At 24.9% G+C, this 57,671-nt stretch carries 61 protein-coding genes (2 of these 61 only partly in view); 40 read left to right on the forward strand and 21 right to left on the reverse strand.

Translation table 4 applies throughout. The features are described from left to right. The 6 genes from parC to rpmG form a co-directional block, all read left to right on the forward strand. On the forward strand, window positions 1–834 hold the end of the coding sequence (gene parC / locus ACOBME_RS10895) for a DNA topoisomerase IV subunit A (protein WP_419335268.1). It extends 2,004 nt beyond the left edge of the window; only the last 834 of its 2,838 coding nucleotides appear in the window; its start codon lies off the left edge, out of view; its stop codon occupies window positions 832–834. Window positions 835–839: 5 nt separating this feature from the next. Next, window positions 840–1,427 (forward strand): hypothetical protein, encoded by a 588-nt coding sequence (locus tag ACOBME_RS10900; protein ID WP_338966450.1) that lies wholly within the window; start codon window positions 840–842, stop codon window positions 1,425–1,427. A gap of 90 nt (window positions 1,428–1,517) precedes the next feature. Further along, the gene (locus ACOBME_RS10905; RefSeq protein WP_338963247.1) at window positions 1,518–2,480 is read left to right on the forward strand and encodes an IS1/IS1595 family N-terminal zinc-binding domain-containing protein; all 963 of its coding nucleotides are present in this window, start codon (window positions 1,518–1,520) and stop codon (window positions 2,478–2,480) included. 176 nt (window positions 2,481–2,656) lie between these two features. Next, window positions 2,657–3,457: an ATP-binding cassette domain-containing protein gene (locus ACOBME_RS10910; RefSeq protein ID WP_419335270.1), complete on the forward strand. Its 801-nt coding sequence runs from the start codon at window positions 2,657–2,659 to the stop codon at window positions 3,455–3,457. Beyond that, window positions 3,405–4,184, forward strand: coding sequence for a hypothetical protein (locus ACOBME_RS10915; RefSeq protein ID WP_419335272.1), 780 nt, complete (start codon window positions 3,405–3,407; stop codon window positions 4,182–4,184). Before ACOBME_RS10910 ends, ACOBME_RS10915 begins: the two co-directional genes overlap by 53 nt. A 115-nt stretch (window positions 4,185–4,299) precedes the next feature. After that, window positions 4,300–4,449 carry a 50S ribosomal protein L33 gene (gene rpmG / locus ACOBME_RS10920; RefSeq protein WP_040093693.1) on the forward strand — a complete coding sequence of 50 codons (150 nt, stop codon included), beginning with the start codon at window positions 4,300–4,302 and terminating at the stop codon, window positions 4,447–4,449. A 413-nt stretch (window positions 4,450–4,862) separates the two neighbouring features. Here the strand turns inward: rpmG and ACOBME_RS10925 are convergent, their stop codons facing one another. The 5 genes from ACOBME_RS10925 to ACOBME_RS10945 form a co-directional block, all read right to left on the reverse strand. Then, window positions 4,863–5,351, reverse strand: coding sequence for a UPF0236 family transposase-like protein (locus ACOBME_RS10925; RefSeq protein ID WP_419335274.1), 489 nt, complete (start codon window positions 5,349–5,351; stop codon window positions 4,863–4,865). A gap of 283 nt (window positions 5,352–5,634) precedes the next feature. Next, on the reverse strand, window positions 5,635–5,886 hold the full coding sequence (locus tag ACOBME_RS10930) for a hypothetical protein (RefSeq protein WP_419335276.1): 252 nt from the start codon (window positions 5,884–5,886) through the stop codon (window positions 5,635–5,637). Next, window positions 5,886–6,035 carry a hypothetical protein gene (locus ACOBME_RS10935; protein WP_004027793.1) on the reverse strand — a complete coding sequence of 50 codons (150 nt, stop codon included), beginning with the start codon at window positions 6,033–6,035 and terminating at the stop codon, window positions 5,886–5,888. The genes ACOBME_RS10930 and ACOBME_RS10935 overlap by 1 nt, the downstream gene beginning before the upstream one ends. Before the next feature lie 177 nt (window positions 6,036–6,212). Continuing rightward, window positions 6,213–7,004: a hypothetical protein gene (locus tag ACOBME_RS10940; protein ID WP_338966461.1), complete on the reverse strand. Its 792-nt coding sequence runs from the start codon at window positions 7,002–7,004 to the stop codon at window positions 6,213–6,215. Next, complete coding sequence (locus ACOBME_RS10945) at window positions 6,893–7,369, reverse strand: hypothetical protein (protein WP_419335278.1); 477 nt, start codon at window positions 7,367–7,369, stop codon at window positions 6,893–6,895. Before ACOBME_RS10945 ends, ACOBME_RS10940 begins: the two co-directional genes overlap by 112 nt. Window positions 7,370–8,275: 906 nt before the next feature. Between ACOBME_RS10945 and ACOBME_RS10950 the strand changes: the two genes are divergently transcribed. From ACOBME_RS10950 to ACOBME_RS10995, 10 genes are all read left to right on the forward strand, one after another. Next, the gene (locus ACOBME_RS10950) at window positions 8,276–8,560 is read left to right on the forward strand and encodes a hypothetical protein (RefSeq protein ID WP_040092454.1); all 285 of its coding nucleotides are present in this window, start codon (window positions 8,276–8,278) and stop codon (window positions 8,558–8,560) included. Next, window positions 8,515–9,006 carry a hypothetical protein gene (locus ACOBME_RS10955; RefSeq protein WP_338966353.1) on the forward strand — a complete coding sequence of 164 codons (492 nt, stop codon included), beginning with the start codon at window positions 8,515–8,517 and terminating at the stop codon, window positions 9,004–9,006. Before ACOBME_RS10950 ends, ACOBME_RS10955 begins: the two co-directional genes overlap by 46 nt. Further along, window positions 8,987–9,385 (forward strand): hypothetical protein, encoded by a 399-nt coding sequence (locus ACOBME_RS10960; protein WP_338966354.1) that lies wholly within the window; start codon window positions 8,987–8,989, stop codon window positions 9,383–9,385. Before ACOBME_RS10955 ends, ACOBME_RS10960 begins: the two co-directional genes overlap by 20 nt. 12 nt (window positions 9,386–9,397) lie before the next feature. Beyond that, window positions 9,398–9,856: a hypothetical protein gene (locus ACOBME_RS10965; protein WP_338966357.1), complete on the forward strand. Its 459-nt coding sequence runs from the start codon at window positions 9,398–9,400 to the stop codon at window positions 9,854–9,856. Window positions 9,857–9,873: 17 nt separating this feature from the next. Then, a complete protein-coding gene (locus tag ACOBME_RS10970; protein WP_338966359.1) occupies window positions 9,874–11,100 on the forward strand; it encodes a hypothetical protein in 1,227 nt (408 codons plus the stop codon). 36 nt (window positions 11,101–11,136) lie between these two features. Then, window positions 11,137–12,732 (forward strand): hypothetical protein, encoded by a 1,596-nt coding sequence (locus tag ACOBME_RS10975; RefSeq protein WP_419335280.1) that lies wholly within the window; start codon window positions 11,137–11,139, stop codon window positions 12,730–12,732. A 12-nt stretch (window positions 12,733–12,744) separates the two neighbouring features. Further along, window positions 12,745–13,926, forward strand: coding sequence for a hypothetical protein (locus ACOBME_RS10980; RefSeq protein WP_419334467.1), 1,182 nt, complete (start codon window positions 12,745–12,747; stop codon window positions 13,924–13,926). Between the two features lie 123 nt (window positions 13,927–14,049). After that, a complete protein-coding gene (locus ACOBME_RS10985) occupies window positions 14,050–14,328 on the forward strand; it encodes a hypothetical protein (RefSeq protein ID WP_338966369.1) in 279 nt (92 codons plus the stop codon). Between the two features lie 13 nt (window positions 14,329–14,341). After that, a complete protein-coding gene (locus tag ACOBME_RS10990; protein WP_338966371.1) occupies window positions 14,342–15,598 on the forward strand; it encodes a hypothetical protein in 1,257 nt (418 codons plus the stop codon). Then, window positions 15,598–18,021 carry a hypothetical protein gene (locus ACOBME_RS10995; RefSeq protein WP_419335282.1) on the forward strand — a complete coding sequence of 808 codons (2,424 nt, stop codon included), beginning with the start codon at window positions 15,598–15,600 and terminating at the stop codon, window positions 18,019–18,021. Before ACOBME_RS10990 ends, ACOBME_RS10995 begins: the two co-directional genes overlap by 1 nt. A 32-nt stretch (window positions 18,022–18,053) precedes the next feature. On the opposite strand, the gene ACOBME_RS11000 is transcribed toward ACOBME_RS10995, so the two are convergent. Further along, window positions 18,054–18,542 (reverse strand): lipoprotein, encoded by a 489-nt coding sequence (locus ACOBME_RS11000; protein ID WP_419335284.1) that lies wholly within the window; start codon window positions 18,540–18,542, stop codon window positions 18,054–18,056. 342 nt (window positions 18,543–18,884) lie between these two features. Between ACOBME_RS11000 and ACOBME_RS11005 the strand changes: the two genes are divergently transcribed. Then, on the forward strand, window positions 18,885–19,211 hold the full coding sequence (locus ACOBME_RS11005) for a S1 RNA-binding domain-containing protein (protein ID WP_419335286.1): 327 nt from the start codon (window positions 18,885–18,887) through the stop codon (window positions 19,209–19,211). A gap of 39 nt (window positions 19,212–19,250) precedes the next feature. Here ACOBME_RS11005 and ACOBME_RS11010 read toward each other — a convergent pair whose 3' ends face one another. Beyond that, window positions 19,251–20,987 carry a hypothetical protein gene (locus tag ACOBME_RS11010; protein ID WP_419335288.1) on the reverse strand — a complete coding sequence of 579 codons (1,737 nt, stop codon included), beginning with the start codon at window positions 20,985–20,987 and terminating at the stop codon, window positions 19,251–19,253. A gap of 102 nt (window positions 20,988–21,089) precedes the next feature. Between ACOBME_RS11010 and ACOBME_RS11015 the strand changes: the two genes are divergently transcribed. Further along, on the forward strand, window positions 21,090–22,406 hold the full coding sequence (locus ACOBME_RS11015; protein WP_338966382.1) for an Mbov_0401 family ICE element transposase-like protein: 1,317 nt from the start codon (window positions 21,090–21,092) through the stop codon (window positions 22,404–22,406). A gap of 188 nt (window positions 22,407–22,594) precedes the next feature. On the opposite strand, the gene ACOBME_RS11020 is transcribed toward ACOBME_RS11015, so the two are convergent. From ACOBME_RS11020 to ACOBME_RS11040, 5 genes are read right to left on the reverse strand one after another with little or no spacing between them, the layout of a single operon-like run. Further along, complete coding sequence (locus ACOBME_RS11020; RefSeq protein ID WP_419335289.1) at window positions 22,595–23,005, reverse strand: hypothetical protein; 411 nt, start codon at window positions 23,003–23,005, stop codon at window positions 22,595–22,597. 3 nt (window positions 23,006–23,008) lie between these two features. Then, window positions 23,009–24,400: a hypothetical protein gene (locus tag ACOBME_RS11025; RefSeq protein WP_419335291.1), complete on the reverse strand. Its 1,392-nt coding sequence runs from the start codon at window positions 24,398–24,400 to the stop codon at window positions 23,009–23,011. Then, the gene (locus tag ACOBME_RS11030; RefSeq protein ID WP_419335293.1) at window positions 24,393–24,671 is read right to left on the reverse strand and encodes a hypothetical protein; all 279 of its coding nucleotides are present in this window, start codon (window positions 24,669–24,671) and stop codon (window positions 24,393–24,395) included. Before ACOBME_RS11030 ends, ACOBME_RS11025 begins: the two co-directional genes overlap by 8 nt. A 41-nt stretch (window positions 24,672–24,712) precedes the next feature. Beyond that, window positions 24,713–26,131, reverse strand: a complete 1,419-nt coding sequence (locus tag ACOBME_RS11035; protein ID WP_419335295.1) for a PBSX family phage terminase large subunit — start codon at window positions 26,129–26,131, stop codon at window positions 24,713–24,715. Continuing rightward, a complete protein-coding gene (locus ACOBME_RS11040; protein WP_338966469.1) occupies window positions 26,124–26,522 on the reverse strand; it encodes a hypothetical protein in 399 nt (132 codons plus the stop codon). Before ACOBME_RS11040 ends, ACOBME_RS11035 begins: the two co-directional genes overlap by 8 nt. 272 nt (window positions 26,523–26,794) lie before the next feature. Here ACOBME_RS11040 and ACOBME_RS11045 point away from each other — a divergent pair, with 272 nt between their 5' ends. From ACOBME_RS11045 to ACOBME_RS11070, 6 genes are all read left to right on the forward strand, one after another. Continuing rightward, window positions 26,795–27,757 carry an IS1/IS1595 family N-terminal zinc-binding domain-containing protein gene (locus ACOBME_RS11045; RefSeq protein ID WP_338963247.1) on the forward strand — a complete coding sequence of 321 codons (963 nt, stop codon included), beginning with the start codon at window positions 26,795–26,797 and terminating at the stop codon, window positions 27,755–27,757. Between the two features lie 160 nt (window positions 27,758–27,917). After that, complete coding sequence (locus tag ACOBME_RS11050; RefSeq protein ID WP_419335297.1) at window positions 27,918–28,919, forward strand: Mbov_0401 family ICE element transposase-like protein; 1,002 nt, start codon at window positions 27,918–27,920, stop codon at window positions 28,917–28,919. A gap of 268 nt (window positions 28,920–29,187) precedes the next feature. After that, on the forward strand, window positions 29,188–30,150 hold the full coding sequence (locus ACOBME_RS11055) for an IS1/IS1595 family N-terminal zinc-binding domain-containing protein (RefSeq protein WP_338963247.1): 963 nt from the start codon (window positions 29,188–29,190) through the stop codon (window positions 30,148–30,150). A 174-nt stretch (window positions 30,151–30,324) separates the two neighbouring features. Beyond that, window positions 30,325–33,135, forward strand: coding sequence for a cation-translocating P-type ATPase (locus ACOBME_RS11060; RefSeq protein WP_419335299.1), 2,811 nt, complete (start codon window positions 30,325–30,327; stop codon window positions 33,133–33,135). Between the two features lie 83 nt (window positions 33,136–33,218). Continuing rightward, window positions 33,219–34,181 (forward strand): IS1/IS1595 family N-terminal zinc-binding domain-containing protein, encoded by a 963-nt coding sequence (locus tag ACOBME_RS11065; RefSeq protein WP_338963247.1) that lies wholly within the window; start codon window positions 33,219–33,221, stop codon window positions 34,179–34,181. Between the two features lie 173 nt (window positions 34,182–34,354). Then, window positions 34,355–34,504 carry a hypothetical protein gene (locus ACOBME_RS11070; RefSeq protein ID WP_338966478.1) on the forward strand — a complete coding sequence of 50 codons (150 nt, stop codon included), beginning with the start codon at window positions 34,355–34,357 and terminating at the stop codon, window positions 34,502–34,504. A gap of 164 nt (window positions 34,505–34,668) precedes the next feature. On the opposite strand, the gene ACOBME_RS11075 is transcribed toward ACOBME_RS11070, so the two are convergent. Beyond that, entirely contained in the window at window positions 34,669–35,913 is a 1,245-nt protein-coding gene (locus ACOBME_RS11075) for an Mbov_0401 family ICE element transposase-like protein (protein WP_419335393.1), read from the reverse strand. 761 nt (window positions 35,914–36,674) lie between these two features. On the opposite strand from ACOBME_RS11075, the gene ACOBME_RS11080 reads away from it, so the two are divergent. Genes ACOBME_RS11080 through ACOBME_RS11125 form a run of 10 tightly spaced genes read left to right on the forward strand, consistent with a single transcriptional unit; the run spans window position 36,675 to window position 46,265 of the window. Then, complete coding sequence (locus ACOBME_RS11080) at window positions 36,675–36,959, forward strand: hypothetical protein (RefSeq protein WP_338966229.1); 285 nt, start codon at window positions 36,675–36,677, stop codon at window positions 36,957–36,959. Beyond that, window positions 36,914–37,405 (forward strand): hypothetical protein, encoded by a 492-nt coding sequence (locus tag ACOBME_RS11085; RefSeq protein WP_338966231.1) that lies wholly within the window; start codon window positions 36,914–36,916, stop codon window positions 37,403–37,405. The genes ACOBME_RS11080 and ACOBME_RS11085 overlap by 46 nt, the downstream gene beginning before the upstream one ends. Further along, window positions 37,386–37,784 (forward strand): hypothetical protein, encoded by a 399-nt coding sequence (locus tag ACOBME_RS11090; RefSeq protein WP_338966232.1) that lies wholly within the window; start codon window positions 37,386–37,388, stop codon window positions 37,782–37,784. The genes ACOBME_RS11085 and ACOBME_RS11090 overlap by 20 nt, the downstream gene beginning before the upstream one ends. Before the next feature lie 9 nt (window positions 37,785–37,793). Continuing rightward, entirely contained in the window at window positions 37,794–38,252 is a 459-nt protein-coding gene (locus ACOBME_RS11095) for a hypothetical protein (RefSeq protein WP_338966233.1), read from the forward strand. A gap of 17 nt (window positions 38,253–38,269) precedes the next feature. Continuing rightward, window positions 38,270–39,496, forward strand: a complete 1,227-nt coding sequence (locus ACOBME_RS11100; RefSeq protein WP_338966235.1) for a hypothetical protein — start codon at window positions 38,270–38,272, stop codon at window positions 39,494–39,496. Window positions 39,497–39,530: 34 nt separating this feature from the next. After that, window positions 39,531–41,126: a hypothetical protein gene (locus ACOBME_RS11105; protein WP_419335218.1), complete on the forward strand. Its 1,596-nt coding sequence runs from the start codon at window positions 39,531–39,533 to the stop codon at window positions 41,124–41,126. Window positions 41,127–41,138: 12 nt separating this feature from the next. Next, a complete protein-coding gene (locus tag ACOBME_RS11110; RefSeq protein WP_419335302.1) occupies window positions 41,139–42,293 on the forward strand; it encodes a hypothetical protein in 1,155 nt (384 codons plus the stop codon). Between the two features lie 15 nt (window positions 42,294–42,308). Next, window positions 42,309–42,578, forward strand: coding sequence for a hypothetical protein (locus ACOBME_RS11115; protein WP_338966242.1), 270 nt, complete (start codon window positions 42,309–42,311; stop codon window positions 42,576–42,578). Between the two features lie 13 nt (window positions 42,579–42,591). Further along, window positions 42,592–43,845, forward strand: a complete 1,254-nt coding sequence (locus ACOBME_RS11120; protein ID WP_338966244.1) for a hypothetical protein — start codon at window positions 42,592–42,594, stop codon at window positions 43,843–43,845. Next, window positions 43,845–46,265: a hypothetical protein gene (locus ACOBME_RS11125; protein ID WP_419335303.1), complete on the forward strand. Its 2,421-nt coding sequence runs from the start codon at window positions 43,845–43,847 to the stop codon at window positions 46,263–46,265. Before ACOBME_RS11120 ends, ACOBME_RS11125 begins: the two co-directional genes overlap by 1 nt. Before the next feature lie 14 nt (window positions 46,266–46,279). Here the strand turns inward: ACOBME_RS11125 and ACOBME_RS11130 are convergent, their stop codons facing one another. Together ACOBME_RS11130 and ACOBME_RS11135 are read right to left on the reverse strand one after the other, a co-directional pair. Further along, window positions 46,280–46,762 (reverse strand): lipoprotein, encoded by a 483-nt coding sequence (locus ACOBME_RS11130; protein ID WP_419335224.1) that lies wholly within the window; start codon window positions 46,760–46,762, stop codon window positions 46,280–46,282. Between the two features lie 440 nt (window positions 46,763–47,202). Continuing rightward, window positions 47,203–48,186 carry an IS30 family transposase gene (locus ACOBME_RS11135; protein WP_338963245.1) on the reverse strand — a complete coding sequence of 328 codons (984 nt, stop codon included), beginning with the start codon at window positions 48,184–48,186 and terminating at the stop codon, window positions 47,203–47,205. A gap of 332 nt (window positions 48,187–48,518) precedes the next feature. Between ACOBME_RS11135 and ACOBME_RS11140 the strand changes: the two genes are divergently transcribed. Genes ACOBME_RS11140 through ACOBME_RS11155 form a run of 4 tightly spaced genes read left to right on the forward strand, consistent with a single transcriptional unit; the run spans window position 48,519 to window position 51,207 of the window. Next, complete coding sequence (locus ACOBME_RS11140) at window positions 48,519–48,917, forward strand: hypothetical protein (RefSeq protein ID WP_338965659.1); 399 nt, start codon at window positions 48,519–48,521, stop codon at window positions 48,915–48,917. After that, window positions 48,910–50,370: a PBSX family phage terminase large subunit gene (locus tag ACOBME_RS11145; protein ID WP_419334034.1), complete on the forward strand. Its 1,461-nt coding sequence runs from the start codon at window positions 48,910–48,912 to the stop codon at window positions 50,368–50,370. The genes ACOBME_RS11140 and ACOBME_RS11145 overlap by 8 nt, the downstream gene beginning before the upstream one ends. Beyond that, window positions 50,370–50,648 (forward strand): hypothetical protein, encoded by a 279-nt coding sequence (locus ACOBME_RS11150; protein WP_338963373.1) that lies wholly within the window; start codon window positions 50,370–50,372, stop codon window positions 50,646–50,648. Before ACOBME_RS11145 ends, ACOBME_RS11150 begins: the two co-directional genes overlap by 1 nt. After that, window positions 50,641–51,207 carry a hypothetical protein gene (locus ACOBME_RS11155; protein ID WP_419333868.1) on the forward strand — a complete coding sequence of 189 codons (567 nt, stop codon included), beginning with the start codon at window positions 50,641–50,643 and terminating at the stop codon, window positions 51,205–51,207. Before ACOBME_RS11150 ends, ACOBME_RS11155 begins: the two co-directional genes overlap by 8 nt. On the opposite strand, the gene ACOBME_RS11160 is transcribed toward ACOBME_RS11155, so the two are convergent. Genes ACOBME_RS11160 through ACOBME_RS11180 form a run of 5 tightly spaced genes read right to left on the reverse strand, consistent with a single transcriptional unit; the run spans window position 51,167 to window position 55,463 of the window. Continuing rightward, a complete protein-coding gene (locus tag ACOBME_RS11160; protein WP_419333867.1) occupies window positions 51,167–51,487 on the reverse strand; it encodes a hypothetical protein in 321 nt (106 codons plus the stop codon). The two genes, ACOBME_RS11155 and ACOBME_RS11160, sit on opposite strands and share 41 nt — an antisense overlap. A gap of 16 nt (window positions 51,488–51,503) precedes the next feature. Further along, on the reverse strand, window positions 51,504–52,685 hold the full coding sequence (locus tag ACOBME_RS11165; protein WP_338963396.1) for a hypothetical protein: 1,182 nt from the start codon (window positions 52,683–52,685) through the stop codon (window positions 51,504–51,506). Continuing rightward, the gene (locus tag ACOBME_RS11170) at window positions 52,675–53,613 is read right to left on the reverse strand and encodes a hypothetical protein (RefSeq protein ID WP_419333846.1); all 939 of its coding nucleotides are present in this window, start codon (window positions 53,611–53,613) and stop codon (window positions 52,675–52,677) included. The genes ACOBME_RS11165 and ACOBME_RS11170 overlap by 11 nt, the downstream gene beginning before the upstream one ends. Before the next feature lie 6 nt (window positions 53,614–53,619). Next, window positions 53,620–54,984, reverse strand: a complete 1,365-nt coding sequence (locus ACOBME_RS11175) for a hypothetical protein (RefSeq protein ID WP_419333864.1) — start codon at window positions 54,982–54,984, stop codon at window positions 53,620–53,622. A gap of 17 nt (window positions 54,985–55,001) precedes the next feature. Next, window positions 55,002–55,463 (reverse strand): hypothetical protein, encoded by a 462-nt coding sequence (locus ACOBME_RS11180; protein ID WP_419333862.1) that lies wholly within the window; start codon window positions 55,461–55,463, stop codon window positions 55,002–55,004. A gap of 311 nt (window positions 55,464–55,774) precedes the next feature. Here ACOBME_RS11180 and ACOBME_RS11185 point away from each other — a divergent pair, with 311 nt between their 5' ends. After that, window positions 55,775–56,485: a hypothetical protein gene (locus ACOBME_RS11185; protein WP_419333861.1), complete on the forward strand. Its 711-nt coding sequence runs from the start codon at window positions 55,775–55,777 to the stop codon at window positions 56,483–56,485. A gap of 16 nt (window positions 56,486–56,501) precedes the next feature. After that, window positions 56,502–57,020, forward strand: a complete 519-nt coding sequence (locus tag ACOBME_RS11190) for a lipoprotein (protein ID WP_419333859.1) — start codon at window positions 56,502–56,504, stop codon at window positions 57,018–57,020. Window positions 57,021–57,054: 34 nt separating this feature from the next. On the opposite strand, the gene ACOBME_RS11195 is transcribed toward ACOBME_RS11190, so the two are convergent. Then, window positions 57,055–57,671 carry the final stretch of a hypothetical protein gene (locus ACOBME_RS11195; RefSeq protein ID WP_419333857.1) on the reverse strand. It continues 2,605 nt past the right edge of the window, so only the last 617 of its 3,222 coding nucleotides appear in the window; its start codon lies off the right edge, out of view — the gene reads right to left on this strand; it ends in the stop codon at window positions 57,055–57,057.

Here is a 57,671-nt window from a genome sequence, read left to right on the forward strand (position 1 = left end):
AAAGAAATTCCAGCGTTAGGATTACGAACAGCCGGGGTTAAGTCAATTAATTTACGAGATGATACTGTTGTTGGTGCTGGATATTGTAAAGAAGATACACTTGTTTTTATTACAAATCTTAATGCTGGAAAGAAAATTACAATAAAAGAACTACCATCATCAACACGACCAGTTAAAGGAACAAGAATGTTTAAAGTTAATAAAAAAGTAACTGAAGTAGTAAAATGAATTTTTCTGGCAAAACAGCATGATACCTTACACATGTTAAATCAGCAAGATGAAATTATGTTGTTTAATACTGATAAATTAAATGTTCATAAATTAGAACGTTCAACAGATCCATTAGGTGTTGAAAACATTGTTGATATTCTGATTCCACAATATTATAATTTAAAAATAATTCATTCGAGAAAAATGGTTGAACATCATAGCGAAAAACCAGCAAAAAGCCATCTTTTTCATCATGACCAGAAAAAACAACATCATAATGTTAAACCAGTAGATGATATAACTAAAACAGTTAATTCTACGGTTAATAAGTCAGCTCCGGACCAAAAAAGTAAAGAAAAAACAAATTCTCTAAATGATAGTAATAACGATGATGAAACTGACCCCGTTGTTAAAGCAAACCTAGTTTTAGAACCTATAGAACCTATCATTGAACCAAAAGAAGTAGGATCAGCACCAATTGAACTTGTTGAAACCAAGGTAGATTTAATAACAAATGAGATCCAAAAACAGCAAGAAAAACCAAGTGCTGAATTAAAAATAACCGAACCAATTCAAAAACATATTACAACACAAAAAGCAAAAAAGAAAAAACGAAAAAAGTAAAACAAATGCCAGAAGCACCATTAGAAAGCGTTAAGAAAACAACACCAATTATTGTTGAAGAACCATTATCATCTTTTTCTTTAAAAACTTTTGGCAAGGTTAAAACAACAGTTGATATCTTACTTGAGAAAAAAGAGTTAGCAAAAGTGCAAAGGGCATTAAAAGAACAAGCAGAAAACAATCACCCAGTAGAAAACAAGCCAGTGCAAAATGTAACACAAAAAGCGAAACCAAATCTTGGTAAAGTAGTTACAACTGTTGAGACTTTAATTAAAGATAAAAAAATTAAGACATCGGAAAATAAAAACTTCAATAAATTATCACCAACCCCAGCAGAGGAAGAACCACAAAAAAAAGAAGACCCGCGCTTAGCATGATTAAAAGCAATTGAAAAAGCACCACCAGGAACAATCATTGTTGGGTTGAAAGATGTGAAAACGAAGAATCAACAGCAAACAATGCAAAAAGCTGATTTTACAAAACCAAAAAAGAAACGAATTGATAAAAATAAATTTAAAAAAGATTTAGAAATTGAAGAAACAAAAGAATTAAAAATAACAATGTATGATCTTCTTGATAAAGATAAAAAATAATAAAAATCAGCTTTAATTTTGTCGAAAACTCTTGATATTTATAAAATATACCTAAAATTAGGTATATTTTTAATATATAGAGGTAAATAAATGATGAAAAAAATAATTACAGAATTAATAAATAGCTTAACAGATGATCAATTTTTAGAATTTTATGAAAAAATAAAACAACAAGCAGACTTAATTAAAAAACAAAAACGTTTAAATGAAATTGATCAAAAATTTAGAGATAAAGGCATTATATGTCCTAATTGCAAATCTTTTCATTGTGTTAAAAATGGTCATAATTCCGAAGGAAAACAAAAATATTTATGTAAAAAATGTCGTGCTAGTTTTGATGCATTTCGTCATCATTTTACTTATTGAAGTCATTTAAATTATGAACAGTGAAATTTATTAATTCAAATTTCATTGTTAGGACAATCTAGTAAAATAATTTCTCGTTTTATTAAAACAACCCCAAAAACCGCTTGATATAATCGACAAAAATTAATGCAATCAAAACAATTAGAAAATACACAGTTAAAATTTAAAAAATTAAATGGTCAAATCCAAATGGATGAAACATTTATTAAAGAAATTCATAAAGGCAATTTTAAAGATAAATTTGATAAACGAAAAACTCATCTCGATCCATTTTCAACTGATACCAAATGCTGTATTCAAATGGCAGTTGATAGCAATAATAATATTTTTGTTCAATCCACCAATACCAAAAGATTACAAAAACAATGGATTATTGAAAATATGAATAAGCAACTAATTAAAGAAAAATCAATAATTATTTCTGATATGCAACCACTATATTTATTAGTAGCAAAACAAACAAATTCTACTCTATATTCCACCAAAACTAGTACAAACCCTGATACTAGTTATCAAAAGTTAAATAAGATTAGTAAATTACAATCCAGTCTTAAAGAAGCCTTAATTCATTATCATGGTTTGGGTTTCACTAATATTCAAAATTATTTAAAGCTCTGAAAATGAAAATACCAACACAAAGGTTTAACACCAAACCAACAATCAACGGTATTATATTTTAACGTTTAAAAAATTTAAAGCAAAATCATAATCTTACACAAAATTAGTTTTCAAATTGTCATATTGATGATTTTTTTTATTTCATCAAGAGTTTTCGACAAAATTAAAGAAAATCAGTTAAAATTTGACTGATTTTTATTATATAATTTTAATAATCTAATAAATAGAAATGGGAGCGATTAGAAATGACTAATTTAACAGAAGACTTTTTAGTTAAAGGCGTTAATATTAATAAATTTTATCGCAAACAACATGTTTTAAAAAATGTTAATTTAACGGTTAAAAAAGGCGATCGAATTGGAATTGTTGGTCCAAATGGAACAGGGAAAACAACTTTATGTGAGATTCTCGCCCAACTTCGTCGTGTTTCTGATGGAACTAGTGAAAAGAAATTTGGGGTTCGGATTGGGATGCAATTACAAGAATCAAAATATCCGAAAGGAGTTACTGGTTATGACATTCTAAACTTATATTTAAAAGCTTATAACTTACTTATTTCACCAAACGAAATTTATCAATTGCTATTAGATTTACAAATAGAAAAAATAATGAATAAAGACATCAGCAAATTATCAGGAGGACAACAACAAAAAATTAATATTTTATTAGCCTTAATTGTTGACCCTGATTTAATTATTCTTGATGAATTAGCAACGGGATTAGATTTAGAAATTAAAGATAAAATATATGAAATATTAAGCACCTTCTTAGCAAATAAGGATAAGGCATTATTATTAATTTCACATAATATGGAAGAAATTGAAAAATTTTGTGACACTTTAATTTTTATGGTTCATGGTGAAATTACAAAAATATCAAAAGTTCATGATGTTATTAGTGAATATGGTAGCGTTGAAAAATGTGTCAAAAATCAGTTTAAAGAATATCAAATTGATGTTTATAACCAATATTATAGAACAGGAGCAATGGAAAATGACAAATGAGCAAAAAACTGAGCAAAATACATCGATAAAAACAAAAAATAATTGCTTAGTTAGTGAAAAAATTAATTTATTTGCACTATATAGTTTTTTTCTAAATTATTTACGTCGTCAAAAATTAGTCTTAGCTTTTGCGGTTGTTATTATTCCAATTGGAATTTTGTGTCAAGCGATTTTTGCTAATCGCCGTGGTCCGGAAGTAATGGCCTTATCAATCGGGATTACGTTTATTGCAACTGGTGCTAGTGTTGCAATGTATATGATGATGGGATTTTTAATTGATTTAAAAATGTCTGTTGTTTATAAACGAATTGGATTATTAGGAATTAAACCCTTTGGGTTTATTGTCATTGTTTATGCCTATTGTTTTACTTTGGTATTAATTGCTGATTTATTAGTGTTAATCGCTAGTTTTATTATTACTGCTGCGTTAAAAATTGATTTTGGAACGGTTTATAATTTTGTTGTTTTCATCTTTTTCTTTATTTCAATTTTTATTACTGCTTTAGCAATTAGTTTAATGATGATTGCTGTTATTTTAATAAATTCACGAACTGTCCAATCATTAGTAACAGGAATCTTTAGTATTTTATTTGTTGGGGGCGCATTTATTATCGCTGCTTTTATTCCAGCTTTATTTGGTGGTGATTATAAATACGCCTTATTGTCTTTTACGGGCTTAAGTATTAGTTTAGGGATTATTCTGGGTTCAATTATTTTAACGGGGCTTTTAACATGGTTAATTATGCGGATTTTCCGGTGAGATAATTAAAATATTGCGAAAAAGAAGGTAAAATTAATTGGCAAAAGGAGATTATTTTGCTATGATATACTTGTTGCAAAATTTAGCAAATAATTATGTTTGAACAGAAAAGAGGAATAAATAAATGCGTGAAGGAATAATTTTGCGTTGTGATCAATGTAAAGAAGAAAACTATATTGCAAAACGTGATAAAAAGAAACAACAAGAAAAGTTAGAAGTAAAAAAATATTGTTCAAAATGTAACCAACATACTTTACATAAAGAAAAAAAATAGTTCCTAAGCAGGAACTATTTTTTTATGATTTAGTTATTAAGCAATTTTGTGTTATGATTATTAAGAACAAAATCTGATAAACAAAAATAATCAATAAGGAGTAAACAATAATGATTCGACGTGCAACAATCTTAGATCAAAACCAAATTGAAGAATTACGCCAAAAAGCATTGAGTAAAGTTAGCATTTAAGATTATAGTTTGTTACAACAAAGAGCAATTTTTTATGACGTTTAGTATTATTTTCTCGGGGAGTGTTACAAATAAACGGGTATTATTTAATTTATTTAAAAACAAGAAACTTTTTTCTTTTATAAAAAAATAATAACACAAAAAAAATAAAAATACAAATAATAATTTCATATTTTTACACACTAAAAAATATTTTAAAAACTAAGATTATATTATTTTAAATTAACTAAAATTAAATTTCATAATTTTTAAATCTAAAATTTTTTTAAATGTTGAAAACGAAAATGTTTTATTCCCATATCCTAAACAAGATTTTACAACTCTTGAAACATCGCTTTCAGCAGATACGCCAATATTTCACTCTTTATTTTGATTTAAAATACCATTTTTTAAATTAATAAAATACCTTAATTTAATTCTTTCATTCTGTAATGATTTTAAAAAAGTTATAAATTCGTCGTATTTTCCTTGTAAAAATAACTCTTTTGCGTGTAAATAATTTTTAAAGGATTCTTTACTACGATTACCACAATATATATTATTCTTTAATTCTCTTATTGCATGAAATCTATCAAATATAAACATACCATATAAAATTTTAGCAGTTTTTTTAATTCATTTAGCACTATCTCCACCAATAATTAATTTAATATTTTCATGCTCTTGTTGATAACATATTTCATCATTGCCAACATCTATATTTTTTTCCATAATTATTGTCTCCTTACTGTAAAAAACACTGTTATAAAAAATGTAAATTAATATTGTTAATAAACATTGGTAATAACAATGTTATACATAATGCTAATATATTGTTTATTTAATGTTTAATAAACAATGTTATTAACAATGTTAAATATATAAAATAATAAAAATTGACACACTGAAAAATACTATTTAATTTTTAATAATAGTTATTAAAATATAAAATTAATAAATCAAATAACAAAGCTAGTGTGCCATAGCTAAGATATATGATCAGTAATAATAAATATTAAAATACTTTAACCATAACACGGAAAAAGTTTAAAATCTTAATGATAACAAAAATACCAAATGGAATTAAAATAATTCACGCATCACCTAAAAAGGTCATTAATTGTGGTAATACAGCATAAATTGCTTCTTTAACTTTCATAATTGCTTGCCCTAAACCACTTCAAATAGAACCCATTCCATCTGAAATAGTAGGTTTATCACCAACTGCTAAAAAATTAATTGCTGTTGTTAAATACATACCTAACATTATTTTTTATCCTCCTTATTTTCAATTTCTTTTTTATCTTTTTTCTTTCCTCGAATTTGGCGAATTTTTTGATAAATTGATAAACCAATTCACGCAAAAATACCTAATATAATAACAACACTAAAAATTGTCGTTAATCAAACTGGCATAACTTATTCCTCCTAAAAATCTAATTTTCGCGGCACGCTTCGCGTGTTCGCTACGCTCAAAATAAACTATATTGAATAAATTACCGCTAATAAATTACGCGGATAATTTATTCATCTTCTTTTTCATTATTAATTACAATATTATTTACCGTATTAATAACATTATCTTTTCCATACTTAGTTACTAAGGACCGTAAAATAAAATAATGTTTTCTTTCCATTAAAAAATCAAATCCTTTCTGAGTTGATTTGTTGCACTTCACTTACACGATGCCATGGTTGAACTGTATTGGCACCTCATATATATTTCATATAAGGTTTGTAATTATATGGTATTGGTGGTAATACATATTGTGGGTAATTAAATGTTGGTATTTCATAATCATGGGGTAGTAAGAAACTAGTTTTATAATTAGTTGTCATATCGCGTAAATAATTATTTAGTGTATTTTTTGTTTTACCTCTGAAACTTCATACTGATAATCTTAAATAATCTTCTTCATTATTTGTATATGGATTATCAGCATAAAATATAATTTCAAAATTACCTTTATATAATGCTTGGATTGAAAACATATCAATAATATAACTACAATTTGTACCGTCAGGTGTTTGTAAAAATTCGCAATCATTATCTTTTTCACTATCAATAACTGGTGTTTGTGCATCTACTGCTCTTACTAATTCATTAATTAAATATATACGATTAGTTTTAGGATTTAATTGTTTTAAATTATAAGTTGAATAAGTTATTTGTTCATTTGGTTTACCATCTTTTTCTAAAACATTACCTTGTATTTTATCAGTTAATAAAGTAGTAAAACCTAAACTAGTAGCATTTGCTCCAAAGATAGCACCTACTTTATCATTTCCTTGTTCTCTAAATATTTCAAATGGTAAATAACCTTTACCTTTTGATTTTTCAGACCAAAATGCATCATTATAGAAACTATAAATATTAGCACTCATAAAGCCCCATTAAGTCATTGAAAATTAGGTCAAGTTTTTTCATCTTGGTTAATTACTCATCCTCAGGGAATACCAAATGAAATAAAGTTTAAGAACTTACCAACTACACCTGGTATCGTAAAAGGGTTAAAAACTAATTTTTGCGTATATTTTAAAGGTAATACTGTAATTTGGCGATTAATAAAATTATTCATATTTAAAATATCTCAAACATTACAAACACCCATTTTATTATATTCAATTTGAACTTGTCCGACAGTATTACCAAATTCATCTTTTCTTCTAAAATATGATGATGCTTGGGTACTAATAATATTATTAAAATCTTCATTATTTACTTTTACTTTATCAGGTTGAGTAATCATTCAATTTTTAGACCAATAAAATTTAGAGTTATTATGGTAGTCGGAAAAAAACTTAGGTTTTATAAAAAATATAAATAAAGTAATTAAATACAAATTAAATTAATCGCTTATTAGAGCGATTTTTTTATTTGCATTATTCATCAGATAGTATCTTTAAAATTAAAAATTAACCTATTTTGCCCTACAAACTAGTTAATTTTTATAATTTCCTTTCTGTGATTTATTATATTTTTTCGGTTTAACAACTAATAATATCATTTTTAATAAAGGTACTACCTGATGAATAATGCAATACTAAAACTTAATATTTTGATGCTTAAAGATGGATAACTCATCTATGGCACGAAGCCTTAAAGAAAGTGTGAAAGCGATTGGATTTACTCTCCTATTTATTTCTTTAATTCTCGGCAAGATTAATCCCTTGCGAAATGTCAGAGCACGTGTTTTTTGGCTTGTTTTCATAAAAAGAGTGTTGTTAAACCTAAAAAAACAATATCGGACACTAAAAAAACAAGAGGGTTGGAACTCCAAAAGGTTATTTTCTTTATATAAAGTTGTCTAGGGATGGATGAAGCGTAATTAATAACTGGGTAAACTGTTTTTTGTTTATTTCCGTATGGGGGTAAACTCTATCAAAATATCCTATCCGCCCCCGCTCACCTTCAAAGTGAAGCGGGCGGCGAAGTAATTAAATACTAAAATAAATTATTTACTAAATATCAAAATATTAACCAATAAAGGAATATTATGTTTTTTTACAGAAAGGAAAATATTTTATGAAAAAATGAAATAAAAAAATTAAAAATAAATTACAAGAATTAATGATACGAGCTTATCCAGTAACGGTAAATGATATTAATGATGAAATTTGAGCAACAAATAAAAAGAATTAAGGAATATAGATAAATGACAGAATATAAAAGTTTGTATATTAATAAAACTTGAAATGAAATAACAACATCTTTTGAATGAGCTAATTGTCAGCCTGTTAATTGTCGTATTTCACATCATAAAAATCATTATGATTTGCAATGTTTAGAATGAGCCAAAATGTACTTAAATTTATTTAAAGACAAGTGAGATGTTATTGCTTCTTATATGCAATATTATAAAATTAACGATATTTTAGATTTAGCATCAGATGGATGAAAAATATTACAAATTGACAAAAAAATAAAACAAATAAATTAAAATATATTATTGTAATTGACCCTGCTGGAATTGGACAAACTGGTATTATTATTTATAATGTTTTGCAAAAGAAAATAATTAATAATATTACTTTTAATTCCAAAAATGAAGAAGAAGCAATAAGTAATATATATTTAATATTAAATGAATTTAAAAATAAAATTTGTTCTTATTTAAATAAAGTTATTGTAATAATTGAAGATTATCAACTTCATAAAGGTTTAAAAATAAAAAACCCATTATCTACTCCTAAATTTATTGGTGGTTTAAAAGTTTTATGCAAATATCTATTTAATTTAAAATATATTTTACAATCACCAGTCATTAAGAAAAATTATATTTATAAAGGAAATATTAAAATGTCAGAGCACGAACACGATGCTTGAAAACATTTACAGTATTTTTTAGCAAAAGGAGTTGATAAAAATGGCACAATCAAAAAGTAATTTACCTAAAAAATCAGTAACTAATAAACCTAAAATAAAAAATAAAAAAATTAATAAGTTAGAATTAACTGTTAGATTACATGAAAATCCGATTAAAACTAAAATTAAGGCACTGGTTGCTGGGGGTGTTGAAGTTGATGCTTGTTCGGCTAAATGTCAATGAGACGGATTAAATTATTCAACATTATCAATATATAACCCATCTATTTTAACTGAGTTTTTAAAATTAAAAAAAGATGATGAGATAAAAATTAAAGGCTCAGTATTTAATCAGTTAAATATAAAAACTAAACGCTATTTTTTATCTTTTAGAGTAGATAGTTTTGAAATTATACAAAAAGCGATTAGAAAAAGAACAAATACAAATATTAAAAAATAGGAGGAAAAATCAATGGCATTAAAAAATGTAAAATATGTTCTTATTGATGAAAATAATGAACCTATTAAAAGCGAAGATGGTAGTTTAGATATTAAAACTGCTGAAATTATTTTAGAAAATACTGCTGAAGTTGAAGAATTTAATGCAAGTAATTTAGAAAATAATAATCAGCAAATCAACGAACTACAAACAAAAAATACTGAATTAACTTCACAAATTGAACAACAAACAATTCAATTAAAACAAATTGAAGTAATTGACTTTATTAATTCTTTAACTGATAATGAAGAATTTAAAAATGTTTTATTAAAGTCTTATGATATTACTGATGATATTGAAATCATTAAAACACAATTGCAGAGTGTTTATGATGAATTAATTAAGGTACAAACAGTTAATACTGGTGGCGTACCAAAAGTAGAAAACAAAGAAAACAATATTTTAGATACAGACAATGTATTTAATAAATAGAAAGAAGGAAGTAAATTATGGCACAAAACCCACAAAGAATTTTCGGAGATATTGCTAATCAAGCAACAAAACGAGACCGAGAAACATTTGAACAATGATATTTACAAACTTATCAACAAAAATTTAGTTGAGAAGCTTTATTTGCATGAAAAGAAGTAAATAAGTTTGGTTTAACATATAAAAGAAAGAAAAATATTAAATACAATGAAGGTCTAGGAAACGAAGGACAAGTATTTAATACTGATGATAACCTACTAAAATATTCAACAGTGGAATTTGAAGATGGAACTGTTGAATTAGATACAATTTTAACTTTTGCTCGTAAATTAGACCCCGTAGAAAGTGATTTTAATCCTAATCTTTGGGCTGCTGATATTGAGCAAGCAATGGATACTGAGGTTGCTTATAAACGCAATAAAATTTTAGAAATTATTAATAAAGGAACAGTTACAACTATTCAAGGACAAAAAGCAGATGATACAAATGCTTTACAAATCCACGATGAAATTATGGATAAAATATATGAAAACGGCTTTACCCCATCAGAAACAGTTGTATTAGGTTCGGCTGATTTTATTCGTGGAATTCGTAATAAATTACAGTTACAACTTGGAGCAAACGACCAAATAAATAGCGTAATTGAAACGAGTGGAGCAATGAAAACTGTTGAAGGAACAACATACTATATGGTTCCTAAAAAATTACCAATTATTAATAAAGATGGTTCTGAAGGAACAATTACTCTATTACCAGATGGTGTTAATGCAATTGCTTTTAAATTTAGCAAAAAATATGACCCGCTTATTTTACGCAAAAAAGATCATACTCCGTTAAGAGTTGGTGCTGCTGCGTTAGGTACTGGAATGGGTAATACTTTGATTATGGAAAGAGTTTTATATTTAGGTGGAGCAGTAGTTGAACCCAAAGGAATTATTAAACATATTGTTACAAAAATTGATATTAGTAAAATTAATAAATTAGATAAACCAACTATTCATGTTACAGATCCAACACAAGCAACACCAGAACAGTTAAAACCACAATTTAAAGCTGTTGTTTTAAAAGCAGTTAAAGCCGTAAATAGTTCTTTAACTGAAAGTGATTTTGATTACTTTATTGAAAGTAAAGGTGAAGATTGACCAATTAATATTACAAATGAAAAAACTGTTGAAGTTCAAATTGAAGGTAAAAACAACGCTACTGGTCAAACAAATCCGATTGATGTTAAAATTAAAAATTCTTAATAGTACTAAAAAATAGTACTTTTTCGTTTGATAGATATGCCAATTGGAACATCTAAAACAGCCCTTATTTATGCTGTTAAAAAAAATCCAACTAGATTGTCAATCCAACAACAAGAAAAAAGTTTTGGTTTACAGTTATTAGAATTTTTAGGAATTCAAGTTTTAGCCCTTGGTTTATCAGTTTTAACTGGTGGTGTAGCATCTACTGTTGGTCTTGGTGCGGGATTATCTAATTTTGCCGCAGCATTTATTTCGTTTGGAGTAGAAACAGCAACCGATTTTGCTGTAAATCAAATATACGATAAATTAACATCAGAAGTGACAGTAAAAAGTACTGCCTTAAATTTATTACCAGCAATTGGTGGAATTGGTAAATTAACGCGTGCTGCTCGCACAACTAGAATTTTAAAATTAGCAAAAGAAACTAAACTACTTGAAAAATTAGGTGTAATAACTGCTAATAATTTAGAAGATGTTGTAAAACAAGTTACGGGTAAAAAGGTTTTATCTGATAAATTAATATTTGATTTTACAAAGCAGGCTAATAATGAAACTTTATTATATACAATTGGAAAATTAGCCCGAAATGATTTTTATAAAGGTTTTAAAGTTTCTAATTTAGAAACAATTAATAATTTATTAAAAATTGAGAAAAATATTCAAAAAATAAGTCCTAAATTAGTTCAAAAAATACCACGCGTAAATGAAAAAAATGCTAATAAATGATTGTCTGAATATGGATTAAATATTGATAAAATAAGCAAAATTAATACTAATGATTGATATAACATTATGACTAATCTTCATAAAAAAGGTGTTGGTAAAAACCTACTATTAAATGCTAATTTAATGCGGGGTAGTAAAATATATAATAATAAATTATTAAATCTTTTACATCAAACACCAATTAAATTAAATAAATTATTAAATCATTTAAACCCAAATTTTTATATTCAAAAAGTAACTAAAAAATTATTAGCCCCAATTGAAAAACAAATAATTACTATTAAACAAAAAGTAATTAGTAAAATTACTGATAAAACTAAAAAAATATTATCTAAATTTGAAACTAAGGTTATTAAAAAAGGCCAATTATTACCTTTTGCTTATGGTTCTGATGTTTTTTTAGCAGTAAAAATTGTTCCTTTATCAGTTGCAGGTGAAGTTGCTTTAACAATATATTATAAAAATCCTAAATATGCCCCTATTGTCGTTATGACAACTTTAATCAAAGCAGAACAGTTTGTTTTGGCTCCTGAACCCTTTAAATTCTATATGAACAGTGAGTGGTTTATTGGTTGAGGATTTAAAAAAACAAGTTTGTTTAATTTAGTTTCTTTTGCCCCACTTGCTTATCAGCAAGTAGTAAAAGATAGTTTTAAAATATATTGGACAATTGCTAAGATATTAAAAATGAAAGAACAATTTAAAAATAACTTTAATAAAGATAAATTGTTAAATACGCTAGAAGATAGTGTGGTTACTAGTTTATTGGGTAAAGGATTAGCATTTCAAACATACAAACAACTCAGAACAAAACAAGATTTAAACAAAACAATTAAAACAAAAACATTACTAAATAGTAAAAAATTTATATTAAAGAAAATATATTCTAAAAAAAGTAAATGATAAGGAGATGATTAAATGTTAAATGAATTATGACCAAATGTTACTTTGGAAAATTATAATAATTTTATTCCAATGACAGGTAAAATTACACAAGTTCCAGTTCGTTATAATAAGTTCTTTAAAGGTGATTTAGAATTATGATTTAAAACATTTGCTTTAAGAGCCCAAAATATGATTAATTCCTATTTGAATTATCCATTTTCAAAATTAAAGTTTGAAACATTTAAAGACCCATTATTAAAGAAAATTTGTATTAATATGGTGTTTATTACTATTGAGCATTGAATATTTAACCGTATTCCAATTGAGTTTTTTACTTCGGCAAATATGAGTGTTGGTGATATTAATTATTCATCTCAAAATGACCCAATGGCAACATGACAAGGTTTATTACCTAGTTATGCAAAATCACTGGCTAATTTAACAACTTTAAAGAAAATGTTTCGTACTTTTCAAGAAGAAGGTATTGATTTAACTATGATAGATTTAGAAGCATATTATACTCAGTTAGAAGTTGATGCATTATTAGAAAAAGAAAAAACTAAGATTGATAATAAAAGTATTATTAAAAATAACAAAAATGAAATAGGTGTTCCATTTGATAATAAAAGTATTATTAAAAATAGTGATGGTGAAATTGCGGTTTCAGATTTAAAACAAAATAAAATTACTTTAATGCCAAATGCTAGTAAGCGTAATAATGCTGATTTTAATGCTGAAACTGGTGAATTAAGAATATGAGACCCAATCTTCCAAAATAATGACCAAGTTGCAGATTTTAGTGTTATTAAAACAAACAAAACGCCTGGACTAGAAGCAACAGATGACACATTACCAACTACTAAATATATTAATGAACATTATGCTTTAAAAGAAAGTATCGAGCAGTGAAAAGAAGTTGGAGAAAGAGTAAATGAAAAAGTAATTAAATATAAATTTATTTTAGGGAAAAAATATAAAGTTCATTTTATTTGAGAACGACCAACTGCAGATTTTGTTATAACAACTTGTTTTGAATGTAAAGATAATCATGGTGGTTTGCAAACTATTTCAACTAGTTTAGCATTGGGAAAGAATGGAGCAACAAGAATTGGTTTTTTAAGTGCAGATAATTCTCTTAATAATCATAAAGTAGTAATTTCAATGACAGGTGATGAATATTCGCCAACAATTCTAAAATTAGAAGAGTTACAATAAATTAACGAGGATAATTATGGTTAATAAAAATATTATAATTAAAAATAATAATGAATTAATTACAAATGAATGCTAATTTATTAAAAGAAAAAAATAATTTAGAAAGAAAGTGGAGTGTTATAAATGAATTTAAAAGAGTATAAATCAGAAATTTTATTATTAATTCGCAAAATATTTATTTGAGGATTAGGAGCAATTTTAATAATAAGTGCAATTGTGTTATTTTTTTGCAAAGCATTTAAAGTAATTGAAATTTCATGACCAGAATATTTTTATATTGGCTTATCATTACTTATTAGTGGTGTTTTGGTCTATTTAATTGATAAAATTTTTGAATTTTTTAAAAAAGATAAAAAACAAGATAGCATTGAAGATGTTATTAAAAAAGATGAAACAAAATAAAGAGGTGTTATAAATGGGATTGTTACCTGCCAAAAAGAAATTAAAAAAGAGTTATGATATTGATAGTTATTATCTTAATTTAGCATCAACTATTACTAATCGTAAAAATGTTACTGTTCAAAAACATAATGAGATTTTAGAAAAAAGAATTTGTGAAGATAATGCTAATTTTTTAAATCCACGAGATTTAGAAATTAGCATTTATAATCCACTTATTAATAAACAAATAAACTCTCAATTAATTAATAACTTTTTAAAAATGCAAGACTTTACTAATAAGAATTGATATAACGAATATAAAATTAATAAGAATGGTAAAGGTGCATACTTTATTTTTGCTAATAATTCAAAACTTAATTTTATTACTATTGATTTTTACAATGACCAGTATGATGAATTGGGTAATTTAGTATCTTGTACTTTTGATTATGATCCTTATATTAAAAATGACCAGAGTGTTTTTATTACTGAAAAATTAGAAATTGATTATGTAACTAAACAAGTAAAAGTTATTAGAAAGTTAAAAACACAATTATACAGTACTATTACCGACTTATATATTGATGATACTAAATGAAATAACTATACAACATTACAAAGAGAAGAAATATTACCACTTAATTTTATTCCAATTGAAATTATTCCTAATAATCCTAATTTTGAACCTTCTGCTCGTTATGGTAAGCAATTTGCTAGTATTTTAGATATTATTGCTGAAAAGATAATGTTAGACCCATTATTAAATAGTGGTAAATTTACCATTAATACTAATGGGGTTACTGGTGTGGTTGACCAAGAAATTAGTAAAATGTTAGCTTCATTTATTGAAAATGACTTGTTATTAGTTGAAGGTGACCCTGATAGTAATTTTCAACCAGTAGACTATATCGCTGGTAATTTTAAAGGTGAGCAATTAACCAAAATATATGATTGATTATTAACTAATTATTATAAAATAAATCGCCATCATATTCCCGCTATTGCTAAGGGAGCACAACAAACACAAGCTGAAGTTGCTGGTGTAAATATTCAAACAAACGCATCATACGAACAAATGATATATATTAGAGAAATTAAATTAACTGAATTCATTATTAAGTTAATTAAATATGATAACGCCATCTTAAACAGTAGAACATTTAATATTAAAAATATTGATGAGTTAATTATTGATGTTCATTTACCAGTAAATGCTACTTTAAATAGACAACTAAAAAATAACGAAACTATTATCAATATGCCTAATGAAGAAGAAGGAGAACAAGAATAATGTTAAAACCATCTGAAAAAATGTTAGCACAATTAGCGCAAAATGATGAACCAATTGATTATTCAATTGATAGTATTCCGTTAGATTTTGCTAATCAATCACAATATAGCGACCCCGACTTAGAACAATTATTTACAGAAGACCGTGCCAGAACCTTATATATTTATAAAATTAATAATCTTGTTAAGACAAAAGAAAAACCTACCTTAAATTATTCTCAAAATAGCGTTAAAATAGGTTTTATTGATAAAGACGAATATATAAAAATTACTGGTTATGAAATTAGCGACTTTAATTTTAAATTACAAATTCAACAAAATACAACAATTCAAGACAACAGTACAAGTTATATAATGATTGATGAAAAAGATATTTTAATTAATGATATGGCAAAACAAGATAAAGAATTTTTAGAAACATTAGACTTAAAAATAGTATCTATTAATGAACCAATTAGTGAAGACAATAAAAATGAATGTTATATCATTGAAGAATATAAATGCCCTTATTCACCAAATGGTGTTGATATTATTAAATCTACGCATTTAGTTAAAATAACTGACTTTAAATGAAAAAATCAAAATAGCATTCATTTAGTATTACAAAAATCATTACCCGAAGATACAGTATTTACTGGTATTGAGATTAAATACCCTAAATCAATGTTATTTGGTAATATTAAATGTTGAGGAAATGTTAATGGTGTTTATTCTTATCCATCATCAAATATTGAAAACGCTATTTTAGTGCCTTTGTTATCAATGCCAATTGAAACAAATCCTAATTTAAGAGTATTTCAATATTGATTTACCGAAAGTTTTTTACCGTGAAATATTGCAAAAAACTATATTCAAGGTAAAAATATTTTAGATTTAGTAAATAAGAGTGGTTTAGAAAAAGTTTTATTAAATTTTTTAACATATCGTTATAATTATGATCGAAAATTTCAAGGGGCAAAATACGATGAAAAAGGGAACCCTACTAATAAAGCGGCTGAATTACGCCAAAAATTTGAAGGACAAAAACCCGAAGAGGTAATTGATGGTTTATTTGAAAACTGAAAGTTAGATAATCCCATATCTATTAATAAAAATATTGTCAAAATATTTAAACAAATTATCTATATGTTATCAAATTATACATACAGTAAGTATGCAATTAATAAAGGTTATAATGACGATGTTAAGTTATTTTCACCTTATTATTTTGAATTAATTTCCAATCCACGAGAGGAAGAGGTTGGATATTGAGTTTTTAAATTTGACGATTTCAAAGTTGAATTAAATTCATCTTATTTTAATTTTAGTGACGGCAGCCCTATTCCACCAATCCCAGTAAATTATTGAAAAGAAGTTGATGCAGATGATAAACCATTTAATGAAGCAGATAATAGATGATATTTTATAATTTGAAAAGCTGATAAATGAATTGCTACAAAATATAAAAATAATAGATATGAACCAAGTGTGGGGTGAATTATTGAAGATTTACACGGTGGTAAATATAGACTTATGATGCGGCCTAATGTTACTTTTGGAGCTTTTAGTGATGGAAGATGAAGACAGTGAGATAGAGATGATGGTTCATATTTTAAAGCAGTTTATCGTTGAAATGATAATAGTGAACCCAACAAACCTTTTATATCGCCTCAAACCGGAGAAATTACTGATTGAAATTTAAAACAACAAAGCAAAGTTAATAACAACAAAGATAATGAAATTAAAGTAAATGTTAAAAACAAAGATATTTCAGAAAACCCCATTTATCAATTAGAAGCAAATTATTTTAATTGATTATCAATAACAAATGAATTAGAAACAAACAATATTCCTTCTCTTGTTCCCGCAGAAATTAAATTATCAGATGGAGAATATGGTAAATATTTAACTAATTTAATTGTTTCTAATGACAAAATACAAGACTATTTAAGTTATTTTTCTCAATGATATAGATTACTTTATTCTAAGGCGGTTTGAATGAGTATAATTAAAAATTTAGTTGTAGATAATATTAAAATAATTTTTGATAAAAAACTATTTAATTTAAATCAAATTGAAATATCGGGTATATGAAGTTATGGAAATTATGATATTACAATTTTTATTGAAAAACAAAATGAAAAAATTATTGCAGGAAAAGATATAAATTTAGAATTAATTAAAAATTGTCCTATCGGAACCAAAGTTAGCGGAAAAGATAGAAATACATATCTTCAGTTAATAAAAGAAGATGTTTGATATCTTTGAAAAAATGGCGTTGAAGATGAAAAGTCATATTCAAATAAAGCGGTTGTTAATTTTTTAAAACAATCAAATAGTATAATATTTTCTTATCCACCTATAAAAGAACAAATCAATATTAATAATTTACAATTATTTAATAAAAATAATGAAAAATTATCATTAATTACATTAGAAATATAAAAGAGTCATTTTAATAAATGACTCTTTTATTACTAATTAACTTTTATATTACCATCACTATCAACAATTAAATCAGGTTCTGGTGTAGTTAAATTTCAACGATAAACTGCTTTAAAATATGAACCATCATCTCTATCTCACTGTCTTCATCTTCCATCACTAAAAGCTCCAAAAGTAACATTAGGCCGCATCATAAGTCTATATTTACCACCGTGTAAATCTTCAATAATTCACCCCACACTTGGTTCATATCTATTATTTTTATATTTTGTAGCAATTCATTTATCAGCTTTTCAAATTATAAAATATCATCTATTATCTGCTTCATTAAATGGTTTATCTTGTGGCACTATTCATTCTAAATTATCTCTAATATTTTGGTCTTTTGTATCTATTTTATGTTTTTCTTTTTCTTTTTTTAATTCATCTTCGGTGTATTGTGTTTTATTACAAGCAACTAAACTTGTTGTACTTATTCCAATTAAAGTTATTGTTCCCAAAAGACTTAATATTTTTTTCATTATTATAACTTCCTTTCACTAAATCTTTTTACAACCACAATTATATATAAGGTCAATCTGGGCTCGCGGTGATTTTCATAATTTTATGAAAAATTACTTAAAGTTTAAAAAAACTTTTGCCGCGCTTTTCAAAATACTTGGGAAAAATTCTAAGCGTTAAGCGAAGAATTTTATAAAGGTTCCCAAATTTGTTTGAAAGAATCTCAAAACTTTTTTTAACTTATAAATTATTTTATCACAAAAATTTAAGAAAATCAACCGCTCGCCCAATTCCTGCAAATGATTTTTATAGTCTTAATGATATAATTAAAGCATTTAAAGAAAGGAAGTATATTTAATTTTATGTATAAAAAAGGAAATAAAGTTAATGTTAAAATAACAAACATTACACCTTATGGTGCTTTTTGTAGAGCAGAAAAGGCTGATGGTTTAATTCATATTAGTGAAATTTCAGATTACTTTGTTAGAGATATTAGAGATTTTTTTGATGTTGGTGATGAAATTGAGGTTGAGGTACTTGATTTTAATAGAGTTAGAAAACATCTTAAATTAAGTTATAAAAATTGTCATCCTGAACTATTGAAAAATGATGATGGTAATAAAATACAAGAAAAATCACCTAATTTAGAAAAATCATTAAATACTAATTATTTAATAAATAAAAAGTAAATAAAATTTATAAATTTTAGAAGGTTTTTAAAACCTTTTTTATATTCCCATTTTAAAACGATATGGATAAGAACCATAAAACAAAGCATCATATGGGTCATGGTACATTTTACTATCGGGTGTGTTTGTTTTGGTATCACTAAATCTTAGTTCACTAATGCACTTATCTAAAAATGGGAAGTTATCTAATATGCCATATATTTTACCTTGAACAAACATTTTTCTTATTCAGGTTACGCGATTGATTATACCTGCTTCTTTATTAAGAGATGTCTGATGTTTTTTGGCTTTAAACATCTTAATTTTATAGCCTAAATAAGGGTAAATATCTTCTTGTAATTTTTGCATAAAGTCGTGTGCATTAATATCATAATGAAATGTAGCATATTCAAAACCATCAAATTTATCAAATGTATTAATTATTCATTGCCCGTAATGTTCAACTATTTCATTTAAATTCATTGCGTTTTTTGGTGTAACAACATTTTCTTCAATTAAATATTTATCATATTCATTATTTTCATTAATTTTATAACCACTAAATAAAAACACCGTGTGGTCTTCGCTACCATTAGCATAATCAACACCAATTGAATAACTATCAAATTGATACTGTTTTGTATTGGAATTATAAAAATCTTGTAAATTATACTCTTTAATATATTTACGATAATTTCGTAAAACATAAATACTTGGGTCATTATCGTTATATTCAAAACCGTAGTATTCAAGTTCAAATAAATCAGGTCGTTCTTCTTTGTTTGTTAAAACAAGTTTTTTGGTAATATCAGGTATTTTATTTCAAACAGCCCCCATTGTTAATCGTAAATTAAAAATACCCAAACCATTAAATGCTTGTTTGTTTTCTAAATATACTTGATTGTGTTCTTTTAAAATATTTTTAATTCTTTCATTTAAGGGTAAATATGGGGTTACAAATTTTTCATAAAATACATGGTATTTATCAAAAGGATTAAAAGTAAATTCATTAGAATATGTTTTATGAAAATATGTTGTTACTGTTATGTATTGTTTTGCTATGTTGTCTCATTCTTGAAATATCCAAGATAATTCTTTTACTGGAATAGGATTATCTAAATTATATTGTTCATTATCATTTTCATCCGTGTATTTTTCATAAGATACTTTTAAACTTTTTGAACGAAACATTGAAACTCTTAAATTATTATATCTTTTATCTAGTTCTTTATCAGTTAAAATTTCTTTTTCTTCGGCATGTATCATTTCATCTGTTCACGCCGATATAATACCACTACCTTTACCAACTTTACCCATAATTTTATTACCATTAGCATAGCCAGCAAAAGCAATACGAACACCACTAGGAAAAACAATCTCACCACCTTCTTTAACATTTTTAGGTCAAACAATGCCATTTTCATTGTCAGGTCCTATATCAATCCCATATTTATCGTATAGATAATTACAAACATTAATTGTATCGCCGAAAGTAGTATCTTCGTGGGTGTTGGAATATCTTCGTAAAATATTAGATGAAGCATCGGCAAAATTACAAGCAAAAAATAATTTTTCGGCTAAATGATTTCATGTTTTATTAGTACCACGCCCCGCTGAAACAAACTTAAAAAAAGTTGGCGAAGTAAAATATCGGGCATAACTATCACCAACAAAATCTTTAAATACTTCTCAATCAAAACCAAAATTATAGTCACTAAAATTTAAATCATACTTTTTATTTAAATGTTCATAACTAGTAATTCGTTTTTTGTTATTAATTTTTGTAAAATCTTGCATTTTCAATTAGCCTCCTTTTTTGATAAGATTATATGAAGTATTAAGTATCAATTAAGTATCATAATTTAAAATATTTTTTTAATTCAGAAAGGAAATTATAAAATGGAATTAAAACAAAATTTATTAGGAAATTATAAGGAAAATAAAATAATAGAAACAAACAATGAGGTTAAAAATTTATTTATTAATAGAGATAATGAGATATTTAAATTATATCAACAAGAACAAATATTACAAGGATATAAGGTGATATCAAAATTGCCAAAAACAATTAAAACAGAATATGGAGATTTTCCTATTAAAAGAAGATTATATGTTAAATATGATGAAGAAAAAAAAGAAAATATAAATCGTTATCCTTTAGATGAAGAATTAGGCTTAAAAAAATATGAAAGAATCGAAATAAATTTAAAAGATAAATATATGTCTTTTATGGGCGATGGAAAAAGATATAAAGATATTTTGCATACAACAGAGAATGTAAATATTAGCGAAAGAACAATATCTAATATTTTTAAAAATGCCAATTTAAAAAAAGTTGACTATATAAGCAACAAAAATAACAATAAAATTAAAATTCCAAATAATGTTTTATATATTCAAATTGACGGAGCTTTTGAACCAATGCGAGAAAATAAAAAAAGAATTGAAAATAAAATATTTCTTGCTACTATGCATGTTGGTGTTGATAAAGAAAAGTCAACAAAAACCAAAATAAAAATGAAAAAGAAAAAAGGCGTTTTCCAAATGATGAATAAAAATCATAATAATAAAAATAATAAATCTAATATTGATAATTTTATTGATAAAATTTTTAAATTAATAGATACTTATGATATTAATGAAGATACTAAAATATTAATATTAAGTGATGGTGAAAAACAAATTAAAAAAATTTATAGAGCAGTAAAAGCAAAATATAAAAATAACAAGGTATCATATAGCTTAGATAAATTTCATCTTACAAGTATATTTAAAAAAATATATCCCTTTCAAAATAAAAATAAGGAAAATAGAGAAGCATATCATAAAGCTGTTGATTATTTTTTTAATGGTAAATATGAAGAATTATTACAGTATTTAGAAGATAGTAAATCGTTTATAAGTGATACTAAATTAGATTTTTTGAATAAAGCTATTAGATTAATTAAAAATAATAAAGAAGGTATTGAAAACCAAACATTAGAATATAATATTGGTTGTCATGTTGAAGGTGATGTATCGCATTATATTAAGGCTGTTAAAGGGCGGGGTGCGAAAATATATTGTAAAGAAACATTTATCAATATGTTAATTGGTTCAATGTTAAGACTTAATAATCAAATTAATGATGAGAAAGTTGATAAAAATGATAAAGAAAAAATTGAATTTAATATATTTAATTTAAATCAATTTCAAAATCAATTTTTATCTTTATAAAAAAAAATAAAAACCTTTTAAAATTAGCAATAATTTTAAAAAGTATTTTTTAGTGTGTCAAAATTTATAAATTATTTTTTCAACTAAAAATTATATTTTTAAAAAAGTTGAATTTTTTATAAATTTTGTTATCATTTAATTATAAGCGAAACTTAATTTGTTTCTAATTACTTAATTTTATTAAAAACCTAAGAATAATGAATACTACCGTTATTATCTTCTTTATGAATAGTTGTGCCAACCGTAGGATTAGTTGCTGTTGAACTCGCTTTATCGGTTATTACAATTCCCTCACTATTTTTTTGATTTCAAAAGTCGTATCTACTTTCCATATCTTGATTTCAATCTTTAAAACCAGTTATCATTGTTGGTTGAATACCTTGAACGTTATATCAACTTACTTCTGGAGCAGCATAAGTATTTACTTTGTCAGGTGGGCAAGGATATATGTTATACATTAATAAATCACGAGAATTCATAACTTTTTTATTAAACTGACCTTTAATAATTGGTCGCCCAATTACTGGCATATCAAAAAATATCGGATTACCATAAAATTTAACTGCCATTGCTCTAACCCCTGGGTTAATTCTACTCATTTGTTAATTCTCCTTAATTTCTGTTCTACCTTGTAAAGCATTTTGATTATTACCAGTTTCATCATATTCCATTAATTTATTATTATGTTCAATTTCTTTGGCTTCCATTTTATCTCAGTATTTTTCAATTTTTTCATAATATTTAGTTGCTTCTAATTCATCAATATTATCATATTCAGTTATAGCTCTTATTGGTTCCATTGTGCCATTATCTAATCTAGCAGTAATTAATTCATTTTGTCGAATTTGATCAACCAAACTTGCGCTAATAAAATCAAAACCATATTCTCGTTCACCATTTCCATCTCATAAACAATAATATTTTAAAACAGTATCAAACATTTTAGTATAATATTGTTTACGATATGCTTGTAAATATGCTTGTTTTTCTAAATCTTTGGTTTTAGTTAATAAAGATTGTGTTTTATTTTGGTCATTATCTGATTTATCACCAAAAGGACTAGAAAAATGACATGCTAAATATACTTGTTCAATAATTGATTTTTGGTCTTCAGTATATGTTTCTAAGGTTGGTGTACCTTGTACTACTTGTAAAGATTGGGATAATTGACCATCTACTGCTGATTGACCTGATTGAATAAAAATATCATCAAAAGCGTCTTGTAATACTTTTTTATTACCTTTTTTATAAGCAGTCATTAAATCATCATCTAATATTCCATATCAATGAGTACGATTTGCTCATCTTTCTTTTGATTTAATATTAAAACTATCTTCTAAATCAAATTGTAATTTATAACAATTTGCCATAGTAGGCCATGGGTTTAATGTTGTTGAAGTTGATAAAAATAATGGATTAGGTTCATTAATCATTTCTCAAAAAGGGACAATACCTAATTTGTTTTTAAATTCTTGTACTAAAACAGGTTTAACATCATCTTTAATTTGTGTTTTACTTTGTCCAACAACTACTTCATTATTTTTAGGTCAACCTTTTATAACTATTTTATCTTTGGTACAAATTAAATTTAAAATAAAACCACTATCTGATTGATGATAATTTAATCAAATATCAGCACCTTGTTCAATTTCATTTATTTTACTTACTCGTGATGTAAAGTTAAAAGGGTTAATTCATAAATCAATATTGCCGTCATTAGTCTCTAATAAACCAAAGATAGTTTTACCCATTAAACTTGCTGTTAATTCATTTTTATCTAATTTTTCTTTTATTTTATAAGTTTCATATCATCAATTTAATTTTTCTAAAATGTCTTTACGGTGAGACTTAAATAAAATATCTTTACCATTAACTAATCTCATTTGATGACGAGCAATAATATTGGCTAAATTAATAGTTCAATCATAATTATAAAATTTTAAAACACTATTAATATCATTTAAGTTTGGGAAAGTTGGATAAGTATTATTCATTGTTATTTTGCTCCTTTAATTTTAAAATAAGTGCATAATTAATAATATTTACTGTTAATAAATTTGGTTCATTTGCTAAAACTTGTACACATACTTTAACTTTTTGATATTTATTAATATATTCGTTATATAAATTTAAATTACATATTGCGATATTATCTTTATTTAATTCTTGACAAAGTCTTTTTTTAACTTGTCCACAAACAGACATATATGGTCTTTTTGAATTTATTACACGTTCATCATGTATTACATAAATATCTTTTTTCATTAAGTTATTCACTCCCTTTGTTGTCATAATTTATAATCTGCTTAACTATTATTTTTAACCATCGGTACTAATTCAAAGTGTAAAGCATAAAAATCACCATCAAATGTGTCATCATATAAATCTAACATTCGTTCTTCTCTTGCATCGGGCTTATCTTCTCATTGAATTAATTCATATTGGGTTTTACTTACAGGACATTTTTCTCATAATCATTTTAATTGATTAGTATTTATTAACATTGTAAATGCCTCAATACGATGTTTTATTTTAAACTTCTGCTTTTGTGCTGGTTTAAAATTCATGTATTGACCAAAAGTATAATTATATTTTTCTCTATTTAAACTTTCTAATGTTGCATAAGCACTATCATCAACATTAATTGATATTCCTTGTTGTATTAAATTAAAGTATTGGTTTAATTGATTGTTGTAAAACTCTAAAATATCTTTAACTTGTTCTAATGGTCCTTTAAATTGTTGCGTAGCATTTGAGTGTGCATATTCTGCTACTTTATAGGCTTTTTTATCAAATGAATTATATATTCAAAAACTAGCAGCGGTTGTATGTCCTTTGGGGCTAGTAGAGTTTGCTAAGTCAACACCACCTAATAATTTAGTTGGTTGAATAATATCTGTTGCTTGCATAATATCAATATATCTTGCAAAAATTGAACCACTAGTATTACCAGGCAATCCTCAACTCCATACTCTTGCTCTTTCAATATCTAATTGTTCTAATCTTAATTGTTCATTAACTTTATTTTGTGGTAATTCATAATTAAGTCTTCAACTAGAATAATGAATAATAATTTTCATATTTCATTTTTCGATATAATTAATTTGTTCATATTTACTACGCATTATTTCTTCATTAAAAGGCATTAATTCATTACAATAACCAACAATATATCTTTTTAAACTTTCAGGGTTACATGTATTAATTGTTATTTTATTTTGATACCCACGAATAGCAAATTCTAAATCACTTAAATCTTTTTGTTGAAATTGGTCACATTCTTCTCTTCAATCAATTACTAATTTATATTTATTCAAATCAGCAAAAGCTTTTAATTTTTCTTTCCGGCTTGGTGAATGTAAACCTTTACAATATATTTTGCTACCATTTGATAAAGTAAAAGTAAAATTTGATAAGTTAATAGTATAAGGAATATGATTTTCATCTAACATATTTCAGATATTTTGAAATACACTATCTTTTAAATCCTTACTTCGATACATACTAGCAATGATACAAATTGGTTCTTTAATTAATAAACTAATTTTTAATAATTCACCAAACATTTTAATATTTGAAATAGTCTTACCACTATATCGTGTTCCAATTTGATTAATTTCATTAACTAATTCATATTTTTTAGCAAAGGGATATTTATTACCAATACTACTATTTTGTAATAATCAATAAGGAGTTTCTAACAAATAAGTAAAATGATTAAGCATTATTATCACTTTCTTTTTTAATATCTCTAATATCCGTTTGTAAATTAACAATTATTGGTTGTTGATTATTTAAGTTTAATTCTTTTTCAAGTTCTTTTTCTTGTAGTGAATATTTATAATTAAAGGCTCGTTGTCAATATAATTTAGCACCATCAGGTGTTTTCATCATAAAATTAATTATTTCACTTTCAATTCTATCAACTTGTTTTTCAAGCAAAGGAACTATCTTTTCGCTCCGATAAATTTCTTGTCTTCAATGACGAGAAAGGTTGAATTCATTGGTTAAATCATTCAAAGTATATGGTTTATTAGGTGATTTATTTTCTCAAAATTGCTCTATTTTACGATAAAAAGTCGCCAAACTTGCTGTTTTTGGATTAAATTCTTTCATTTTTACTCCTTTTATATGGTTAAATATAAGTAGAGAAAAACATATACAGAAGAACTTGACACGGTTCTTTTTTTTATTATCTATATTTTACATCAAAATAAAAAAAAGTAAATTACTTTACTTTCAGTTAATTAATTTATTAAATACATTCAAATTGTAACATACTAAATAAAAATTACTATCCTTTTTTTGCTTTAATTTTGTCGAAAACTCTTGATATTTATAAAATATACCTAAAATTAGGTATATTTTTAATATATAGAGGTAAATAAATGATGAAAAAAATAATTACAGAATTAATAAATAGCTTAACAGATGATCAATTTTTAGAATTTTATGAAAAAATAAAACAACAAGCAGACTTAATTAAAAAACAAAAACGTTTAAATGAAATTGATCAAAAATTTAGAGATAAAGGCATTATATGTCCTAATTGCAAATCTTTTCATTGTGTTAAAAATGGTCATAATTCCGAAGGAAAACAAAAATATTTATGTAAAAAATGTCGTGCTAGTTTTGATGCATTTCGTCATCATTTTACTTATTGAAGTCATTTAAATTATGAACAGTGAAATTTATTAATTCAAATTTCATTGTTAGGACAATCTAGTAAAATAATTTCTCGTTTTATTAAAACAACCCCAAAAACCGCTTGATATAATCGACAAAAATTAATGCAATCAAAACAATTAGAAAATACACAGTTAAAATTTAAAAAATTAAATGGTCAAATCCAAATGGATGAAACATTTATTAAAGAAATTCATAAAGGCAATTTTAAAGATAAATTTGATAAACGAAAAACTCATCTCGATCCATTTTCAACTGATACCAAATGCTGTATTCAAATGGCAGTTGATAGCAATAATAATATTTTTGTTCAATCCACCAATACCAAAAGATTACAAAAACAATGGATTATTGAAAATATGAATAAGCAACTAATTAAAGAAAAATCAATAATTATTTCTGATATGCAACCACTATATTTATTAGTAGCAAAACAAACAAATTCTACTCTATATTCCACCAAAACTAGTACAAACCCTGATACTAGTTATCAAAAGTTAAATAAGATTAGTAAATTACAATCCAGTCTTAAAGAAGCCTTAATTCATTATCATGGTTTGGGTTTCACTAATATTCAAAATTATTTAAAGCTCTGAAAATGAAAATACCAACACAAAGGTTTAACACCAAACCAACAATCAACGGTATTATATTTTAACGTTTAAAAAATTTAAAGCAAAATCATAATCTTACACAAAATTAGTTTTCAAATTGTCATATTGATGATTTTTTTTATTTCATCAAGAGTTTTCGACAAAATTAAAGTTTTTTTGCATTTTTATTATTTTTGTGATAAAGTCGTAAACTAAGAAAGAGGGTAAGAAAATGATAAATGTTGATAATAATTTTTTTAAGAATTTTATTAATTTATTATATATACAGAGTATTGAAATTATTCAACAAAGTTTAGAAGATTATGATAAATGAATTTTTAAAAATTATAAAATTGATGAAACTTTAAAAGAATTTAAAAATTATAAAGTAAAAGATAAAATTGAAAGAACATTAGTAATTTTAAATGGAAAAATAACTTTTAAGAGAAGAAGATATTATAAAATTAATTCAGAAACAGGTAAAGAAGAATATATTTTTTCTTTGGATAAAATTTTAGGAATTGAAAAATGACAAAGAATAGATAATTCTGTTAAAGAAAAAATATTATTATTTATTACTGAGAACAAAAGATATAAAGATATTTTAGATACTATGGAATATGTAAAAATTAGTTTAATGACAGTATCTAATATTATGAAAAATGCAAAAACTGACGAAGAATATTACTTTAATAAAAGTAATAAAAAAATAGATATTCCACACACTTTATATATTCAAATGGATGGTACTTATTTGAAAATGTTAGATTCAACAAAGCAAGGAAGAAAAAAGATAAAAAAACATACGATAGCATGTACTGTACATACTGGGTATGATGAAGAAAAATATACTGTAAAAAGACCTGTAATCGCAAATAAATTAGGTGTTTTTGAAATGGATAATATTCCAGATTATCTTAAAAAAGAAGCAGATTTAAAACCAGTTCTTATAAAATTATTTTCTTTAATTGAAACTCATTTCAATATGATACCTAATATTGAAATTATGATTTTAGGTGATGGTGCATTATGAATTAAAAATACTAAAAATTTTATGTATCAATATTTTCCTAAAAATAAAATTCACTATACAATAGATAAATTTCATCTTACAAGTAGATTTAAAAAATTATATCCATATCAAAATAAAAATAAGGAAAATAGAGAAACATATCATAAAGCAGTGGATTATTTTTTTAATGCTAAATATGAAGAATTATTACAGTGTTTATAAGATAGTAAATATTTTATAAGCGATGCTAAATTAGATTTTTTAAATAAAACTATTAGATTAATTAAAAATAATAAAGAAGGAATTGAAAATCAAACATTATGAAATAATGTTGGTTGTCATATGGAAGGTGACATTTCTCATTATTGAAAAGTTACTATGATTAAAAAAGCCATTTATAGTGAAAAAACCTTTAATTTTGTCGAAAACTCTTGATATTTATAAAATATACCTAAAATTAGGTATATTTTTAATATATAGAGGTAAATAAATGATGAAAAAAATAATTACAGAATTAATAAATAGCTTAACAGATGATCAATTTTTAGAATTTTATGAAAAAATAAAACAACAAGCAGACTTAATTAAAAAACAAAAACGTTTAAATGAAATTGATCAAAAATTTAGAGATAAAGGCATTATATGTCCTAATTGCAAATCTTTTCATTGTGTTAAAAATGGTCATAATTCCGAAGGAAAACAAAAATATTTATGTAAAAAATGTCGTGCTAGTTTTGATGCATTTCGTCATCATTTTACTTATTGAAGTCATTTAAATTATGAACAGTGAAATTTATTAATTCAAATTTCATTGTTAGGACAATCTAGTAAAATAATTTCTCGTTTTATTAAAACAACCCCAAAAACCGCTTGATATAATCGACAAAAATTAATGCAATCAAAACAATTAGAAAATACACAGTTAAAATTTAAAAAATTAAATGGTCAAATCCAAATGGATGAAACATTTATTAAAGAAATTCATAAAGGCAATTTTAAAGATAAATTTGATAAACGAAAAACTCATCTCGATCCATTTTCAACTGATACCAAATGCTGTATTCAAATGGCGGTTGATAGCAATAATAATATTTTTGTTCAATCCACCAATACCAAAAGATTACAAAAACAATGGATTATTGAAAATATGAATAAGCAACTAATTAAAGAAAAATCAATAATTATTTCTGATATGCAACCACTATATTTATTAGTAGCAAAACAAACAAATTCTACTCTATATTCCACCAAAACTAGTACAAACCCTGATACTAGTTATCAAAAGTTAAATAAGATTAGTAAATTACAATCCAGTCTTAAAGAAGCCTTAATTCATTATCATGGTTTGGGTTTCACTAATATTCAAAATTATTTAAAGCTCTGAAAATGAAAATACCAACACAAAGGTTTAACACCAAACCAACAATCAACGGTATTATATTTTAACGTTTAAAAAATTTAAAGCAAAATCATAATCTTACACAAAATTAGTTTTCAAATTGTCATATTGATGATTTTTTTTATTTCATCAAGAGTTTTCGACAAAATTAAAGAAATTTAATATGTCAAATCAATATTTTTCAGGTATAATAATTATTACAGCAAATGAACAGAAAGGTTAAATACTATGGAAGAATATATATCCCAGGACAATAACAACCTAGAATCTTCTTTACAAACTAATTTTGAAATTGGTTTAACAACCGACGAAGTTATCGTTCGTCAAAAACAATATGGTAAAAATGAGTTACCAAAAGGAAAAGTAACGCCATGATATGTTATTTTTGGAAAAGCTTTAATTGAGCCAATTCAATTAATTTTAATTGCGGCGGCAGTTATTTCTGTTATTGCTCCATTAGTTGGGAATAATTGAAAATTAAAAGGAGCATATTTTGTTGATTTTACGGTAATTGGAGCTATCGTTATTCTTGATGCAATCTTAGAAACGGTGCAAACAGTAAAAGCCCGTAAATCAATGGCCGCATTAAAATCGCTTTCTAAACCAAAAGCCGTTGTAATTCGAAATGATCTACAACAAGAAATTCCCGCCCATGAGTTAACTGTTGGTGATATTGTTATTTTAGAAGCTGGAAAATATGTCCCAGCTGAATTACGAATTATTGAACAATCAGATGTTTTTATTGATGAAGCAATTTTAACTGGTGAAAGTGTCCCAGTTCATAAAACAGCTCAACCGATTGAATCAACAACAATTTTAGCAGAAATGAAAAACATTGCTTTTATGTCAACTTTTATTACGGCTGGTCGTGCGGTTGGGGTTGTGATTAAAGTTGGGCAACAAACCCAAATTGGAAAAATTGCGACAACTATTAACGAAACAGAAGAAAGTCCAACAAATTTAGAAAAAAAACTAACAAAATTTTCATATTGAATTGCAGGATTAAGTTTTATTATTGCAATTATTATTTTCATTGCGTTATATTTTAGTGGCAATAAAGGTGGTTGAACAAACTATTTAATGGTTGCCATTACTTTAGCAATTGGGGTTATTCCAGAATCATTGGCCGCTGTTGTTTCAATTACCCTATCATTTTCCACAAAACGAATGGCAAAACAAAATGTTATTGTCAAAAAACTAGCTAGTATGGAAACACTAGGTAGTGTTAATGTTATTTGTACCGATAAAACTGGGACTTTAACAGAAAATAAAATGACAGTAAAAAAAGTCATTATAAATAATAATATAACTACTGCTGAAACATACCAAGGTGTTAATCATGATCAACACCAAGATTTATTTTTAAAAGCACTGGTGCTATGTAATGATAGTGTTACTGAAGATAAAGAACGAATTGGTGATCCAACCGAATTAGCATTAGTTGATTATGCTGAATTATTTGCATATGATGAACAAGATTCGCGTGACAAATGAGAACGGATTAATGAAGTTCCGTTTGATTCAGAACGAAAACTAATGTCAACATTAAATGTCATTGATGGTGTCAGTACGACTTTTACAAAAGGAGCATTAGATAGTTTATTACAATATTGTGATCGCATTATGATTGAAAATAAAATTTTAACACTAATGGATGAACATAAAGCAGAATTATTAAGATTAGCTGATGATTTATCAACCCAAGCATTACGAGTGTTAGCGTTTGCTTATAACACTAATTTTGATGATGAACAAGACCCCGAAGCATTAGAAACTAATTTAATTTTTTTAGGAGCAGTTGGAATGATTGACCCTGTTCGGCGCTCAGCAGTTGAGGCTGTTAAGAAAGCACATGCTGCTGGGATTGAAGTTGTCATAATTACTGGTGATCATGCAACAACAGCCTTAGCAATTGCGAAAGAATTAGATTTAGCTTATTCTGAATATGAAGTGATTTCTTCAGAACAATTAAATGAAATGAGCGATAAACAGTTAATTCGGATCATTGATAAAATTAAGGTTTTTGCCCGAGTTAATCCCGAACATAAAGTCCGCATTGTCAATATTTTGCAACAAAAAAAATATTTAGTGTCAATGACTGGTGATGGGGTTAATGATGCTCCCAGTTTAGTTAAAGCTGATATTGGTGTTTCAATGGGAATTACCGGAACTGATGTTGCCAAACAAGCAGCAGATGTTATTCTAACTGATGATAATTTTGAAACAATTATTAAAGGAGTTAATGAAGGCCGTAATGTTTATCAAAAAATTCGTCGTGCAATTACCTTTGTCATTGGTGTTAACTTAGCTAATGTTTTATCAATTTTTATTTTATCTTTAATTAATCATATTTCACCTGTCGAAGCAACTGATATCTTATGAATGAACTTGGTAATTGAATCAATTTTGGCAATTTGTATTGGAATGGGGGATAATGACGATACTTTAATGCAAGTAAAACCGTTACAAGGTGAAAATTCACTCTTTCGGAAGATTTGAGGATCAATGTTACGCATTACCATTTTAACAAGTGCTGTTTGTATTGGAGCATATTACTTTGGAATGAGTTTTGTCCCTGCCGAGGATTATCAAGCATATGGTTATCAAACTGTTTTTGACTTTTTACGTAGTAGTGATCCAATGATTACCGTCGAAATGAAATTACAAATGTCTGATTTTGGGCGAACATCAATTTTTCTAGTTTTAACTTGTGCACCAAGTATGTTTGTCAATACTGTTACCTTATCTGATTGAAAAATAAAAGCACAATTTAAACCAATTATTAATCGCCCATTAATCTTTGCAGCCATTGGCGCAGTGTTATTAAACATTATAATGTTATTTATTCCATGAATTAATAACAAGGTTTTAAATCTAAATGATTTAGAAGTTTATACTCAAAGTAACTGGTATTTTGTCCCCGCTTGTTTAGCAATGGCAATGATTCCAGTAACAGTAATTGTGATGACTGATGCCATTTATTTTTGATGACATCATAATCTAAAACAATGTTTCCAACGAATTGGACAAAAAAAATAACTCCTTTAATTTTGTCGAAAACTCTTGATATTTATAAAATATACCTAAAATTAGGTATATTTTTAATATATAGAGGTAAATAAATGATGAAAAAAATAATTACAGAATTAATAAATAGCTTAACAGATGATCAATTTTTAGAATTTTATGAAAAAATAAAACAACAAGCAGACTTAATTAAAAAACAAAAACGTTTAAATGAAATTGATCAAAAATTTAGAGATAAAGGCATTATATGTCCTAATTGCAAATCTTTTCATTGTGTTAAAAATGGTCATAATTCCGAAGGAAAACAAAAATATTTATGTAAAAAATGTCGTGCTAGTTTTGATGCATTTCGTCATCATTTTACTTATTGAAGTCATTTAAATTATGAACAGTGAAATTTATTAATTCAAATTTCATTGTTAGGACAATCTAGTAAAATAATTTCTCGTTTTATTAAAACAACCCCAAAAACCGCTTGATATAATCGACAAAAATTAATGCAATCAAAACAATTAGAAAATACACAGTTAAAATTTAAAAAATTAAATGGTCAAATCCAAATGGATGAAACATTTATTAAAGAAATTCATAAAGGCAATTTTAAAGATAAATTTGATAAACGAAAAACTCATCTCGATCCATTTTCAACTGATACCAAATGCTGTATTCAAATGGCAGTTGATAGCAATAATAATATTTTTGTTCAATCCACCAATACCAAAAGATTACAAAAACAATGGATTATTGAAAATATGAATAAGCAACTAATTAAAGAAAAATCAATAATTATTTCTGATATGCAACCACTATATTTATTAGTAGCAAAACAAACAAATTCTACTCTATATTCCACCAAAACTAGTACAAACCCTGATACTAGTTATCAAAAGTTAAATAAGATTAGTAAATTACAATCCAGTCTTAAAGAAGCCTTAATTCATTATCATGGTTTGGGTTTCACTAATATTCAAAATTATTTAAAGCTCTGAAAATGAAAATACCAACACAAAGGTTTAACACCAAACCAACAATCAACGGTATTATATTTTAACGTTTAAAAAATTTAAAGCAAAATCATAATCTTACACAAAATTAGTTTTCAAATTGTCATATTGATGATTTTTTTTATTTCATCAAGAGTTTTCGACAAAATTAAAGAATAACTCTTATTTTAAAAAGAATAATTTTTGATATAATATTGTTATATTTATTATTGAAGGAGCCGAAAAAAATGAGTAAGTTATTAACAACAACCCCAAAACAAGATGGTTTTTATATGCCAATTGAATCAACACAACACCGTAGTACTTGAATGTTGTTACCACACATGAAGGATAACGGTAGTATACATTATTTTGAGGTTTTTAATAAAATTAAGTAATTAGAAACAAATTAAGTTTCGCTTATAATTAAATGATAACAAAATTTATAAAAAATTCAACTTTTTAAAAACATAATTTTTATTTGAATAAATAATTTATGAATTTTGACACACTAAAAAATACTTTTTAAAGTTATTACTAATTTTAAAAGGTTTTTTATTTTTTATAAAGATAAAAATTGCTTTTTAGATTGATTTAAATTAAATATATTAAATTCAATTTTTTCTTTATTTTTATTAGTTTTATTAATTTTTTCTTCATTTGTTTTACTATTAAGTCTTAACATTGAAGCAATTAACATATTGATAAATGTTTCTTTACAATATATTTTAGCGCCACGTCCCTTAACTGCCTTAATGTAGTGTGATATATCACCTTCCATGTGACAACCAATATTATATTCTAATGCTTGATTTTCAATTCCTTCTTTATTATTTTTAATTAATTCAATAGTTTCTAATAAAAATTTCTTTTTATTATCAATAACATAGGGTAAATGACACATTAAAAAATCTAATAATGCTTCATAATTTCCAGTAAAAAAATATATTTTTGATAATTTATATTTTAATCTATGAATTCGGTTTTTCTTACGATTTGGGAATAATTCTTTAAATCTTTTTACTAAATGAAATTTATCTAAACTATATGATACAGTATTATTTTTATATTTTGATTTTACTGCTTTGTAAATTTTTTTAATTTGTTTTTCACCATCACTTAATATTAATATTTTAGTATCTTCATTAATATCATAAGTATCCATTGATTTAAAAATTTTATCAATAAAATTATCAATATTAGATTTATCATTTTTATTCTTATGATTTTTATTCATCATTTGAAAAACGCCTTTTTTCTTTTTCATTTTTATTCTGGTTTTTGTTGACTTTTCTTCATCAACACCAACATGCATAGTAGCAAGAAATATTTTATTTTCAACTCTTTTTTTATTTTCTCTCATAGGTTCAAAAGCACCATCAATTTGAATATATAAAACATTATTTGGGATTTTAATTTTATTGTTATTTTTATTACTAATGTAATCGGTTTCTTCTAAATCGGCATTTTTAAAAATATTAGATATTGTTCTTTCACTAATGTTAGCATTTTCTGTTGTATGCAAAATATCTTTATATCTTTTCCCATCGCCCATAAAAGACATATATTTATCTTTTAAATTTTTTTCAATTCTTTCGTATTTTTTTAACCCTAATTCTTCATCTAAAGGATAACGATTTATATATTTTTTATTTTCTTCATCATATTTAACATATCTTCGTCTTTTTACAGTGTTATCCCCATATTCTGTTTTAAATGTTTTTGGTATTTTTGATACAACCTTATATCCTTGTAATATTTTTCCTTGTTGATATAATTTAAATATCTCATTATCTCTTTCAATTAAGAAGGTAGTCGGAAAAAAGTTGAGGTTTTATAAAAATTATAAATAAAGTAATTAAATACAAATTAAAGTAATCGCTTATTAGAGCGATTTTTTTATTTGCATTATTCATCAGATAGTATCTTTAAAATTAAAAATTAACCTATTTTTTCCCTACAAATTAGTTAATTTTTACAATTTCCTTTCTGTGATTTATTATATTTTTTCGGTTTAACAACTAATAATATCATTTTTAATAAAGGTACTATCTGATGAATAATGCAATACTAAAACTTAATATTTTGATGCTTAAAGATGGATAACTCATCTATGGCACGAATCCTTAAAGAAATTGTGAAAGCGATTGGATTTATTCCTATTTATTTCTTTAATTCTCGGCAAGATTAATCACTTGCGAAATGTCAGAGCGCGTGTTTTTTGCTTGTTTTCATAAAAAGAGTGCTGTTAAACCGAAAAAAACAATATCGGACACTAAAAAAAACAAGAGGGTTGGAACTCCAAAAGGTTATTTTCTTTATATAAAGTTGTCTAGGGATGGATGAAGCGTAATTAATAACTGGGTAAATTTGTTTTACTTCCGTTGGGGGATAAACTCTGTCTAAATATAAAGTTTAGTATCGCCATCCACCTCACTTTGGGGGTGAGTGGTGGCGAATTAAGATAATTAAATCAAAATATAAATATACTTACTAAATATCAAAATATTAACCAACAAAGGTATTTTATGTTTATTTAACAAAATAAGAAGAAAGGAATAAAATATTATGCAAGAATATAAAAGTAAATATATTAATAAAACTTGAAGTGAAATAACAACTTCGTTTGATTGAGTTAATTGTCAACCTGTTAATTGTCGTATTTCGCATCACAAAAATCATTATGATTTACAATGTTTAGAATGAACAAAAATGTATTTAAACTTATTTGAAAATAAATGAGATGTTATTGCTTCTTATATGCAACATTACAAAATTAACGATATTTTGGATTTAGCTTCCGATGGATGAAAAATATTACAAATTGACCAAAAAATCAAAGAAATAAATTAAAATATATTATTGCAATTGACCCTGCTGGAATTGGACAAACTGGTATTATTATTTATAATGTTTTGCAAAAGAAAATAATTAATAATATTACTTTTAATTCTAACTATGAAGAAGAAGCAATAAATAACATATATCTAATATTAAATGATTTTAAAAATAAAATTTGTTCTTATTTAAATAAAGTTATTGTAATAATTGAAGATTATCAACTTCATAAAGGTTTAAAAATAACAAATCCATTATCTACTCCTAAATTCATTGGTTGTTTAAAAGTTTTATGTAAATATCACTTTAATTTAAATTATATTTTACAATCTCCAATTGTTAAGAAAAAATATCTTTATAAAGGAAATATTAAAATGACAGAACATGAACATGATGCTTGGAAACATTTACAATATTTTTTAACAAAAGGAGTTGATAAAAATGATACAAACAAAAAGTAATTTAACTAAAAAATCAATAACTAATAAACCTAAAATAAAAAATAAAAAAATTAATAAGTTAGAATTAACTGTTAGACTACATGAAAACCCGATTAAAACTAAAATTAAAGCACTGGTTGCTGGTGGTGTTGAAGTTGATGCTTGTTCGGCTAAATGTCAATGAGACGGATTAAATTACTCAACATTATCAATATATAACCAATCTATTTTAACTGATTTTTTGAAATTAAAAAAAGATGATGAGATAAAAATTAAAGGCTCAGTATTTAATCAGTTAAATATAAAAACTAAACGATATTTTTTATCTTTTCGAGTAGATAGTTTTGAAATTATAAAAAAGGCTATTAGAAAAAGAATAAATACAAATATTAAAAAATAGGAGGAAAAAATGGCATTAAAAAATGTAAAATATGTTCTTGTTGCTGAAAACAATGAACCTATTAAAAGTGAAGATGGTAGTTTAGATATTAAAACTGCTGAAATTATTTTAGAAAATACTGCTGAAGTTGAAGAATTTAATGCAAGTAATTTAGAAAATAGTAATCAACAAATCAACGAACTACAAGCAAAAAATACTGAATTAACTTCACAAGTTGAACAACAAACACTTCAATTAAAACAAATTGAAATTAATAATTTTAATAATTCTTTAACTGATAACGAAGAATTTAAGAATGTTTTATTAAAGTCTTATGATATTACTGATGATATTGAAATCATTAAAACACACTTACAAAGTGTTTATGATGAATTAATTAAGGTACAAACAGTTAATACCGGCGGTGTACCAAAAGTAGAAAACAAAGAAAACAATATTTTAGATACAGATAATGTATTTAATAAATAGAAAGAAGGAAGTAAATTATGGCCCAAAACCCACAAAGAATTTTCGGAGATATTGCTAATCAAGCAACAAAACAAGACCGAGAAACATTTGAACAATGATATTTGCAAACTTATCAACAAAAATTTAGTTGAGAAGCTTTATTTGCGTGAAAAGAAGCAAATAAATTTGGTTTAACATATAAAAGAAAGAAAAATATTAAATATAATGAAGGTCTAGGAAAAGATGGAAAAGTATTTAATACTGATGATAGTCTTTTAAACTACACTGAAGTAAAGTTTGAAGATGGAACAGTTGAATTAGATACAATTTTAACTTTTGCCCGTAAATTAGACCCTGTAGAAAGTGATTTTAATCCTAATCTTTGGGCTGCTGATATTGAGCAAGCAATGGATACTGAAGTTGCTTATAAACGCAATAAAATTTTAGAAATTATTAATAAAGGAATAGTTACAACTATTCAAGGACAAAAAGCAGATGATACAAATGCTTTACAAATCCACGATGAAATAATGGATAAAATATATGAAAACGGCTTTACCCCATCAGAAACAGTTGTATTGGGTTCGGCTGATTTTATTCGTGGAATTCGTAATAAATTACAGTTACAACTTGGAGCAAACGACCAAATAAATAGCGTAATTGAAACAAGTGGAGCAATGAAAACTGTTGAAGGAACAACATATTATATGGTTCCAAAAAAATTACCAATTATTAATAAAGATGGTTCAGAAGGAACAATTAGTTTATTACCAGAAGGTGTTAATGCAATTGCCTTTAAATTTAGCAAAAAATATGACCCTCTTATTTTACGCAAAAAAGACCATACTCCATTAAGGGTGGGTGCTGCTGCGTTAGGTACTGGAATGGGTAATACTTTGATTATGGAAAGAGTTTTATATTTAGGTGGAGCAGTAGTTGAACCTAAGGGAATTATTAAACATATTGTTTCAAAAATTGATATTAGTAAAATTAATAAATTAGATGTACCAACTATTCATGTTGCAGAACCAACACAAGCAACAGCTGAACAATTAAAACCACAATTTAAAAATGTTGTTTTAAAAGCAGTTAAAGCTGTAGATAGTTCTTTAACTGAAAGTGATTTTGATTACTTTGTTGAAAGTAAAGGTGAGGATTGACCAATTAATATTACAAATGATAAAATTGTTGAAGTTCAAATTGAAGGTAAAAACAACGCTATTGGTCAAACAAATTCGATTGATGTTAAAATTAAAAATTATTAATAGTACTAAAAAATAGTACTTTTTCGTTTTAAAAATGCCAATTGGAACAGGGAAAACAGCTCTTATTTATGCTGTTAAAAAAAATCCAACTAGATTGTCAATTCAACAAAAAGAAAAAAGTTTTGGGTTACAGTTATTGGAATTTTTAGGAATTCAAGTTTTAGCCCTTGGTTTATCAGTTTTGACTGGTGGTGTTGCATCTGCTATTGGGCTTGGTGCGGGATTATCTAATTTTGCCGCAGCATTTATCTCGTTTGGAGTAGAAACAGCAACCGATTTTGCCGTAAATCAAATATACGATAAATTAACATCAGAAGTGACAGTAAAAAGTACTGCCTTAAATTTGTTACCAGCAATTGGTGGAATTGGTAAATTAACGCGTGCTGCTCGCACAACTAAAATTTTAAAATTAGCAAAAGAAACTAAATTACTTGAAAAATTAGGTGTAATAACTGCTAATAACTTAGAAGATATTGTAAAACAAGTTACGGGTAAAAAGATTTTATCTGATAAATTAATATTTGATTTTACAAAACAGGCTAATAATGAAAATTTATTATATACAATTGGAAAATTAGTCCGAAATGATTTTTATAAGGGTTTTAAAGTTTCTAATTTAGAAATAATTAATAATTTATTAAAAATTGAGAAAAATATTCAAAAAATAAGTCCTAAATTAGTTCAAAAAATACCACGCGTAAATGAAAAAAATGCTAATAAATGATTGTCTGAATATGGATTAAATATTGATAAAATAAGCAAAATTAATACTAATGAGTGATATAACATTATGACTAATCTTCATAAAAAAGGTGTTGGTAAAAACCTACTATTAAATGCTAATTTAATGCGTGGTAGCAAAGTATACAATAATAAATTATTAAATATCTTGCACCAAACACCAATTAAATTAAATAAAATTTTGAATCATTTAAACCCAAATTTTTATATTCAAAAAGTAACTAAAAAATTATTAGCCCCAATTGAAAAACAAATAATTACTATTAAACAAAAAGTAATTAGTAAAATTACTGAGCAAACTAAAAAAATATTATCTAAATTTGAAACTAAGGCTATTAAAAAAGGCCAATTATTACCTTTTGCTTATGGTTCTGATGTTTTTTTAGCGGTTAAAATTGTTCCTTTATCAGTTGCAGGTGAAGTTGCTTTAACAATATATTATAAAAATCCTAAATATTCCCCTATTGTCGTTATGACAACTTTAATCAAAGCAAAACAATTTGTTTTAGCTCCTGAACCGTTTAAATTCTATATGAACAGTGAGTGGTTTATTGGTTGGGGATTTAATAAAACAAGTTTGTTTAATTTAGTTTCTTTTGCACCGGTTGCTTATCAACAAGTAGTAAAAGATAGTTTTAAAATATATCGGACAATTGCTAAGATATTAAAGTTACAAGAACAATTTAAAAATAACTTTAATAAAGATAAATTGTTAAATACGATAAAAGATAGTGCTGTTGCTAGTTTACTGGGCGGTGGCGTAGCATTTCAAACATACAAGCAACTAAGAACAAAACAAGATTTAAACAAAACAATTAAAACAAAAACACTATTAAGTAGTAAAAAGTTTATCTTAAATAAGATTAAATCAAAAAGAAAACAATGATAAGGAGATGATTAAATGTTAAATGAATTATGACAAAATGTTACTTTGGAAAATTATAATAATTTTATTCCAATGACAGGTAAAATTATACAAGTTCCAGTTCGTTATAATAAGTTCTTTAAAGGTGATGTAGAATTATGATTTAAAACATTTGCTTTAAGAGCCCAAAATATGATTAATTCATATTTAAACTATCCATTTTCAAAACTAAAATTTGAAACATTTAAAGACCCATTATTAAAGAAAATTTGTATTAATATGGTGTTTATTACTATTGAGCATTGAACATTTAACCGTATTCCGATTGAGTTTTTTACTTCGGCAAATATGAGTGTTGGTGATATTAATTATTCTTCACAAAATGACCCTATGGCAACATGACAAGGTCTATTGCCTACCTATGCAAAATCACTGGCTAATCTAACAACTTTAAAGAAAATGTTTCGAACTTTTCAAGAAGAAGGTATTGATTTAACAATGATAGATTTAGAAGCATATTATACGCAGTTAGAAGTTGATGCTTTAATAGAAAAAGAAAAAACTAAGATTGACAATAAAAGTATTATAAAAAATAACAATAATGAAATAAATGTTCCATTTGATAATGATACTATTTATTATGAAAATAATGTTTGAAAAACAAAACAAGGTGTCGATATCCCAACTGATGTTATTAAAGATAGTGATTTAAATAAAGATTATATTGATAAAGAAAATGGTAAATATATTGTTAAAACAGCAAAAGATTTATTAAGTAATTATTATGATGTAAATGCCATTGATAATTTTTTAATAAATAAACAAGATAAATTAATAAGTGGTACAAATATTAAAACTATTAATGGTAATTCATTATTAGGTAATGGTGATATATCTATTAATAATGGTAATGATTGAGAATTAGTTGATATAAGTGATTTTGTATCTTTTTCTGACAAAAAATATCAAATTAGAAATTATGATTCTACAAAATATAAATACAAATTATGAATTGGTACTTATGAAAATGACGGAGATACTATTAATATTATGTTTGAAACATATAAAAATCATTATGAATTTATTTTATTTGCTGGCCTTAATGGTATAAAACTTAATAAAAATGGCGCAATAAGTTCTGAAAATAATAAATTAATGTCATTACATGTTGAAAGAAAAAAGGTAAATTAGAAAGGAGATGTTTTTATGCCAAAAGTAACTATTAAAGATTTAATTATGTTTTTGAAAATCTTTGGAGTTTCATCATTGTTTTTTATAGCAGGAATCATTATTTGTTTTATAGGACCAACTAAATTAGGAATTGGTTGACCTGCATATGTAATTATTGGTGCAATGCTTAATGGTTTTGGAGTTGTTATTTTAATTATTGAAACTATTAGATTTATCAAAACTCATAACAAACAACAAAGACAAGATAGCATTGAAGATGTTATTAAAAAAGAAGAAACAAAATAAAGAGGTGTTATAAATGGGGTTGTTACCTGCCAAAAAGAAATTAAAGAAAAGCTATGATATTGATAGTTATTATCTTAATTTAGCATCAACGATTACTAATCGTAAAAATGTTACTGTGCAAAAACATAATGAGATTTTAGAAAAAAGAATTTGTGAAGATAATGCTAATTTTTTAAATCCACGAAATTTAGAAATTAGCATTTATAATCCAATTATTAATCAACAATTAGATACTAAATTAATTAATAACTTTTTAAAAATGCAGGACTTTACTAATAAAAATTGATATAACGAATATAAAATCAATAAATATGGTAAAGGTGCCTATTTTATTTTTGCCAATAATTCAAAACTTAATTTTATTACTATTAATTTTTACAATGACCAATATGATGAATTGGGTAATTTAGTATCTTGTACTTTTGATTATGACCCTTATATTAAAAATGACCAGAGTGTTTTTATTACTGAAAAATTAGAAATTGATTATGTAACTAAACAAGTAAAAGTTATTAGAAAGTTAAAAACACGATTATACAGTACTATTACCGACTTATATATTGATGATGCTAAATGAAATAATTATACAGCTTTGCAAAGAGAAGAAATATTACCAATTGATTTTATACCAATTGAAATTATTCCTAATAACGCTAATTTTGAACCTTCTGCTCGTTATGGTAAACAATTTGCTAGTATTTTAGACATTATTGCTGAAAAAATAATGTTAGACCCATTATTAAATAGTGGTAAATTTACTATTAATACTAATGGGGTTACTGGTGTGGTTGACCAAGAAATTAGTAAAATGTTGGCTTCATTTGTTGAAAATGACTTGTTATTAGTTGAAGGAGACCCTGATAGTAATTTTCAACCAGTAGACTATATCGCTGGTAATTTTAAAGGTGAACAATTAACCAAAATATATGATTGATTATTAACTAATTATTATAAAATAAATCGCCATCATGTTCCCGCGATTGCTAAGGGGGCTCAACAAACCCAAGCGGAAGTTGCTGGTGTAAATATTCAAACAAACGCCTCTTATGAACAAATGATATACATTAGAGAAATTAAATTAACTGAATTTATTATTAAGTTAATTAAATATGATAATGTGATTTTAAACAGTAGAACATTTAATATTAAAAATATTGATGAGTTAATTGTTAATGTTCGATTACCAGTAAATGCTACTTTAAACAGACAACTAAAAAATAACGAAACTATTATCAATATAACTAATGAAGAAGGAGAACAAGAATAATGTTAAAACCATCAGAAAAAATGTTAGCACAATTAGCGGAAAATGATGAACCAATTGATTATTCAATTGATAGTATTCCGTTAGATTTTGCTAATCAATCACAATATAGCGATCCCGATTTAGAACAATTATTTACAGAAGACCGCGCTAGAACCTTATATATTTATAAAATTAATAATCATCTTGTTAAGACAAAACAAAAACCAACCTTAAACTATTCTCAAAATAGCGTTAAAATAGGTTTTATTGACAAAGATGAATATATTAAAATAACTGGTTATGAAATTAGTGACTTTAATTTTAAATTACAAATTCAACAAAACACCACAGTACAAGATAATAGTACAAGTTATGTAATGATTGATGAAAAAGATATTTTAATTAATGATATTTCAAAACAAGACAAAGTATTTTTAGAATCATACGACTTAAAAATAGTATCTATTAATGAACCAATTAGTGAAGACAACAAAAATGAATGTTATATCATTGAAGAATATAAACGCCCTTATTCACCTGATGGTGTTAATATTATTAAATCTACGCATTTAGTTAAAATAACTGACTTTAAATGAAAAAATCAAAATAGTATTCATTTAGTATTACAAAAATCATTACCCGAAGATACAATATTTACTGGGATTGAAATTAAATATCCAAAATCTATGTTATTTGGCAATATTAAGTGTTGAGGCAATATAAATGGTGTTTATTCTTATCCAGCATCAATCGTTGAAAATGCTAGTTTAGTTCCTTTACTATCAATGCCAATAGAAACAGAACCTAATTTAAGAGTATTTCAATATTGATTTACAGGAAGTTTTTTACCCTGAAGTATTGCCAAAAAATATCAAGGAAAAGATATTTTAGATTTAGTAAATAAAAATGGTTTAGAAAAAGTTTTATTAAATTATTTAACATATCGTTATAATTATGATAGAAAATTTCAAGGGGCAAAATATGACGAAAAAGGTAATCCTAGCAATAAATCTGCTGAATTACGCCAAAAATTCGAAGGACAAAAACCCGAAGATGTCATTGATGGTTTATTTGAAAACTGAAAATTAGATAATCCAATTCTTATTAATGATGATATTGTCAAAAGATTTAAACAAATTATCTATATGTTATCAAATTATACATATAGCAAATACAGTATTAATAAAGGTTATAATGATGATGTTAAGTTATTTGCTCCCTATTATTTTGAATTAGTTTCTAATCCAAGAGAACAAGAAACAGGATATTGAGTATTTGAAAATTGTAAAGTTGGATTAAATTCATTATATTTTAATTTTAATAGTAGTGGTCCTGTTCCTCCAGAACCAATTAATTACTGAATGGAAGTTTATGCAAATGATAGACCATTTATTATTGTTGATAATAAATATTATTTTGTTGTATGACGAGGTAATGAAAATAATGATTGACGCATTGTTAAATTTAAACATTTTGAACAAAAAGAAAAAATTTTAGATAAGTATGATAAATATAAACTTAAAACATCACATTTTGGTGGTGATTTATTTATTTATAAAAATGGGTTTGTAAGTTATGATTGAAATAAAGATAATGGAACTTATTTTAAATCAGTTTATCGTTGAAATAGTGACAATGAGCCCAATTTACCAATTATTAATTTAAAAACAGGACAAATTACAGACTGAAATTTAAAAAATAAAAATAATATCAGCAACAATGATGATAAGATTAAAGTAGCTGTTAAAAACAAAGATATCTCCGAAAATCCTATTTATCAATTAGAAGCCAATTATTTTAATTGATTACCAATAACAAATGAATTAGAAACAAACAATATCCCTTCTCTTATTCCAGCAGAAATTAAATTATCAGATGGAGAATATGATAAGTATTTAACTAATTTAATTATTTCTAATAACAAAATAGAAGACTATTTAAACTATTTTTCGCAATGATATAGATTACTTTATTCTAAGGCAGTTTGAACAAGTATGACCAAAGATTTGGTTGAAGATAGTATTGAAATAACTTTTCAAAAGCATGAAAAATTATTTAATTTAAATCAAATTGAAATATCTGGAATATGAAATTATGGAAACTATGATATCAGAATTTTTATTGAAAAACCAAATGAAAAAATTATTCAAGGAAAAGATATAAACTTAGAACTAATTCAAAATACTCCGATCGGAACTAAAGTCAGCGGAAAAGATAGAAATACATACTTGCAATTAATAGAATTTGATACCTGATATCTTTGAAAAAATGGTTTTGAAAATAAAAAATCATATTCAAATATTGCAGTTGTTAATTTTTTAAAACAATCAAATAGTGTGATATTTTCTTATCCACCTGTAAAAGAACAAATTAATATTAATAATTTACAACTTTTTCACAAGAAAAATGAAAAATTATCTTTAATTGCATTAGAAGTATAAAAAGTTATTTAGATTTATAAATCTAAATAACTTTTTAATTGATTTTTGACATCTGTATTTGGTTCATTGTCACTATTTCAACGATAAACTGATTTAAAATAAGTTCCATTATCTTTATTTCAATCATAACTTACAAACCCATTTTTATAAATAAATAAATCACCACCAAAATGTGATGTTTTAAGTTCATATTTATCATACTTATCTAAAATTTTTTCTTTTTGTTCAAAATGTTTAAATTTAACAATGCGTCAATCATTATTTTCATTACCTCGTCATACAACAAAATAATATTTATTATCAACAATAATAAATGGTTTTTCTTGCGCTGCTATTCATTCTAAAACACCATCTTTTGTATTTATATTATTTTTTTCTTTTAAATCTGCTAATTCTTTTTCAGTATAAGTATATTGTGATGTGTTACAAGCAACTAAACTTGTTGTACTTGTTTCTATTAAAGTGATTGAACTTAAAATGCATAATATTTTTTTCATTTTTATTTAATTTATAAATTTATTAACATTTAAACATATTATAAAATCCATATCCTGGAATTAAATTTTTTCAAGTAATATGATTAGCAACATATTTTTTAAAACTACATGGTTCTTCTACTGTAAAATAAACCCTTTTATAATCTTTATATTTATTTGAATTATAACTATCGCTATAGCTAGTAAAACCATTTATATCAGCTGACGTATCTGTAATTCTACTAACACTAATATCACTTGTATCTAAGCTTACATTAAGTCTTTTAACACTCGTATTATGTAAATCTAAGCTCCAAATTTATCTCTTGTTATTTTAATAATAACACTTTTTAAAAGAAGTGCAACTATTTTTTTAAAAAAATAAATTATTTTTAAATTTACCCTATTTTTGGCATATTTAAACACACTGAAAAATAATTTATTAAATTTTTCAAATAAACTTATCTAAAATTCTCTAAAAATACTTCTTTTGAAGTTCTTCAATTAAGAACAGGCCTTAATTTTTCATTTATAATATCGACTACTAAATCTATTTCTTGTTGCGTAACAAGATTAAAATCTGTCCCCCTACCATATCGTTTTCTAAATTCACGGTTTAGTCTTTCAATTAATGGTTTTTGATTAGGCGAAGCAGGGTCACAAAAATAAACATTAGAACCAGTAATCTTTTCCATTTCTTCAAACTTACTAAATTCTTTTCCTCTATCAGTTATTATTCCTTTAATTTTTCCAACTAAACCATTAATTCTAACTATATGTTTAAGTTTTTCTAAAACTTCATTAGCAGTATGTTCTTCTAATTTCATAGCAAAGTATTTTTTACTTGATTTCTCTGTCAAAACTAAACAACTAGATTGATGTTCTTTTCCAACTACGGTATCCATTTCAAATCAACCAACATCTGTTTCTTTATTTTCAATATCTCATATTGATTTAAATCTTTCATCTAATTTCCCACGATTATCAGGTCTTTTCTTTGTTCTATTTCTTCTACCACCATTTAATAAATTTTTCTTTAACAAACCCAAAAGACCTAAAAAAATTCATTTATAAAATGTTTTAAGACAGGCAGGAAATTTGATACCAAATTTTATTAAAAATCGCTGAATAATTTCTGCTGGTGAATCACCCAAAATATTAAATCGTAAATTTAAAAATTCTTGTTGTTCTTCTGTAAATGTAGGTATTTTTTTAATACACTTTTGTCGTTTTTTATAATAATCATCATGTGCCTCACGGGCATTATAATCTTCTATATTTGTAAATCTATTAATTTCTCTTTTAACAGTATTAATATCTCTTCCTGTTTGTCTTGATATTTCAGATAAATTAAGTGTGCCATTTTTCTTTTTGCAACTATCAGATAAAAATAAATCCTTAAAAAATCTTCGTTCATCATATTTTACATGTGTATAATCTTTCATTACTCTATATTTCCTCCAATTCTTTTATAAAAATAGTTATACATTAAATTTATAAAAAAGATAAATTTTCACATTTTTTTAAATTAAAATTATTGACAAATATATTATTAATTATATAATTATATTGTAACAAGCTCCAATTTATCTCTATATGCTTGTATACTAAAATAAAAAGTAAAGTAATTTGCTTTTTTTTATTTTGATGTAAAATATAGATAATAAAAAAAGAGCCGAGTTGGTTCTTTTGTTACATTTTTATAGTATTGTTTACTCTTTTATTTAATCATATTGTTTAAATAATAGCAATTTTAATATGCAAAAAGGAGTAAAAAATGAAAGAATTTAATCCAAATAAAGCAAGTTTGGCAACTTTTTATCGTAAAATAGAGCAATTTTGAGAAAATAAATCACCCAATAAACCATATACTTTGAATGATTTAACCAATGAATTCAATCTTTCTAACAGATGAAAGCACGAAACTTACAAGAGCGAAAAGATAGTTCCTTTACTTGAAAAACAAGTTGATAGAATTGAAAGTGAAATAATTAACTTTATGATGAAATCACATGATGGTGCTAAATTATATTGACAACGAGCATTTAATTATAAATATTCACTGCAAGAAAAACAGTTAGAACAAGAATTAAACTTAAATAATCAACAACCAATAATTGTTAATTTACAAACGGATATTAGAGATATTAAAAAAGAAAGTGATAATAATGCTTAATCATTTTACTTATTTGTTAGAAACTCCTTATTGATTATTACAAAATAGTAGTATTGGTAATAAATATCCCTTTGCTAAAAAATATGAATTAGTTAATGAAATTAATCAAATTGGAACACGATATAGTGGTAAGACTATTTCAAATATTAAAATGTTTGGTGAATTATTAAAAATTAGTTTATTAATTAAAGAACCAATTTGTATCATTGCTAGTATGTATTGAAGTAAGGATTTAAAAGATAGTGTATTTCAAAATATCTGAAATATGTTAGATGAAAATCATATTCCTTATACTATTAACTTATCAAATTTTACTTTTACTTTATCAAATGGTAGCAAAATATATTGTAAAGGTTTACATTCACCAAGCCGGAAAGAAAAATTAAAAGCTTTTGCTGATTTGAATAAATATAAATTAGTAATTGATTGAAGAGAAGAATGTGACCAATTTCAACAAAAAGATTTAAGTGATTTAGAATTTGCTATTCGTGGTTATCAAAATAAAATAACAATTAATACATGTAATCCTGAAAGTTTAAAAAGATATATTGTTGGTTATTGTAATGAATTATTACCTTTTAATGAAGAAATAATGCGTAGTAAATATGAGCAAATTAAGTATATTGAAAAATGAAATATGAAAATTATTATTCATTATTCTAGTTGAAGATTAAATTATGAATTACCACAAGATAAAGTTAATGAGCAATTAAGATTAGAACAATTAGATATTGAAAGAGCAAGAGTTTGGAGTTGAGGTTTACCAGGTAATACTAGTGGTTCAATCTTTGCAAGATATCTTGATATTATGCAAGCAACAGATATTATTCAACCAACTAAGTTATTAGGTGGTGTTGACTTAGCAAACTCTACTAGTCCTAAGGGACATACAACAGCAGCGAGTTTTTGAATATATAATTCATTTGATAAAAAAGCCTATAAAGTTGCTGAATACACACACTCAAATGCTACTCAACAATTTAAAGGACCATTAGAACAAGTAAAAGATATATTGGAGTTTTATAATAATCAATTAAATCAATATTTTAATTTAATACAACAAGGTATATCAATTAATGTTGATGATAGTGCTTATGCAACATTAGAAAGTTTAAACCGAGAGAAATACAATTATACTTTTGGTCAATACATGCATTTTAAACCAGCGCAAAAGCAGAAATTTAAAATAAAGCATCGTGTAGAAGCATTTACAATGTTAATTAATACTAATCAATTAAAATGATTATGAGAAAAATGTCCTGTAAGTAAAACACAATATGAATTAATTCAATGAGAAGATAAACCAGATGCTAGAGAAGAGAGAATGTTAGATTTATATGATGATACATTTGATAGTGATTTTTATGCTTTACACTTTGAATTAGTTAATATGGTTAAACATAATAGTTCAGCAGATTATAAATTATGACAACAAAGGGAGTGAATAACTTAATGAAAAAAGATATTTATGTAATACACGATGAAAGAGTAATTAATGCAAAAAGACCATATATGTCTGTTTGTGGACAAGTTAAAAAAAGACTTTGTCAAGAATTAAAAAAAGATAATATCGCAATATGTAAATTAAATTTATATAACGAATATATTAAGAAATATCAAAAAGTTAAAGTATGTGTACAAGTTTTAGCAAATGAACCTAGTTTATTAACAGTAAATATTATTAATTATGCACTTATTTTAAAATTAAAGGAGCAAAATAACAATGAATAATACTTTTCCTAGTTTACCAAACTTAAATGATATTAATAGTGTTTTAAAATTTTATAATTATGATTGAACTATTAATTTAGCCAATATTATTGCTCGTCATCAAATGCGATTAATAAATGGTAAAGATATTTTATTTAAATCTCATCGTAAAGACATTTTAGAAAAATTAAACTGATGATATGAAACTTATAAAATAAAAGAAAAATTAGATAAAAATGAATTAACAGCAAGTTTAATGGGTAAAACTATCTTTGGTTTATTAGAGACTAATGACGGCAATATTGATTTATGAATTAACCCTTTTAACTTTACATCACGAGTAAGTAAAATAAATGAAATTGAACAAGGTGCTGATATTTGATTAAATTATCATCAATCAGACAGTGGTTTTATTTTAAATTTAATTTGTACCAAAGATAAAATAGTTATTAAAGGTTGACCTAAAAATAATGAAGTAGTTGTTGGACAAAGTAAAACACAAATTAAAGATGATGTTAAACCTGTTTTAGTACAAGAATTTAAAAATAAATTAGGTATAGTACCTTTCTGAGAAATGTAAATAAAGGTGTTAGTAAAATAGCAATTCCATTACCTCAATATTGTCCATAATTATATCAATTAATATTATCTTTTATTGCATTAATCATGCCATATTCTAATCAACAATTTAATGCTAAAAATATCAATGTATAAAAACTAACTACTCAACTACGAATTTTATATTTTCTTTCTCATTCTCTAATATCTTTATGATTTCAATTATAAGTTGGAATAGGGTCTTTTTTAAATCAATTTCAAGGTAAGGCACCCTTTAATCAAGTTGTTTTATTTTGTTTCATTAATTAAAAATCCTTTCTAAATTAATTTTCTTTTAATTGTTAAATCTTTAATAACAATATTATTTGTATCATTTGAAATTGAGCCATCTTGCTTAATTGTTATTCTTTTATAAGAATTATCTGCTAAAAATGAAAATATTGATTTTTGTGATATTGTTTCAAAATAATATGTTACAAATTTATTAGCAGATGCATAATCTGTTATTGAAATTGATATTTTATAGTAATATTTTATTAAATCATAATCTGGAATTTTAAATGTTAATTTTTCGTTTGCTTCTGGATAATTAATTAATTCTCAATCATTACCAGTATTAATAGATATATCACCATTCCCCAATAATGAATTACCATTAATAGTTTTAATATTTGTACCACTTATTAATTTATCTTGTTTTAAATCTGAAACTTCAATCTCATCATTATCATTTTTAATGATAGTTTTATTATCAATTTTTATATCAGTACCACTACTTTGTTTTGCTTTTCAGACATTATTTTCATAATAAATCGTATTATTATCAAAGGGAACTATTAATTTAATACACTCATTATAATCAATTTTAGAAAAATCATTAATAGTAGGATAAGTAATATTTATTGAATTATCAGTTTGTAATCGTTCTTTTAATCAAAATAATAATGTTGGATAAAAAGTTTTTTTACTAATATGCTTATATTCTTCTTCTCATGGATGAGCATAATTATCTAAACTATAATTATAAGGTCTAGATACTGTTTTACTAGATATAATATCAATAATTTCACCTGCTAATTTTAAAGCATTTTTAACATCACGAGTAATATTTTCATTTGCTTCTGGGTCATTAGTTTGTGAATAAGCAACTCCACCTTGTGAAAATGAAGCACTACCAGTTAAATCATTAACTCCTTTTGGTAAATATCAATTTATAACTGCTAATAAACAAGCAGATTGAATATAACTTAATCATTTATCATATTCAATTAAACCAGTATTATCTTTTTTTACTCAAGGAAACAAATCTTTTTTATTAATTTTATCTGAAATTGTTCCACCTGATAATCTATCCATTCATAAACTAGTTTTTAAAATAGCATTATAAATTAAATTATCATTATAAGCAGATTGTTTACGATCATTAATAGGTTGTCAAAGTTTACTTGCTTTAACATCTTCAACTGTTATAAATAACAAATTACTTAAATTATTTTCCATATAAAACACCCCTTAATTGATTACGATATTTATTTTTTAAATTATTTGGTTTATAACTATTAACCTTTCTTTTGGTTTTATTAATTGCTTTAATAGATTTATTAACCTGATAAAATTTATTTTTAACTGGTGTTTTATATAAATTCTTAATATTTTTAACATCACTTCGGCGTTCACTATATCATTTTTTATTATTAATTTCACCAGCAAAATTAAAATTAAAATGTCCAATTTTTAAATTATTAATAAACTTTTTAATTTGATTTAATTTTTGAACTGTTGGTAATGTTAATTTAGTAGTTCCTTTGGGGTATTTTTCTTTTAATGCTTGTGGTAATCGTTTTTTAATATAATTTTTTAAATGACTAGGTAATCATTTTCTTAATCAATAACGCCAAAATAAAGTTCCTGCATTAGATACAGCATTACTTAATAATTTTCATATTTCAACTGGAACACTAGGATAAACATAAGGTCCATAAAATTTCGGATGTTTTGCTGTTTTTGTATATATTAAAATAGTTAAATTACCTGTTAAAGTTAATTTATTAGTTATATTAAACATTCCACTATCAAGTCAACTACTATTTAAAGGTTGTCAATTAGTATTTAGATAATTTTCATTTTTAAATTGTTTTCTATTTTTAATATTATTATCTTTTTCTAATTGACTTAATATTTGTTGAATTTCTTTTTTATGACCTTTTTTAATTAAATCTAAATAAGTAAATGGATTTAATCACTGATAAATATCTTCAACTTTACTTGTAATTTTATTATATTTATCAGTAATATAATTAATTGGCTTTAATATTTTATTTTGAACTTTATTAACTCTATTAATTAAATTTACAAATTTACTTATTAAAGGTTTATTTTCTAAATTAGTTACTAATAAAGTTAAAACTCGTAATATTAGTAAATTCATTGTTTATTAAGAATTTTTAATTACTACATCAATCGGATTTGTTTGACCACTAGCGTTATTTTTACCTTGAATTTGAACTTCAACAGTTTTATCATTTGTAATATTAATTGGTCAATCTTCACCTTTACTTTCAATAAAGTAATCATAATCATTCTCAGTTAAAGAACTATCTATGGCTTTAACTGCTTTTAAAACGACAGCTTTAAATTGTGGTTTTAATTGTTCTGCTGTTGTTTGTGTTGGGTCTGTAACGTGAATAGTTGGTTTATCTAATTTATTAATCCCACTAATATCAATTTTATTTGATGATGGAATTACATAATCAACGGGCACTCTAAAAGTTTTATTTAGATTACTTTTGGCAGTATTAATTTCATCTTGGGTTGGCGCTTTTTCTAAAATAATTTTACATGTTTTTGGATATAAAATTGTTGGTGTTGCATATTGTACTTTACCAATTCATTTAGGGTTAGCAGTATCATTATCTAAAACTTGTTGAATAGTATCCATATTAATTGGATAAGCTCATACTTGTTTATTAATAATTAAACCATTTACATTAGTAAAATTATAACCTTTATCACGGTTAACTTGTCCTTTTGTATATGTTTTTTCTAAATGAAAACTTTTAGATACAGGAATACCCATTGCAGTATTTTCATATAATTCACCATTAACCATTGCTTTTAATTGAGCTTGTGAACCAATTACTTTTAAATACGCAGGTGTTAATCCTAAATAGGCTCTACGACCTAAAACCATAAACATTTTATCGGTTGGCAAACCAAAATATAAATTACTAATTTGATTTGTTAATTCAATCAATGTTTCATTTAATGTAAAGAATGCTTTATTTGCATCATCAGCATTTTCAGCTGTATAACTACGAAATGGAATTACTTCATATTGACCATCTGCTAAACAATAATCATAAATAGCCTGAATTAATTCACATTCTAAATTAACAAATTTATTTTGTACAACACTAGAAATAGCATCAGCAATAACACCATTTTTAATATTTTGTTCTATTAATGCCAAGTCAAAAGCCTCATTCATTAATTTTAAATTAAATCTTTTATCAATCGGAACTGGAATTCTTGTTAATCCCATTGTTTGCGTTGTCCCACCATTTGGTAATGAATAATCATCTTGTCATACCACACGATGTGTTAAATTATATAATGCTTGTCCTGCATTAGGTAATCAAGCAACTTGTTCTGCGGTTGCAGTAGCATACTGCATAATACTTGCATATTCATTATATAAAGGTCCACGCAATAAAGCATTAACCATATCAACATAGGCTTTTTGACCTGTTGTATTACCTTGTAATGTAAAAGGTACTTGTGGCAAATTGATTGTTGCCATAATATTTCACTCCCTTATTATCTAAGGTTTTTAAGTGTATAATCAGTTAACTTTTTAATTTCATCAGGAGTATATGCTCCTTTTTCTTTAATGGTTTCAATTTCATTATTTTTATTTTCAGTTGATTTTTCAATCATTTCTTTAATTAAATTACCAGGTGAAACTGATGGTTGTTCTTGTACAAACAAATCAGGTTTTAATTCTTTTAAAGTTTGCATTTTTTCACTTAAAGAATTACCACTAACTTTATCTAAATTAGTTTTAATATCTTCAATTTTAGTAGATGGAACATCTTTAAAAGCTTTTAATTCATCTAATTCATTAGATAATTTAATAAAGTCTTCTTTTGATATAACATCTTCGCGTTTTTGCACACTTTCTCTAATTTGCTTTGCTTCATTATTAAACTGATTTAAGATATTTTCAGCAATCTCTTCACTTAAACCTTGTTCGATTAATTGTTCTTTTGTAAGTGCCATTTTATAAACCTCTCTTTTTTTATTCTTGTCCGATTAACAAGTCAGCATAAACTCTTTTTTATGGAAAAAGATTAAACCTATAATTTAATTATATACTAATATTTTACTAATACAATACTTTTTATATATTATAACTAAACTTAATATATTTGATTACTAATTTAGTCATTAAAACGCGTAATAAGCATTATTTTTAAGAATAAAATTATTACATAATTCATAATTTTGCTTGTATACATATATATATATATATATAATGCAGTTAGATCTTGATAAAAAGTTTCAAGATTAATAAAAGGAGAAAAACAAGTATGAAAAAATTACTTAGTTTATTAAGTGTATTAACTATTAGTGGAACTGCTGTACCAACAACAATTGCCGCTAGTCCTTATCAAAAAGAAGAACATAATACAGAAACTGATAGTGGTGTTAGTGTTTTCTATCAAATTATAGAAAATGGTAAACGTAAATCAATTATTGAAAAAATATATGGAGTTAATGAAAATGAAAGTTATATTAGATTTTTAGGTTTTGATAATAGAAATAATAAATATTATATAAATGATAAAAATATTTACTTTGTAAATAATAAAAATAATAATAATAATGCTATATCGATTAAATTACTAAGCTTTAAACCAGCATCAGTTATTGATTTTAGTAGTACTGATAATTTTGTTAGGTTTAATTGAAAAGATTTAAATAACACTATTCATGTTTATAGAATAAAAATTATAGATTTAGAAAATAACAATTTAAATAAAATAAATGAATTATCTAAAATTATTTCAAATCCTATTTTAGGAACAGTTAAAATTAATAATGAAAAAGGATTACTAACCGAACAACAAATTAAAGATTTTTTAAAAGATAAAAATCCTCAATTAGATATAACTAAGATAGGAATTAAAAATATTATTGATGATTTATACAATAATAATGAAAAAAGGATTACAGTATTTTCAAGTGACTCAACAATTTATACTGGCGAAGCAACTGTTTTTTTAGATGTTGAAAAATAGTTAAGATTTAAAATAAATGAAAAAAATATTAAGTCTTTTAGGAACAATCACTTTAATAGGAACCAGTACAACCAGTTTAGTTGCTTGTAATACACCACAACATGAATATACACCCGAAGAATTAGCACAATTAAAAAAAGAAAACAAAATTAAAACAAATAACCAAGAAATTAAAGACAATTTAGAATGAACAGCACCACAAGAAAAACCATTTAATAATGTTGATAATAAATGATATTATGTAGTATGACGTGGTGATAAAAATAAGGAATGAAGAATCGCTAAATTTTTAAATGATATAGATAATGAAAAAAAAATAGATAATTATGCTAAATATAGTCTTATTTTTAAACCGCCAAGATTTCGTTATTATACTTTATTAATTAAAGAAGGAATTATTAATACAAATAATACTTTATATGCTGATGATGGTTCATATTTTAAATCAGTTTATCGTTGAAATTTAGATACACAAGAACCTCCTAATTTAGAAAATTTAGAAGTTGATAAAGATGGCAATATAAAAGTTAAGTAAGAACTAAAAAGAGATATTAAATCTCTTTTTATTTTTATCTTGGTTTTATTGTAATTTTAACTGGATTATCACTTTTATTTCTAATACCTAAAACATTAGGATTATCAACATCTAATACAATAACTTTATCATTACCAAAACTTAAATAACTATCTGCCCCTAAAATTAATTCTGCATGAATTAATTTTATAAATCTAATTTTTAATTTCATATCATTTGTATAATATGCCTGTAATTCTGTTTTTTTAATTTCATCTTTATCACTATTAAATAATTTTGTTGATTTAAGTGTAAAAGAAACTCTAATAGTTAATTCATTTTTTGATACATATTTGCTAAAATAATCATCATAACTTGGTAATCCATTAGTATATGCAGTAAAAAATGTTTGAACATCATTTACTCTGATATTATCAGTATATAAAGTTATTGTATTATCAAAATTAACTTTATCAGTTTGTGAACGACCACTTTTTAGTAATTTTATACTAGACAATGAATTTTTATTAGTACATCCAGAAACGCCGCCAAAAGTAATATTAACATTTCTATTAGGAATAAAATTTTCTATATTTGGTGGTCCACATTCAACTTGTAAATTACCTAAATTACTTATTTCAACAGTTTTATAAGCATCTTGAAATTTACTAA

This window comes from Spiroplasma endosymbiont of Sarcophaga variegata, from assembly GCF_965178695.1.
Lineage (GTDB): Bacteria > Bacillota_I > Bacilli_A > Mycoplasmatales > Mycoplasmataceae > Spiroplasma > Spiroplasma poulsonii.